The 57671-nt window shown below is 67.0% G+C and carries 39 protein-coding genes, 2 tRNA genes and 1 pseudogene (1 of these 42 running past the window's edge); 26 read left to right on the forward strand and 16 right to left on the reverse strand.

Features of this window, described 5'->3' with window-relative positions; all coding sequences use genetic code 11:
• The 5 genes and pseudogenes from D7V77_RS44590 to D7V77_RS04835 all read right to left on the reverse strand — a co-directional run.
• Positions 1 to 125: pseudogene (locus tag D7V77_RS44590) on the reverse strand (IS3 family transposase); the annotation flags it as partial.
• A 17-nt stretch (positions 126 to 142) separates the two neighbouring features.
• The gene (locus D7V77_RS04820; protein WP_120575092.1) at positions 143 to 1291 is read right to left on the reverse strand and encodes an IS30 family transposase; all 1149 of its coding nucleotides are present in this window, start codon (positions 1289 to 1291) and stop codon (positions 143 to 145) included.
• 4 nt (positions 1292 to 1295) lie between these two features.
• Positions 1296 to 1568 (reverse strand): transposase, encoded by a 273-nt coding sequence (locus D7V77_RS04825; RefSeq protein WP_233596697.1) that lies wholly within the window; start codon positions 1566 to 1568, stop codon positions 1296 to 1298.
• Positions 1565 to 4198, reverse strand: a complete 2634-nt coding sequence (locus tag D7V77_RS04830) for a DUF5906 domain-containing protein (RefSeq protein ID WP_120575094.1) — start codon at positions 4196 to 4198, stop codon at positions 1565 to 1567. The genes D7V77_RS04825 and D7V77_RS04830 overlap by 4 nt, the downstream gene beginning before the upstream one ends.
• 70 nt (positions 4199 to 4268) lie before the next feature.
• Entirely contained in the window at positions 4269 to 4469 is a 201-nt protein-coding gene (locus tag D7V77_RS04835; RefSeq protein WP_120575095.1) for a hypothetical protein, read from the reverse strand.
• Between the two features lie 232 nt (positions 4470 to 4701).
• Between D7V77_RS04835 and D7V77_RS43180 the strand changes: the two genes are divergently transcribed.
• The 4 genes from D7V77_RS43180 (at position 4702) to D7V77_RS04850 (ending at position 8519) form a co-directional block, all read left to right on the forward strand.
• Positions 4702 to 5163 (forward strand): transposase, encoded by a 462-nt coding sequence (locus tag D7V77_RS43180; RefSeq protein ID WP_147451980.1) that lies wholly within the window; start codon positions 4702 to 4704, stop codon positions 5161 to 5163.
• A gap of 553 nt (positions 5164 to 5716) precedes the next feature.
• Positions 5717 to 6202 carry a hypothetical protein gene (locus D7V77_RS04840; protein ID WP_120575096.1) on the forward strand — a complete coding sequence of 162 codons (486 nt, stop codon included), beginning with the start codon at positions 5717 to 5719 and terminating at the stop codon, positions 6200 to 6202.
• 78 nt (positions 6203 to 6280) lie between these two features.
• Entirely contained in the window at positions 6281 to 6529 is a 249-nt protein-coding gene (locus D7V77_RS04845) for a hypothetical protein (protein ID WP_120575097.1), read from the forward strand.
• Positions 6530 to 6602: 73 nt separating this feature from the next.
• Entirely contained in the window at positions 6603 to 8519 is a 1917-nt protein-coding gene (locus D7V77_RS04850) for an AAA family ATPase (protein WP_199733735.1), read from the forward strand.
• Positions 8520 to 8529: 10 nt separating this feature from the next.
• Here the strand turns inward: D7V77_RS04850 and D7V77_RS04855 are convergent, their stop codons facing one another.
• Together D7V77_RS04855 and D7V77_RS43185 are read right to left on the reverse strand one after the other, a co-directional pair.
• The gene (locus tag D7V77_RS04855; RefSeq protein ID WP_199733736.1) at positions 8530 to 8727 is read right to left on the reverse strand and encodes a recombinase family protein; all 198 of its coding nucleotides are present in this window, start codon (positions 8725 to 8727) and stop codon (positions 8530 to 8532) included.
• A gap of 12 nt (positions 8728 to 8739) precedes the next feature.
• Positions 8740 to 9006, reverse strand: a complete 267-nt coding sequence (locus tag D7V77_RS43185) for a hypothetical protein (protein WP_147451981.1) — start codon at positions 9004 to 9006, stop codon at positions 8740 to 8742.
• Positions 9007 to 9840: 834 nt separating this feature from the next.
• Between D7V77_RS43185 and D7V77_RS43585 the strand changes: the two genes are divergently transcribed.
• The 4 genes from D7V77_RS43585 (at position 9841) to D7V77_RS43190 (ending at position 12701) form a co-directional block, all read left to right on the forward strand.
• Entirely contained in the window at positions 9841 to 9987 is a 147-nt protein-coding gene (locus D7V77_RS43585) for a hypothetical protein (protein WP_158624325.1), read from the forward strand.
• A 229-nt stretch (positions 9988 to 10216) separates the two neighbouring features.
• The gene (locus tag D7V77_RS45505) at positions 10217 to 10528 is read left to right on the forward strand and encodes a helix-turn-helix transcriptional regulator (RefSeq protein ID WP_120575101.1); all 312 of its coding nucleotides are present in this window, start codon (positions 10217 to 10219) and stop codon (positions 10526 to 10528) included.
• 81 nt (positions 10529 to 10609) lie between these two features.
• Positions 10610 to 10915, forward strand: coding sequence for a helix-turn-helix domain-containing protein (locus D7V77_RS45510; protein ID WP_120575102.1), 306 nt, complete (start codon positions 10610 to 10612; stop codon positions 10913 to 10915).
• Positions 10916 to 11252: 337 nt separating this feature from the next.
• The gene (locus D7V77_RS43190; protein WP_147451982.1) at positions 11253 to 12701 is read left to right on the forward strand and encodes a HEPN domain-containing protein; all 1449 of its coding nucleotides are present in this window, start codon (positions 11253 to 11255) and stop codon (positions 12699 to 12701) included.
• On the opposite strand, the gene D7V77_RS04885 is transcribed toward D7V77_RS43190, so the two are convergent.
• Both D7V77_RS04885 and D7V77_RS04890 read right to left on the reverse strand, forming a co-directional pair.
• Entirely contained in the window at positions 12702 to 14000 is a 1299-nt protein-coding gene (locus D7V77_RS04885; protein WP_158624329.1) for a sigma 54-interacting transcriptional regulator, read from the reverse strand.
• A 407-nt stretch (positions 14001 to 14407) separates the two neighbouring features.
• Positions 14408 to 17053, reverse strand: a complete 2646-nt coding sequence (locus tag D7V77_RS04890) for a hypothetical protein (protein WP_120575105.1) — start codon at positions 17051 to 17053, stop codon at positions 14408 to 14410.
• A gap of 334 nt (positions 17054 to 17387) precedes the next feature.
• On the opposite strand from D7V77_RS04890, the gene D7V77_RS04895 reads away from it, so the two are divergent.
• The 7 genes from D7V77_RS04895 (at position 17388) to D7V77_RS04925 (ending at position 35599) form a co-directional block, all read left to right on the forward strand.
• Positions 17388 to 20195, forward strand: a complete 2808-nt coding sequence (locus D7V77_RS04895; RefSeq protein ID WP_158624330.1) for an AAA family ATPase — start codon at positions 17388 to 17390, stop codon at positions 20193 to 20195.
• Positions 20192 to 24037: a DUF2357 domain-containing protein gene (locus tag D7V77_RS04900; protein WP_158624331.1), complete on the forward strand. Its 3846-nt coding sequence runs from the start codon at positions 20192 to 20194 to the stop codon at positions 24035 to 24037. The genes D7V77_RS04895 and D7V77_RS04900 overlap by 4 nt, the downstream gene beginning before the upstream one ends.
• A gap of 2 nt (positions 24038 to 24039) precedes the next feature.
• Positions 24040 to 27345 (forward strand): DEAD/DEAH box helicase, encoded by a 3306-nt coding sequence (locus tag D7V77_RS04905; protein WP_158624332.1) that lies wholly within the window; start codon positions 24040 to 24042, stop codon positions 27343 to 27345.
• A complete protein-coding gene (locus tag D7V77_RS04910; protein ID WP_120575109.1) occupies positions 27333 to 28880 on the forward strand; it encodes a hypothetical protein in 1548 nt (515 codons plus the stop codon). Before D7V77_RS04905 ends, D7V77_RS04910 begins: the two co-directional genes overlap by 13 nt.
• A gap of 434 nt (positions 28881 to 29314) precedes the next feature.
• Positions 29315 to 30154: a hypothetical protein gene (locus D7V77_RS04915; RefSeq protein ID WP_120575110.1), complete on the forward strand. Its 840-nt coding sequence runs from the start codon at positions 29315 to 29317 to the stop codon at positions 30152 to 30154.
• 355 nt (positions 30155 to 30509) lie between these two features.
• On the forward strand, positions 30510 to 32861 hold the full coding sequence (locus D7V77_RS04920) for a dynamin family protein (RefSeq protein WP_158624333.1): 2352 nt from the start codon (positions 30510 to 30512) through the stop codon (positions 32859 to 32861).
• The gene (locus D7V77_RS04925) at positions 32858 to 35599 is read left to right on the forward strand and encodes a DEAD/DEAH box helicase (RefSeq protein WP_120575112.1); all 2742 of its coding nucleotides are present in this window, start codon (positions 32858 to 32860) and stop codon (positions 35597 to 35599) included. Before D7V77_RS04920 ends, D7V77_RS04925 begins: the two co-directional genes overlap by 4 nt.
• A gap of 213 nt (positions 35600 to 35812) precedes the next feature.
• Here D7V77_RS04925 and D7V77_RS04930 read toward each other — a convergent pair whose 3' ends face one another.
• The 6 genes from D7V77_RS04930 to D7V77_RS04955 all read right to left on the reverse strand — a co-directional run bounded on the left by D7V77_RS04930 (position 35813) and on the right by D7V77_RS04955 (position 43245).
• Positions 35813 to 36541 (reverse strand): M48 family metallopeptidase, encoded by a 729-nt coding sequence (locus D7V77_RS04930; protein ID WP_120575113.1) that lies wholly within the window; start codon positions 36539 to 36541, stop codon positions 35813 to 35815.
• The gene (locus D7V77_RS04935) at positions 36538 to 39561 is read right to left on the reverse strand and encodes a type I restriction endonuclease subunit R (RefSeq protein ID WP_120575114.1); all 3024 of its coding nucleotides are present in this window, start codon (positions 39559 to 39561) and stop codon (positions 36538 to 36540) included. Before D7V77_RS04935 ends, D7V77_RS04930 begins: the two co-directional genes overlap by 4 nt.
• Complete coding sequence (locus D7V77_RS04940; protein ID WP_158624334.1) at positions 39561 to 40850, reverse strand: restriction endonuclease subunit S; 1290 nt, start codon at positions 40848 to 40850, stop codon at positions 39561 to 39563. Before D7V77_RS04940 ends, D7V77_RS04935 begins: the two co-directional genes overlap by 1 nt.
• A 4-nt stretch (positions 40851 to 40854) precedes the next feature.
• On the reverse strand, positions 40855 to 42723 hold the full coding sequence (locus D7V77_RS04945; RefSeq protein WP_120575116.1) for a class I SAM-dependent DNA methyltransferase: 1869 nt from the start codon (positions 42721 to 42723) through the stop codon (positions 40855 to 40857).
• A 364-nt stretch (positions 42724 to 43087) separates the two neighbouring features.
• Positions 43088 to 43160: transfer RNA gene (locus D7V77_RS04950), tRNA-Glu, on the reverse strand.
• 12 nt (positions 43161 to 43172) lie between these two features.
• A tRNA-Lys gene (locus D7V77_RS04955) sits at positions 43173 to 43245 on the reverse strand.
• A gap of 189 nt (positions 43246 to 43434) precedes the next feature.
• On the opposite strand from D7V77_RS04955, the gene greB reads away from it, so the two are divergent.
• The 5 genes from greB (at position 43435) to D7V77_RS04980 (ending at position 47685) form a co-directional block, all read left to right on the forward strand.
• Positions 43435 to 43974, forward strand: coding sequence for a transcription elongation factor GreB (gene greB, locus D7V77_RS04960; RefSeq protein WP_120575117.1), 540 nt, complete (start codon positions 43435 to 43437; stop codon positions 43972 to 43974).
• Positions 43975 to 43983: 9 nt separating this feature from the next.
• Positions 43984 to 44979, forward strand: coding sequence for a deacetylase (locus D7V77_RS04965; protein WP_120575118.1), 996 nt, complete (start codon positions 43984 to 43986; stop codon positions 44977 to 44979).
• Between the two features lie 185 nt (positions 44980 to 45164).
• Positions 45165 to 46484 carry a PhoH family protein gene (locus D7V77_RS04970; RefSeq protein ID WP_120575119.1) on the forward strand — a complete coding sequence of 440 codons (1320 nt, stop codon included), beginning with the start codon at positions 45165 to 45167 and terminating at the stop codon, positions 46482 to 46484.
• 34 nt (positions 46485 to 46518) lie between these two features.
• A complete protein-coding gene (locus D7V77_RS04975; protein WP_120575120.1) occupies positions 46519 to 46836 on the forward strand; it encodes a YbeD family protein in 318 nt (105 codons plus the stop codon).
• An 87-nt stretch (positions 46837 to 46923) separates the two neighbouring features.
• Positions 46924 to 47685 (forward strand): cyclopropane-fatty-acyl-phospholipid synthase family protein, encoded by a 762-nt coding sequence (locus D7V77_RS04980; protein WP_120575121.1) that lies wholly within the window; start codon positions 46924 to 46926, stop codon positions 47683 to 47685.
• Positions 47686 to 47748: 63 nt separating this feature from the next.
• Here D7V77_RS04980 and D7V77_RS04985 read toward each other — a convergent pair whose 3' ends face one another.
• The gene (locus D7V77_RS04985) at positions 47749 to 48837 is read right to left on the reverse strand and encodes a diacylglycerol kinase family protein (protein ID WP_120575122.1); all 1089 of its coding nucleotides are present in this window, start codon (positions 48835 to 48837) and stop codon (positions 47749 to 47751) included.
• A 404-nt stretch (positions 48838 to 49241) separates the two neighbouring features.
• On the opposite strand from D7V77_RS04985, the gene dnaK reads away from it, so the two are divergent.
• The 6 genes from dnaK to D7V77_RS05015 form a co-directional block, all read left to right on the forward strand.
• Positions 49242 to 51155 (forward strand): molecular chaperone DnaK, encoded by a 1914-nt coding sequence (gene dnaK / locus D7V77_RS04990; RefSeq protein ID WP_120575131.1) that lies wholly within the window; start codon positions 49242 to 49244, stop codon positions 51153 to 51155.
• A 219-nt stretch (positions 51156 to 51374) separates the two neighbouring features.
• Complete coding sequence (locus D7V77_RS04995) at positions 51375 to 52232, forward strand: hypothetical protein (RefSeq protein WP_120575123.1); 858 nt, start codon at positions 51375 to 51377, stop codon at positions 52230 to 52232.
• A gap of 28 nt (positions 52233 to 52260) precedes the next feature.
• The gene (locus D7V77_RS05000) at positions 52261 to 52668 is read left to right on the forward strand and encodes a thiol-disulfide oxidoreductase DCC family protein (protein ID WP_120575124.1); all 408 of its coding nucleotides are present in this window, start codon (positions 52261 to 52263) and stop codon (positions 52666 to 52668) included.
• Between the two features lie 54 nt (positions 52669 to 52722).
• The gene (locus D7V77_RS05005; protein WP_120575125.1) at positions 52723 to 55254 is read left to right on the forward strand and encodes an AAA family ATPase; all 2532 of its coding nucleotides are present in this window, start codon (positions 52723 to 52725) and stop codon (positions 55252 to 55254) included.
• A 35-nt stretch (positions 55255 to 55289) separates the two neighbouring features.
• Positions 55290 to 57572: a vWA domain-containing protein gene (locus D7V77_RS05010; RefSeq protein ID WP_120575126.1), complete on the forward strand. Its 2283-nt coding sequence runs from the start codon at positions 55290 to 55292 to the stop codon at positions 57570 to 57572.
• A gap of 17 nt (positions 57573 to 57589) precedes the next feature.
• A protein-coding gene (locus D7V77_RS05015; protein ID WP_120575127.1) for a PspA/IM30 family protein crosses the window boundary here: on the forward strand, positions 57590 to 57671 show its 5' portion. Its footprint extends 488 nt past the window's final position; only the first 82 of its 570 coding nucleotides appear in the window; the start codon lies at positions 57590 to 57592; its stop codon lies beyond the right edge, outside the window.

Below are 57671 nucleotides of genomic sequence, written 5' to 3' on the forward strand. Positions count from 1 at the left end.
TTCGCCCAGGCGTAGTAGCCACTGCGAGAAACCTCCAGATGACGGCAGAGGGAGGCTACCGGGAAGAGGGCCTTCTTCGCGTCGATGAAGGCGAACTTCATTTCATCTCCTTCGCGAAGAAGGCCGCGGCACACTCAACCGGTCAGAGCAACACGCTCTCTAGCTTCTCGGCGGGAGAAAGGAAACCGAGCGTCTTACGTGGGCGAAGGTTGAGGCGGGCGGCAACCGCGTTGAGCTGGGCCTGCGAGTAGGCAGACAGGTCAGTCCCATCGGGGAAGTACTGGCGCAGGAGGCGGTTGGTGTTCTCGTTCGTCCCGCGCTGCCAGGGGCTCCGCGGGTCGCAGAAGTAGACTTGGACGTTGGTTTCAATGCTGAAGCGCCGGTGCTGCGCCATTTCCATGCCGCGGTCCCAGGTGAGCGTGCGGCGCAGGGCGGTGGGAAGCGTCTTGACCTGACGGGAGAGGCCCGAGGTAACGCTCTCCGCGTCCTTGCCCTCGACCTTCACCAGCATCGTGAAGCGTGAGTGGCGCTCGACGAGGGTGGCGATATGGCTGTTGCTCGCGCCGCTGAGGAGGTCACCCTCCCAGTGCCCGGGAATGGCGCGGTCCTCGGCCTCTGCCGGGCGTTCACGAATGGAAACGGCACCGATAATCTGCCCTCGGCGTTGGCCATCGGTGGTGGATGCCCGTGCCCGGCGCATCGGACGCCTGGAGCGCAGATGCTGCAGCAACTCGCGCTTGAGCACACCGCGCGCCTGAATGAAGAGACTCTTGTAGAGGGTCTCGTGCGAGACGTGCATCGCGCTGTCCTTGTACTCGCGCCTGAGCCAACCGGCGATCTGCTCGGGTGACCAGTCGAGTTGAAGCTTCTGCGCCACCGTACTCTGGAGGTACGGGTGCAGTGCGAGCTTGCACCGCTTGGGACGGCGAGCCTTCTGCCAGGCACGTGCCTCCGCGTTTGCCGCGCGGTAACGCTCCCTGCCGCCGTTGCGGGCTACCTCTCGGGTGAGAGTGGAGGGCGCCTTGCCGAGGCGCTCGGCGATGGCGCGCAACGAGTGCCCGGCGGAGAGGCCGCGGGAAATTTCCTCACGGTCAGCCTCAGTGAGTGCGTCCGGACGACGCTTCCGTGCAGCGGGAGCAATGCCGCCTCGAGCCGCGAGGTAGCCGAAGACGGATGCAGGGGCCTTGCCGAGCGCGCGACCGATATCGCTCAGGGACTGCCCCTCCTTCCACCGCGTCCACAGGTCCACGCGCTCACGCGGCGTGAGCCCTCGCCTCTTCACCACGTGCATGCCGTCAGCCTCTCAACCGGGATGAATTCACTGTTTTGCACTCACCGGTTGAGTGTGCCGCCGCATTTTTTAGGATTTCTCGCTCCAGCCGCAGCTCCCGGTTCTCCTTGCGCAGCCGGGAGAGCTCCTCGCGCTCCCCTGTCGCCAGCGCTCCGGGCCTGCCCTCACCCCTGTCCGTCTTCGTCTGCTCGACCCACAGCCGCAGCGCCGACTCCGTCAGGTCCAAGTCTCGGGCCGCCTGGGGGATGGACTTGCCCTCCTCCAGCACCAGCTTCACCGCCCCGGCCTTGTACTCCGCCGTGAACTCCCGGCGCGGCCTGCGGGGCTTCCTCTGCTTTTCGTCAGTCGCGGACATCCCGTGCTCCTTCCATCACATCTCGGGTGTCCACGGAACCGGGCCAGGCTCATAACGTCCGTTCCCTTGAGAACCGCCTCGGGCTGGAAGACCAGGTGGCGGCTGGCGAACGCCTCCAGTTCTGCCTCGCCGGCTGCCACCATTTGATCGCGGACCCGGGTCAACCCCTGCGTCAGGGGCACGTCTCCGCCCTTCGGGCACAACCGCTTGTACGCCTCCAGGCAGGCCCACATGAACTGAGGCAGCTCGGCCATGACTCCGGCCTCGAAGCCAGAATCGGTGATGGACCCATTGGTCTCACGGTCACCGAACAGCAGAGGGAAGACCCGCGAGAGGTCAGCGCGCTGGCTCGTGATCTCCATCGTGTGATTCGTGTTGATCCACCACCGGGTCGTGTTCGGGGCGTTGTACTGCTCCCCGCCCTTCTCATCGACCGGAAGAGCGTCACCACCGGTGAGCCCACGCAGCCGCTCGTCTTCGAGGAGTCGGGACCTCTTCGACTCCAGGATGGCGCAGAAGTACTTGCCGACGAGCGGCACGGCCCAGTGCTTGTTGGTGCTATTGAACGTCCCATCGCCGACCGCGTAGGCCACGCTGTAACCGCCGGTCATGCCGCCGAAGGCGGAGGCCACGAGCTTCGCCAGCGTGCCCTTGCCGTTGCCGCCCTCGCCACAGCAGACGGCGACCTGCCGGCTGGCCTGGAGCTGGAAGATGCCGCCGATGAACGCCAGGGTGGCGTCTCGGCTCTCCTGGGTCAGCGGAACTTCGTTGCCCTCGGCGTCGATCTCCCGGAGCCGCGCGAGGATGCGCTCAGTGCGCGGGAAAGGCCCCTGAACGGCATCCGGCATGACCCATCTGGTGAGCCCCTCCTCGTCCGAGCGGCTAATCGGACTGACTTCCTGGGTGTCGTTCCTGAGCTTGAACCGCTTCACGGTGGTGCTGAAGCTGACGCCTTCGGGTTCATCACCCAGCTCTTCGGTCCACCACCGGAAGCAGGTGCGCTCCATGGCTTGGTCGGGGTTGTCGCTGGGCACGGGTTTGACCAGCCGCACGCCCTCGCGAGCCATCACCTTAGACGCTTCGGGGCCGAGACTGACGAGCACGTACCTGGTGTCGAGATGCGCCTGGAGCCGATTCCGCTGGTTCCGCGCGAGAGCATCCTGGTCGTAGGGGACCAACAGATCCCGGGCACGCTCGGCGTCCACGCACTTCGACACCCAGGCGCGGAGCGCGGCCGCCGGCTCCTCGGCGCCCTTCCTGCGGGTCCTCAGCTCGCGGAAGTACTCCCAGGCGACTGACACCACGTCCGGCCCCCGAGGACTGCGCAGCCACTGGCCACAGCAGTCCAGGGAGTTCAGCGTCACGACCAGCGGGCGGAGCAAGCCCCACGGGTCCTTCCTCTTGTTGGCGAGCAGGAACGAATCCAGCGCCCCCTTGGTCTTGTCGCCTTGCGGGAAGAGGATGAACTCCGGCTCAATGCCGACGCACAACTTCGCCGAGACCATCGACCCAGCCAGCGACCGCCGGACGGATTCCTTGGTGATGATGTCCGTGTCGAATGCCCACAGCACCCGCGCGCCGTTGAACATGTCCAAGACCTGGCTGTGCAGCTCGTAGCGCCCATGGCCGCCAGCAAGCAGGTCCAATACGCGACCCGCCTTCCCACTGCCGCCCTGCGTGACCGAGGCGAGGACCACTACGGGCATTCCCACAGCCCAGGCCACGGCGCCCTTCTTGAAGCCCTCCGTAACGAGGACCGGGCGCCCCTGGACATCTCCTCGGAGGTCGATGAAGGCGCAGGCCCCGACCGCATTCCGGTGCCAGACGTACCTGCTCTTCGGTGGGTTCGGGTTCTCGGTCCAGCGGTAGTGCCGACCGGCGCCGCTGTCGTCAGCCAGACCAGGCTGCTTCTCGTACCGCCCCCAGGTGCCGCAGAGGAGCTTGAGGTGGGGGACACGCTTGATGACGGTCTCCCCGCGCTTCTCGTGGTCGCACTTGTCCTCGCCGCAGTCCTCCTCGCAGAAGCCCTCGGGCAGCAGCGTCTTCCACCAGCAGACCATGGCGATGGCGTCCTCGCTGACCTGCCAGCCCAGCTTACGGATGCGGTCCGCACCGATGACCTCCACGAGGGGCTGCCCCTCGGCATCGCGGAGCGCGAGGATCCGCCGGGCCATGTCGAGGTCTTCCGGGCAGATGCCAGCATCCGGCGCCGCCAAGCTGGGGCAGCGGTCTGGGCCGTCCGACCAGTAGTCATGGCCGACCTCGCGGAGTTCGTGGTCCAGCACGACCGCAGGAGCGAGGACGAACTCGTGCTCGCTGCTGGAGGTCCAGCGCCCCTTCTTGCGCTGCCACCAGCGGAGCCGCATGGAGCCCTCATCTGCGTGGCGAGGCAGGACCAGCAGCGGACAATTCCCAGGCTCGCAGCGGCCGTTATCGGACTGCGAACCCTGCTCGCGGTGGGCGTCGCTGCTGGCATCTCCCTCCTGCGCCGGGGCATCCCACCCGATGCTGGTGGCCGGGTTGTCGTAGGTGTCGAAGTCTTCCTTGGCCATGTCGATGTTCCTGTGCTTCTAGGTACGTTCAGGCACGGAGCTGGGCGGCACGAGCCGCCGCGCTCCATGACTACGGATTGCCCTCGCTCGGGGTGATGAGCTGCCAGAGGGCTTGCTCGACCAGCTCGCGCTTGGTCACGTGCCGCCGCTGCTGCTTCTGCTTCTCGTGGCGGTAGTCCTCGAATGCCTCGGCCAGTTCAATGCTGAGCCGAACGAGCGTGGGTCGGACTCTCGGGGTGGGGTTGCTCTTCGGGGGCTGCGTGTCGTCCATGGGGTTCTCCTTGTGATTGCTCGGAACTTCGGAGCCTCACTGTGGCAATAACGAATCGCTCCGAGCCCCTCGCGGAGGGAGGTCGCCTTTGCCGATCAGCTCGGCCTGGACGTGATCAGGGGACAGCGTGGTCCGGTCAGGACGGTCGGCCCGGTGCGGTGAGCCGTCGCTCGTGCGGCCTGCCGCCAAGCCCCGCCGAACGGCTGCATCGGCAGAGGCAATCTTTTCGGTGATGCCGAAGCTCACCGATCAGTTCCGCGCCGAAGTGGTGGCCGAGTACCTGCGCGGGACCACCACGCAGGCCGAGGTATGCGCGACCTTCCTGGCACGTACCGGTCGTCACCTGTCACCGAGGACCTTGAGGGCGTGGATCGCTCGTCTTGGCGCATCCAGTGTTGTCGATTTACGAGCCCGGGCCCTGCTTGCCGATGCCCTTGGGCAAGTTCGGGCCTTGGAGGCTCGTCTCCAGATGGCGCTGGCCCAGCTTGATGGCGAGGCTGCCGCTCCTATGCAGGTCCGGCACGTAGAAGCCAGCAACGAGCCCCTGCCGCAGACAGCCTCATCGGCAGGTCCGGTATCCGCCAGCGCCGACCCAGCCGGGCTTCGATGGGCGGCTGCCGCTGCGCTGCCGCTCGGCATCGAGGAGCACGTCACCAAGAACGAGCCGGCCTCCGCGAAGTTCTCTTGGGACTGACCACGAGGACCACCACTCACCACAACGGCTAAAGTGTCGCAGCCAGCCTGCGAGGGCGGGAACACCCGCAGCGCGGTGCGCATTGTGCGTGGCAGCCGGATTTGATCTCTGAGCCCACCACCAAGATGCGCGCCAGGGACACGGCCCGTATGAGCGCGCAGCCAACATTCCCTGGGGACAGGGCAACTGGTGGCCCCTGCCGTGCGGTGTGAGGCACAGGTGTCCCAGCGCGAAATCCGTCGTGACCAGACGCTCCGTATTGGAGCCCGTCGGCAGCGGCTACACCTCCGAGTGGTCCACGGTGGCGACATCCAGAACAATGACTGCATCTGCGAGGTCAGCCCCTGGCGCTTCGCCGGGCGTTCTGCCTGGGGTGCAACTGCCGCTCTCGCAGGCACGGGCAGCCGAAACTCGGGTGCGGTCCTTGTTGCCGGCACGTGTTCCGGCCCCGGCTCCTGGGACGGTCCGCCTGGCGACAGGAGCGGCACCGCTGGCTTCGGTTCCGCGTACCAGGGGATGACCTCGCGGCCTCTCACGTGGGGGAGGGCTCCCGATGAGCGCCGCCACGGTGGGTTTTCGCAGCTTCCTCGCGGCCGTCGCCGAGCGGCGCTCCCACGGCCCGGACATCCCCCGGGTGCTGTACACGCTCGCCCGGCAGGTGCTCGGGTCGGCTGATCTCGATATCGTCCAGGCCTTGGTGGCCGACATGCTCCTGGACCTGCTCGAACGCCGTGGCCAGGCCGGTAGCGCCGACCAACTCCTCCTGCTCGAAGACCGGGCCGTAGTTCGGGCTATCCGGCGGCGCATAGTCCAGGTGCGCGCGCGGCAGTTCGGATCGAAGTCAAAGGCCGTGAAGAGCCTGCGGGCCCACGTCCGGGCCTCGCTCCAGGGCGAGCTGCCCCCTGCGGAGGGGCTGCCGGTGGCCCTCACGGTCGGGGACCGCCTGTGCTCCAAGCTGGTCCGCCAGGCCGTGGCCCAGGTCCTCGCCAAGGCCGATGCTCCCGCCCGTGAGCCCAGGGCCGTAGCCGGTCGCTTGTGATCGATCTACTTCGAGGGCCGCCACGAGGACATCAGGGACCATGCGCACGGGCAGGAGGACGGCGGCCACGGGGACCTGGTGCTGGCACGCGCCGACGCCGGCCACCACGCCAACCAACTCCGGCAGAGCCTTGGGTCCGAGCTGACCTGGGTCGTAGGCCAGCGAGTCAAGGGAATGACGCTCGCACAGATCGGCGCTGGCAGGGCCGGGACCAGTACCATCCACGAGCAGCAGGCGAAGGCCGTCGAGCGGATCCGCGAGCACGTTCGGGAGCACGGCCTGCTGCGGGAGGACCTCGAACCAGCCTTGGTGCTAGTGGCCGCGTAGGCGTCCATCAGCCGAAAACCACCCGGCCAGCACAAGGAGTGCGGGGGATTACGTGATATGGATAACTCTCAGCGTGAAGAGGATTATCCATCCGCCGCTTGATGCGCGTAACCGGCTTCGCCAGCCGCTGACTGCGGGCGAGCAGGCCGTGCTCTCGATCTTCGACCAGTGCCTGTCGCCGGGGTGGGAGATTTACATCCAACCCCATCTCAACGGGTTGCGCCCGGACTTCGTGCTGCTCAACCCGCAGGTTGGCATTGCTGTTTTCGAGGTCAAGGACTGGAACCTCGACGCGATGCGCTATTTCTGGACGAAGGATCGCAACGGGGTCGAGACGCTGTGGGCCGAGCGCGATGGCAAGGCGTTCTGTATCCAGGCGGACAACCCGATTCCAAAGGTCCGACTATACCGGAGGGAGATCTACGAGCTGTACTGCCCTCGGCTCGGCTACAACTCGCGCCCGGGCAGGTGCGACGGCTGGGGGGCGATCACCGCAGGCGTCATATTCCCGTTTGCCACAGGCTCGCGCGTCGAGCGACTGCTTGCGCCCTTCCTGCCCAAGCGCGACGAGGAAGACTACGCGCGCTACGCGCCTATCAGTGGGACGGAAGCGGTCGCCGCCGCCGACCTGCGGCGTATCTTCCCCGAATCACAGCGCGCGCACTCTCGGTTGATGACCAACGCCTTGGCCGATGACTTGCGCGGCTGGCTTGTAGAGCCGAACTTCTCGTCGACGCAGCGCGAGCCGTTGATGCTTGATCGCCGTCAGCGCTCGCTGGCGGAAACGCGCACCGAGACTGGCTACCGACGCATCAAAGGGCCCGCCGGCTCGGGCAAGTCGCTGGTGCTCGCCGCCCGGGCCGCACGGCTGATGAACGAAGGCAAGCAGGTGCTCGTGGTCACCTTCAACATCACGTTGTGGCATTACCTGCGCGACCTGATGGTCCGCGGCATCGACTCGCCGCAGCGCATGAACAACGTTTGCCTCATGCACTTCCACTATTGGTGCAAACACGTGTGCTACGAGGCCGGGTGGGATGCCCGCTACCACCATCTCGTGCGGGGGGCGGTCGAATCGTCCCCGGGGCAGCGGCAGGTCCTGCTCGACGACGAGATCCCGGCGCTGGCCAGTGAAGCCGTCGAGCAGCCCGGGGCCACGAAGTACGACGCGATCCTCGTCGACGAGGGTCAGGACTTCCACCCGCACTGGTGGAGCGCGCTGCGCAAGGCGCTCGTGCCCGGCGGCGAAATGATGCTGGTGGCCGACGCAACGCAGGACGTCTACGGTACGGCCAAGGCCTGGACCGACGAGGTCATGCAGGGCGCAGGGTTCCGAGGCGGGTGGGCACAGCTCGATGTCAGCTATCGGCTGCCGCCCGCGGCGCTGAAGATGGCACGCGAATTCGCGCAGCGATTCCTGCCGGCAGAGACCGCGCAGCTGCCCGAGCCCGAGCAGGGCGACCTCAATCTGTACCCTTGCACCCTGCGATGGGTGCAGTGCGACAAGGCCGATGCCACCAGCGTCTGCGCCGACGAACTCCTCGCGCTGATGAGGCTGACGGGCCGCAACGGCCTGGCCAATGCCGACATCACGCTGCTGAGCGAGGCCACGAGCGTCGGGGCTAAAGTGTCTCAGTTGCTGGAAGACCGATTCAGGATTCGCACGCTCAACACCTTCTCCGCCGACAACATCGAGCAGCGGCGCCAGAAGATGGGTTTCTTCATGGGCGACGCCCGCGTAAAGGCCACGACGCTGCACAGCTTCAAGGGCTGGGAGACGCGGCTGCTCGTCATCTACGTCGACGCCGCCGCCGACCCGAAGGCCCTCGCCTTGGTCTACGCCGGGCTGACGCGCCTCAAGCGCCACACGGAAGGCAGCTGGCTCACGGTCGTGTGTTCGGCGCGCGAGCTTGAGGCGTTCGGCCAGACTTGGCCGTCCTACGCTCGCCCCGCGGTGAGGAGAGTCAACCCTGGTTTTGGGGGCGGGTGACGGGAAACCGCTAGCACCCGGTGGGGCCCAGGGAACCAGGGGCGGTTGCCCGGACCACGGTCCGGACCGGCGAGGCCAGTGGCCTCCCCAGGCGCTTGCCTTGGGCACGGGCCCGATCCAGGCCGGCCTTGGTGCGCTCGATGAGGCGGTGCCGCTCCTGCTTGGCCACCCAGCCGAAGATCGCCACCAGGAGGGACCGCACGAGCACGGTGGTGTCCAGTCAGCCCTCCTGGAGGGAGATGACCTTCACCCCGAGCCGGTCCAGCTCAAGCCGAACTTCCGTAGGCTGGTCGAGCTTGTCCACGGTCAGCGGCACCAGGTAGACCATCCGCTTGCCACAACGAGAACCCGATCGCTCGTGCGCATCGCGCCGTTCCCCTCCGGAGGCGAGTGCGAGCGAGCAGGATAGGAAATGAACGTCGAGGACTTCTGATCGCCCTGGGAAACCACAATTGGCTCGTTCAAGGAAGCTCTCGATCTGATCCACGGGGTCTTCGATGACTGGTCGAGCGCGGGGCGTCAGTTCGCGTGCGCGGCCAACCCGACGCCTCGTAGCCGCTACATAGCTCGCTCTATCGACGGCTTTTTTGGACGCGGGGCGGCGGTGACCCGCCTGGGGAACGGCCGGTCAGTGGAGATCCTCCTGGTCATGGATGACCGCGAGCTGCTGGCAGCTCTCCGTACCCGCCTGCGGCAGACCTCCTCCGAGCAGAGCCCGGTCTGGGGCGTCCTGAAGGGCCTCAGGTCGCATGTGGCCCGCTGCCTCCAGGAAGGAGGACCTCTCCGGGGTTCGAGCCACGACCAGCAGCCCAACACCATCGAGCGGGTCCGTGAGCACGGCCTGAGCCTGGAGAGCCTCGAATCCGCCCTGGCAGCCGGCGGGCTGAAGACGAGCCCCGGCGCATCGACCAGCAGGGCAGGCTGGCTCTGGAGCGCGTGGAGACCACTCTGGGGAGGGCAGCTCCATGCGCTTACCCGGTCGCGCACCGCCAGAGCCCTCCAAGGGCGCTGACGGCGGGGAGGGAGAAGCCGCCGTACCGCAGGCGGTGCCCGCCTCGCCCCTGCCTCCCCTTTAGCGGGACTCGGAAGTGGACGGCCCAGGCTCCTTGTCCCCGGACGCGCTGGGGGACTCGGAGGTTGCTTCCTTCGGCTGCTGGCCCCGGTTCTTGCGCCCCTTCGGCTCCCTCGGGGCCTCCCCCTGCGGATGTGGATTCCACGTCACCACGGGCACGCGGAGGGAGTTCCAGGAGAACAGGACGATGTCCTCGGCAGACTCGCCGCTTGTAGCTGGATCCTCCACGGCGTTGTGAGGAGCCCAGAGGTGGGCCGGGTCCTCCTCGTTGCGGACCACGCGCCGAAGCTGCCCGATGCGCTCAACCACGAGGGCCAACATGGACATGATGCAGGCGGGGGCAGCCCGCTCCAGCTCTTCATCTGGAAGTCCATGCTGGGCCTGGAGGTCCGCTAGAATCTGGGCCCCCCGAGTCGCACTGGCCAGAGTGTTCAGCTCCAGATCCAGGCTCAGTGCCAGAGGCGAGGGAAGGCTCCCGTTCTCTTCGGTCATGTCGGCCGTCCTTTCGTGTGTCAAGGTCTGCTGGGAGTGTAGCTCATGAGCTACATCCTGCCATCCCGACCACGTGCGGCCAAGTAGTTCATGAGCTGTGTAGTTCATGAGCGACCCTCAGTAAGTCCGGCCTGTGCCTACAGCAGAGGATGCGCCCACCAAGCGCGGTCGTTCGGAAGTCTGGACGCGAGGCCCAACAGCCCGTGCCATCAAGCGAGAGTTGCACCGACTGGGGGAACGGCTCCGGGAGCTGCGGTTGGAGCGTGGGTTCACTCAGGAGCAGGCAGCCGAAGCCATCGGTGTCCACCCGAAGCACATCATCAAGATGGAGCAGGGGGCCGCAAACGTCACGGTGGCCACGTTGGTAGCCGTGTCCGTGGCTTTCAAGGTGCCACTCCGGGATTTGTTTCCTGATTCTGATGAGGAGGACACCAGCAACAAGTGACGTGACGGGGCTACCACCAGCGAAGGAGCATGTAGCTCATGAGCTGTGTAGCTCATGAGCGGCCGTGGATAAGTCCGTGATGTGCCCACAGGAAAGCCCCCCGTCAAGCGTGGTCGTTCGGAGGTCTGGACGCGAGGTCCGACAGCTCGTGCCATCAAGCGGGAGTTGCGGCGACTAGGGGAGCGGCTTCGGGAACTGAGGTTGGAGCAGGGCCTTACCCAGGAACAGGCCGCCGAAGCCATCGGTGTCCATCCGAAGCACATCATCAAGATGGAGCAGGGGGCCGCAAATGTCACGGTGGCCACATTGGTAGCTGCGTCCGCGGCTTTCAAGGTGCCACTCCGGGATCTGTTTCGGGAGGCCGAGAAAGAGGACGGCGAGAAGTGACGCACCAAGCGCCTTGGCGCAACGCGCCCAAAGTAGGTACAGGGGCTCTCGCCGCAGACGCTCCAGTTCTCGAACTCAGCACGCGAAAGCACGTTCGCGACGATCTCTGCGGCGGGAACTTCGGGTCCGTCTCGCCGACTACAGGCTACGCGCCAGCCTTGTCGTGGAGCTACGGGGTCGTGTGTCTGCCGACCTGCTACTCCTGATTTGTCCAGCAGCCCAATGCTAGTTCTCGTTTCGGCAAGCCGGAAGGACTTCGCATACCTCGCCGCACGCAGAACCCAATACACCGCTTGTCCAGCCCCCCGCGCCGACCTCAGGCGCACCGCTAGAGGTCTTGCGAGATTCGCGACCGCTTGTTAAGGCTGACGGTGAAAAATTAGTATTGCGCATTCCATGCAGCGTCCAGTTGCATTTGTGCGAGGCAATGATGGGGAAGCAGAAAGCACTGACTCCCGCCGAACTCCTCTGGCGCGCAGCGGCCGAGCGAACACTGGAACCACGCGGTTCCAAGAAGCCTTGGGTTTACGGCTGGTGCTCGCAAGTACATCGTTACTCAGCACAGGCCCTGATTCCATTCGACAGCGAGCAGGTTGTCCGCTTCACACAGCAAGGTGTGGAGGCAATCGAGTCAGCCGTCTTGAGCCTGCTCAGGCAGGCCTCTTTTCGGGCGATCTGGGACGAAGAGGAGATCTGGGGCATCGTTGCATCAATGGTTGCGACGCTCCCCATGGACGGGATGAAGCAGCATGTCCGGGACGAACTGGATAAGCGGCTCAAGCATCTGATATCCCCGGGTCCAAGTCTGGTTGTGTTTCCAGTCTCTCATGTGGGCTGGAAGGGGCCGCCCATTGTTACCGGAAATGCTGTAATGGGGCGGTTGGGTCGCGAGTGGATGACTGTGCTACAGGAGATATATGGGGATCCTGTCGCGCTTGCGGAGGCCGGCGTCTGGTGGTGCAAGGAGAGCGCCCTCTCTGCGATGGAGTCCTCTCAGGAGCAACCCGTCGTCATTGGGGTCGTAGTGTCTTCGGCCGGAAGGCATGCCCGCAGGGTTGCTGAGTCGGTATTCGAAGACATTGTTGAGCTGTCCATGTTGTTTGAGCCAGATCTGGAGGCTCAAGGGCTCTTTAGCCTGCGGGGAGATGCCTTTCGTCCAGGACTCAGAGGGCTCCAGGTGGACCGACATGCGCTTGGGCGCATTGGTAAAACCTGTGAGCCTGTGATGGAGGAACTCTCCGCATCCATCTACATGCAGTCGCAAGCGCACCGCGGAGTTCAGTATAGCGGGTACGGAGAGGAGCCGTGGCCGCTAGAGGTGTTTCTTCAGAATGATGAGCGACGGGCCAATGTCGTGGCAATCATGGCGGATCAGGGGCCTATCGCCAGGCGATTCAAGATCGCTGCGAAGTGGTATGCGAGGGCTCATTGGTCATTGAGCAAACAAGAGTCTGTATTGGCTCTGGGTATTGCATTGGAAGCCCTTCTCGGGGAGAGCGGGGGAGGGCCCGGGGCCATCCTTGGTGAAAGATACGCCTTGCTGCACTCTGACCCGCACGAACGCAAGCAGGCCTATGACCATTTCATGAAGAAGATCTACGAGGCGCGAAGTGCTGTGGCGCACGGCAGGGTATCAAACCTCTTGGACGATTTTCGTTTCGTCAGGGACGTTGCCCTGCGTACGGCCTGGGTTGCAGGCACTCTGTGGAGTTGGGTGAAGAAGGGCAATCTTCAGAGTGAAGAAGACCACCGCAAGCTATTCGCCGATCTCAAATGGGGAGTGTAGTCAGTCCTCTTTGATGGAAGAGGGCAGCGCTTGACGCGGGGTGGGATTGAGCGCCTCCTTCCAGTATTCAGCGTACCGATCCCATCGCTTCTTGAATGAATCCGTGGGATTTCCTTTCTCTCGCCCACCATGGAAGGGCAAGAGGTTGCGCTCTTGTATCCAGCGCCAGGCGTCCGCTTGGTTTCGAGTGGCTCGCCTGGCCTGGAGGAGCCAACGTGTCTCCCATCGCTCGAGTTCCGAGAGCGAGTCCAATCCGCCAGCACGCATGGCTTCTTCCAGATCCGTCCAGCTGCCTTTCTCCCGCTCCCCATTTCCGGGCATCGAGTTCCATCGCTCCTGAAGGAAGTGAATCTCCTTCGTCACGATGTCCATGCCAATTCCTACGCGTTTAGCCTTCCCTCGTCTGTGTGACCAAGCCAGGAGCGCTAGCCGCTCCGCGGACTGCTCCACGTCGCGGTAGTTCCAGGTCCATTGGCTCTCAGCGGAGAGGGCGAAGTCCTGGATGGCATCCAGGGCTTCACGGTGGAGGACGAAGCTCACCGGTCCACCGGCCTGGTGGGCGACGTGCTGCTCCATTTGCTCCAGGCGATCCAGGTAGGCGCCCAGGATCCGGTGCCGGACCTGGGTCAGCGAGGGCAGGGCCACCACATGGGTCGAGATCCTCCCGAGCAGGTCGACACGGAAGCGGCCCGCGGATGCTTCCTCCCAGAGGTTGCGATGGGTGCCGAGCACGAGCCGGACATCCGCGACGAATTCGTCCTCTCCACCCACGGGGCGGATACGGCGGACCCATCGTCCCTTCTCGTTCTGCGGTTCGATGGCGGTGAGCAGCTTGGCTTGCAGCGCCAGAGGCAGCTCTCCGACTTCGTCGAGGAAGACCGTCCCACGGTCCGCGGAGCGGAAGAGGCCGTCTCGGTCGGCGATGGCTCCAGTGAAGGAACCCTTTTGGTGGCCGAACAGCTCTGCCTCCAGCAGGTCCGCGGGAATGCCAGCGCAGTTGATGCGCTTGAGGGCTCCGGGCCGTGCCAGGTTCTTCGCCCAGCTCGCGTGCAGCCCCTTCGCGGCGCGCGACTTGCCCACCCCCGTCGGACCCGTCAGCAGGACGTCCCAGGCGAAAGGAGAGTTGCCGAGCAGCCGGAGTTGCTGCTCGGGGGGCTGTCGCTGGGCCACGCCTTCCATGGGGTGGATGCGGAGGAACTCGAAGTGGCCTTCCTTCCGCTGCCGGATCAACGAGGTCGTCGCGCCTTCCTGTTCGAGTCCTTCGAGGAGTTGCGTCCACTGCGCGGGCGTCCCGGTCACGGTCGAAACGAAGAACTCCGTGGTCGCGAGCCGGGAGCCAAACTGCCGCAGGAACGACTCAAGGAACTGGCGGATGGGCTTCTGGGCCTCGCTTCTGCGCGAGGGGTCCTTCCAGGTGCTCCCCACGCCCAGGGCGAGGGGCTTGCTCCGGGAGCGAGGTCTTTCTCGCTGGATGTCTTCAACCAGCGCATGGGCAACCTGCTCCACGGCGGCATCGTCCGTCTTGTAGAGCACCACCACGTCATCGAAGGGGCCATGGCCCGTGATGTTCCGGGTGGAAAGCTCGAGGCCCGGGCGGTGCCGCCTCCCTCGGGAATTGCGCTGAGAGCCGGCGAACTGGAGCAGGACCCGGCGGTGGATGGGCGACGATGCGGTGGGCATGCATCCTCCTGCGCTTGAGGGTGGGGTCAACGGAAGTTGAAGGGGAGACTGTGCTCGAGAAGCGCCAGGGGACCGCGCGTCCAGCGGCCTTCCAGGGCCTCGGTGATGGGGCCCCATGGCGCGCACGGCAGTGCGCCGCGCAGCCGCGTCGGGTCGGGAATGGGCCAGTTCGCCGGCAGGCCCAACTGGATGCCCACCAGCCCCATGACGAGCCCGATGAAGGCCAGGGCCGGTCCCTGGTCCCCGGCCAGCGCGAGCTCCACCCCCGTGAGGAGGTGTGATGCGGCCTCTTCCCGCGCACCTGCTTCGTGGAGCAGCAGCGCCCGGTAGAGTTCGATGAGGGGCCAGGGGTGTCCTTCCCGCACCCTCCAAGCCTCTCGCTCCGCCAGGTAGACCCGACGCTCGTCCTGGCTGCCATGCAGGACGAGGAAGCGCAGCATGAGGTGGTGGGCGAACTTCTCCTGGGCTCCGCTACCGCGTGCCATCCGCTGGATGGAATCGGGAGTGAGCGGGACGACCGAGGCGACGCGCTCGCGGGTCCGCTCGGGCGGCGCACCCGGCGTATCCATGGTCACGATGGCGAGATAGGTGGCCGTCTGGGACTGCTCGGCCCGCGCGACATCGTCATCCGACAGGCGCGCGAAGGCCTCCAGCGCGGAGCCCAGCAGCTCTTCCGCCTTGGCGTGGAGGCCCGCGAAGGCGGCGTGCTGGCCGAGAGAGCTCTGGATGCGTCCCCAGTGCCTGAGCCCCGGGATCGCTGGTGCCGTGTCCTTCCACCGGGAAAGTGCGTGCGTGGCCCCCGGGAAGTCGAACCGGTTCGTCGCGAGCACGGCCCGGTCCAGATCGGCCTGGCACACCAGCGTGGGGGCCTCGTCATGGAGCCGGCTCCCCAACGCATCGAGCTCCCGGTCGAGCTGGCTGTCCACCTCGCCGGAGTGGTTGGCCTTCTCCAACCGGGCCGTAAGCCACGCCAGGCGCAACAGCGGCTTGAGCGCGCGGTCCTGGGGCATGCACGAGGAGAGGAACTCCACTTCGCGACCGAGCTCGCGCAGTTGGACAGCCTTGCTCTCCATGTGGGCGCGCACCGCGTCGAGGAGCTCCTGCCAATACCCGGGATCGCGGAGGCAGGCTTCCCGGACGCGAGCGAGGAGGAGGTGGGGGATGGCGCCGGGCACCTCCGCGTCCGGCTGCCGCACGAGGCCACGCCACTGCTCGCCCGGAAGCGGGTGGCCACCCCCGAAGGCCTCCCAACTCCTCCGCAGCTCGTGGGCATTCCCGGCGTGCAGACATCCCTCACGCAGCCGGCTCTGTTTCAGCCGCGCCTGACTCGCGCCGGCCGTGCTGGTCCAGGTGAACGCGAGGGCATCCACATATCCGTTGAGTTCCGAGTCGCCCTTCCTGACGAGCCGCAGGTTCAGCCCGAGCTGCCGGTACCGCTCTGGCTCCCGCTCGGCGAGATGCCGGAGCATCTCGGCCGTCGCGGCCTGCCAGCTCGTGCCCGCCACGAACTCGCCCCGCTGTTCGATGAGGACCGTCAGGTGGGTGGCTCCGTCCATGGGCAGCAGCCGGCACACCCAATGGATGAGCTCCAACACGCCGGTCACCCAGCGGTTCGCGCGTGAAGGGGGAAGGGCGTCCAACTCGATGCCGAGCACTCCCACAGGGGCATCGAGAACAGTCTGGACGACTGCGTCGATGGCCCTGGGGTCATGCTGCTCCATGGCGTGCCAGCCGGGCTTCAGCGGCACGAGGGGGGCCGGCTCCGGGACGAGTAGGCCGACGAAGCGCCCTCGGGGGCCTGGCGCCGGTGCCGCCGGGTCATCGGGAATGGCGCCTCCTTCGTCGATGAGGAGCGTCCAGCGGGAGCTGGGCTTCAGCCTCTGGATCTGGTGCTCGGCGCCTCCTGGACGGACGGTCGAGGTAGGGGGGCCTGGCATGGCCTGCCGGCGCGCGCGGGCGGCGGACGCTTGCGCGAGGGTACGGTTTGCCCGTTCGCGAAACCCCTTCCACCAGGACACCCTGCGCACGGCTTCCTCGAGCGCCATCCGCGTCTGTGGGGCCTCGGCGCCGTGCTTCCTGGCGAGCACCTCCAGCTTCTCCAACTCCTCGTGGGTCCGCACGCCCTGCTGGAGGACGCGCTCGGCGCGGGCGCCGCCATCGGCACGGGCCTCCGGGAAGCCAAGGACGACGTCGCGTGCTTCTCGGGTCTGTCGTGCGTCCCGGCCATACCAGCAGGCGGCGAGCTCCAGATCGTGGAGCGACTTCGCGTAGGTGAGGGGCACGGGCCGGGTCGGGGCCCGTAGGGATGGCGGTGAGGAGCCGACACGGGAGTCCGTCTGCGTGCTCCCATCGGGCGGGGAGCTCCGCTCATCGGTGCACGTCACCTCGGTGGCGAGCGAGAGCTCATCCCAGCCTCCTGGCACGAGGGTCGCCAGGGCCATCGCGAGTTGGAGCGCCTCGTCCGGCAACGTGAGCCGCAACTTCTCCCCTGCAGCTCGCCGGGCCGCGAGCCTGGGGGCCAGCTCCTCGCGGAGCAGCGAGAGCTTCGACTCAAGTGAGCACCCCAGTCTCCCCATGAGCACGGGGGGCGCTCCCTGCTCCTCGAGTGAGTATTCCTTCCCGTTCTCCGTGGTCGTCAGGCGAAGGACCCATCCGGGCGTCGAATCCATCATGCGGCTCCTCCTTGTCACTGTGGACTCTAGCAACAACGCTGCCAATCCCTCTCACACAGGGAGGACGGCGGCATGAGTTTCGCCATCTGGCGAGTCCGGCTCGCCAGATAGCGAGTCAAGAATCCCTCCGCTGGGTCATGAACACCCTGGGCCGCGATTCGCCGGCAGAGGGATGCCCCGGGCCCGCTGAGGTTGAACCGGCCTGGCATTAGCGGTGCATGGGGGGACGATGCGGCGCAAGCGGGGAACGGCCCTGGCCTGACGACGGCTGGAGCCAGGGCGCGATATCTATTGATGCGGACCTGTGGGCTTCACTCCTGCCGGGGGGATGCGGATGACTGCTGAGAAGGGTTCCGAGACACGCGACGAGGCGGCTTCCGTGAAGGGCGCCGACCTGCACAAGTTGATCGATGATGTCGCGCGCGCGTCGGAGAAAGGATTGGAGGCGCTCCGGGGGCAGGTCGAGTCCATGAAGCTCGCGCTTGAGGAGCGGACGAGCGGAGCCCGCTCTTCCGAGCAGCAATTCCAGGTCCGGCTCGACGAGATCGCGAAGGAGTTCTCCCTCGCGGCCCAAGGTGAGGTGTTCCGGACCACCCTCGAGGGGGCGGTGGCCAGCTTCCAGGCGGTGGCGCGGCAGCAGATTGAGGTTGAGCGCGAGGACGCCCGCAAGAAGCTCCAGCGGTCGCACGAAGAGCTTCAGGCGGATCTCGCGCGGGTGACCAGCCGGGTGGAAAAGAGCCTCCAGGAGCTGCGCGAACAGGCGGATGACCTTCAGTTCACCATGGAGGAGCGGCGCAAGCTCGTCCGTGACTACAAGCCCGGAACCATCGAGGAACTGATCCAGCGCATTCGCGCACTGCGCGAGCAGGTCCAGGAACTCGAGAACGAGCGCGTGGTCCTCAAGAAGGAGCGAGAGGAGCTGAGCCTCGAACTGAAGCGGCTTCAGTCAAGCCAGGGCCACATTTCACAGGAGGAATTGGAGGTCCGGCGCAAGGCCTTGGACGCGCGGGCAGCCCAGTTCGAGAATGCCTATCAGGTCCAGGTCGAGCGAGACGCATTGCGGAAGCAGCTCGACGAAATGGAGCTGGTCCGCATGGCATACGAGCGGAACCAGCAGATCCTCCACTCGGACGCGAAGCTGCGCACCCAGAACGATGAGCTGATCAGGCAGCTTGAGCAACTCCGCCAGGAAAAGGACGAAATCCAGTTCAAGAACGGCCGGCTGGAGCAGGCCAGCAACAACAAGGACAAGCGGATCGCGGAGCAGGGTCGGACCGTGTATGAGCAAGTGAAAACCTTGATGGCGCTGCGAGCGGGACTCGCCGACAAAGAACGGCGCGTCCAGGAACTCGAGGCCAGCATCGAGACCGAGCGCGAGCACTGGCGCAATCAGTTGGAGAGCCTTCAGACGAAGAAGGCGGAACTGGATTCGAGGCAGCGGCGCCTGGACGAGGACGAACAGAAAGCATTCGCGACGCGGCTCACCGAGCGGGAACAGCTCACCGCCTGGCTGCAGAAGCGCAAGCAAGACCTTGATCTCGTCGAGCAGAACACCGAGGAGTCGGTCCGTAGGCGGGTGGCAGCGGAGAATGCCCAGCGGCTGTCACGGCTTGAACAGGATCTGAAGACCGCCAATGGTCAGGTGGCAGGTCTGGAGCAAGAGAAGACGCTGCTCGAGTCCAGGCTTGGCGCCGCCACGACGGAGCGCGTGAAGTTCCTCGGTGAGAAGGCGGGGCTGGAGGCACAGGCCGAGCGGACGCGCGAGGCGACGGCGGCGCTGGAAAGGCGTGCACATGAGGCCCAGCGCCACCTCGCGGAATTGAAGCCCGAGCTGGAGGCGCTTCGCGCCAGGAAGGCGGCCCTGGAAGTGGAAAACGAGATCGCGGAGCGGGGCTTCTCGGAACACCGCCAGCGCGAGAAGGCGGAGCTCGACGCACTCATCGAGCGGCGCACGCGGCTTGAGGATCGGACGACCAACCTGGACGAGCGGCTCAAGCCCATCAAGAAGCACTGGGAGGCTCCCCTCCGGCGCGGGGCATTGGAGGTGCGCGAGGAGCAGCGCTGGCTGGATGACGTGACGGACCGCATCGAGAAGACCGGCTTCCGGTTTCCCCGCCGTCTCATGAAGGCCTTCCATACCTCGCTGAAGATCGCCTCGTGGGCGCCGCTAACCGCGCTCGCCGGGGTGAGCGGCACTGGCAAGTCCGAGCTCCCCCGGCTCTATGCACACTGCGGCGGGCTCCGGTTCCTGTCCGTGCCCGTCCAGCCGAACTGGGACAGCCCGCAGGACCTCTTCGGCTTCTTCAACTACATGGATGGCCGCTTCCGGGCCACGGACCTCGTGCGCGCGCTGTACCAGAGCCAGCAGCCGCCGGACGAAGAGGGCTTCGCCGACGGACTGCTCCTCGTGCTGCTGGACGAGATGAACCGCGCCCGGTTCGAGCTGTACTTCAGCGAGCTGCTGAGCCGGCTCGAGTCCCGTCGCGGGGCGGGCTCGGATGACGAGCGAAGCGTGCAGGTGGACCTTGGCGCGGGCGTGGAGCCCCTGCGGATCCGGCTCGGGGAGAACGTGCTCTTCGTCGGCACCATGAACGAGGACGAGAGCACCTACAGCCTATCGGACATGGTGCTCGACCGCGGCAACGTGCTCTCCTTCCCGCGGCCCCGACAACTGAGGCGGCGCGACTCCCTGCAGACGTTCACCCCGCGTGCCCAGGTGCTGCGCCACGCCACCTGGAGTGGTTGGATCCAGGAACCCGGAGCACTCCCAGGCAAGGCACGGGAGGCCATCGGGGGGGCGCTGGAACAGTTGAATGATGCGCTCGCTTACGTGAACCGGGCCATCGGCCATCGCGTGCTCCAGGCCGTCGAGGGCTATGTGGCTAATTACCCGGGGGCGCTGATTGACGAGCGGGTGTGGAAGACGGCCCTGGAAGATCAGCTCGCCCAGAAGATCATGCCGAAGCTTCGGGGCATCGAACTGGACAGCCAAGCGGGAGGCGAATGCCTCGATTCGATCTCCAGGGTGCTCGAGGCCCACGCTCCCGCCCTGCGGCGAGACTTCGAGCGGTCCAGGGAGCGCTCGCAGGGCGCGTTCATCTGGTCGAGCGCCACGTACCTGGAGGGGGAGGGCGAGGCGTGAGCAATGCCGCCGCGTGGCCGTGCGCCATCCATCCCGAGCGGGATGAATTGGAGCGGCGCGCCTCAGAGGTGAGGAGGGGCGGGCAGGATGCGGCGGGGGCCCGGTGGGCCACGCTCATCCTGGCCGAGCATCTGATTGCCGCCGCGGCTGAATTGGATGCAGCCACAGGGCTGCCGCTCTCCACTCCGCTCGCCGGGACGCTCCTCCGCATCCGTGAAGCCGTCGGGAGTGGGCGCTGGCCGCTGCCCCGCGACGGATTCGCACGCTGTGTCGAGCTTGCAGTGGAGCCGCTGGAGCGGATCGTGGCCTTGCCCCGCTGGCGTCCCCAGAGGGTGCGTGTGCGCCTGCAGCCGGAGAAGGTCCGCGAGCAGGACGTGAAGTGCCTCACCTGGCTGGCGCGCCAGCCAGGGGTCACCCCGCACGAGAAGAGCGCGTCCGCCCGTCAGGTTCTGGGTGTCGTCCGCGAGCGCAACCACGACACCCCCGAGAATCGCCTCGTGCTCAGGGTCCTCGTCGCGCTCGCGCGGCTCGTCCGGCAGCGGCTCGACGCGTGCCGCCAGGGAGAGTTCGACTCCCAGGCGACCGCCCTTTGTCAGGGGTTGCAGCGGATGCGCCAGCTGGTCCTCCAGGAATTGGGGTCCTCGCCGATGGCGGGTGTAGCGCCGACCCTCCGCCCGGAGCCCAACAACGTGTTGCTCGGGGATCCGGACTACTCGCGTGCGTGGCGAGCTTTTCGTTGGCTTGGCTCACGGGACACGCTCACCGCGCAGGCCTGGGCGCGAGCGGATCCGCGGCTCACGGCCGCGCTGGGCGCTACCGTGCTCGCGACCCTGGCCGGACGCAGGGACGCCATCCTCGAGAACGGGCTCGCGCGGATCGAACTGGAGGGGCGGGCTGGCGCGGACTTCGGGCTGATCATTTCGAAGACGCCGCTGGTGGCTGCTTCCTCCGTGGAGCGGGTGGGACTCTTCGTGTTCCAGGCTCTCGACCCGTCCGGCTGGTGCGTCGAGCAGCGCCTGCTGTCTGGGGCTCCCGTCCTGACTCAGGTCGAGGCCCGGACCTTCCTGCTCTCCGCCACGCTCGACGAGACCGGAGCCCTGCTCCCTGGACGGGGAGCCCCCGCGCGCGTCCATCTCCAGACCGATGGGGGAGAGGAGTCGCTGGGCTTCCTCGCGGACGCCGAAGGATTTCGGGACGTCGCCCAGGCGCTGGTGGATCGGTGGCTGGGGCCCGAGCCGGAGGCGGCCGCGTTTCTCCTGTTGCCGGAGGAGGGCCCGGCGGAGGGAACGAGGGGCCGGTGCGTGGGGTGGGACCTCTCCACGCCCAGGCTTCGCGTTGCGTCCTCCCTGGAGGACTCCGCGCGGAGAGACCTACCGCTCCTGGGCCGCGCGACTCCGGAGGGCAGATGGTTCGTGGGACGGGAGGGGCTGTCTCTGCTGGGGAGCACCCCGAGCCTCGGTGTTTCCGAGGTGCTCGCCCGCTTTACTGGCGCTGGAACCGCTCCCGACCTGTTCGAGGAGGGCAGGAAGATGATGTCCGCCCTCTTCCGCATGGCCCTCGAGGCCGGAGCCGGTCCCACCGCGGGGGGCTCGCTTGCGCTGGCCGTTCCGGATGGGACGGATGAGCTGGGAGCGAGCCTGCTGCGCGAGGCGCTTCCCGCACGCCAGTCGAATGCGCTCTTCGTGCCCTCCTCGGTCGCGGCGGCGCTCGAGTGGCGGCGCCGGCAGGGCACTCCGGTCACTCCGGGCCCGCGGCCGGTGCTCGTCCTGAGCACCCTGGCTCCCGGCCTCACGGTGTCGTACCTGGAACTGCTGCGCGACGAGGAGCACGCGGCGGCGGGAGACCCCTTCGTCTGGCGGCGCTCGCTTCCGCTTGCTCCCGTGGCGGAGGCGTCCGCGGCGTCCGTTTCGGCCTGGTCGTTGGCCGTGGCCCGTGCGGCGGTCGAGCGTGCCTCGGCGCATGCACTGGAGGAGCCCCTTCTCCAGAAGGCCGCCACGCGCCTGGCCTCGGGAGGACTGTTGGCGGAGTTCGTGGACAACGCGGCGGCGCGGCCGGTGCTCATCCCGCTTCAGGAGGACGGGAGCCGATGGCTGCGAGTCGAGCGCCACCATGTGGAGCCTGCCGCGGCCGGGGCCGGATGGTTGGCGGCCTTCCGGAGCTGGCTGACCGCGATGGAGGTCAGCGGTGGCGCGGCGCGTCTCCGTGCCCAGGTGAATGGCCGGCCCCTGGTGATTCTCCTCGCGGGGGAACCCTTCGGACAGCCCTTCCTCGAGGAAGGGATCCGCTCCGAGATGGAGCGCTGCTTCGGCCCGAGCCAGCTTGAGGTCCTCGATGGTGGGGCGGAGGCCCTCGCGCGGGGGGCCCAGGAAGCGCTGCTGCGTCGTGGCCGCGGTGAGCCCACCTGGAGCGACACGCTTCCTCCCCTCCGGTTGGAGATCCGCACCGAGCGCGGCCCCCAGTGGCTCGAACTGCTGGATGGAGCCCGCCCGGTCCGGCCAGGCGAGCGCGTCCAGCGGTCCATTGCCCAAGTGCTCGTGCTTCCACGGAACGAGCGCCGCATTGCCTTTCCGCTATCGCGGGAGCGCAGCGCGGACAAGGCCACCGCGGGGTTCATCGCCACCCTCGAGCACGAGTGCTTCCCGTTGACGCAGGACGTGAAGGTCCGGCTGGAGGTAGATTTCCACTACGCGGAGGATTCCTTCCGCGTTCATGTCCTCCCGATCGAGCCCGCTCCCTTCACCGCGCTCGAGTTCCGCTGGGAGCCAGGCGCGCCCGATGCCCGGGGGGAAATCCATAACGAGCCGCCGGCGGCCCCGGAGGGACTTCGGTGGGATGCGCCCTCTTCCGATCCGAACCTGCTCATCCAGGGCGCGCGTGACCTGCGCAAATGGAGCAGCGAGGTCTTCCGGGGGAATGTGATTGTCGACGTGAAGAACCCCGAAAAGAAAAAGGCGTTCGTGGCGTCGGTGAGGAGTCTGGTTCGTGAGGGCTCGGCGGAGGCGCTGGGCATCAAGGACCTGTGGCCCAGCGCGCGCATTCCGGGACCGCCTGCGCACGTCCGCTCCGCCCTGGATGAGCTGCTCCCCTTGCTCCTGGAGTTCGCGGGGCTGCCGGATGAAACCTCGCGCGGCGCCCGGAAGAGCCCGCCATTGACGAAGCCCTCGCTGTGGTCGAATCCGCTTGTCCAGGGGGAACTGGACAAGCTCCGCCTCTCGGCGCTCTCGGCGCTCTCGGCGCTTCGTGGGGATGCACCCACTTCATTGCTCCCCAGCCTTCTGGAGCGCGCACGCCAGGAGCCTGGCTCCCAGCTTCTCCTGGAGGCCATCGGCCGGCAGCTCACCTCGGGAGACAGGCGCGCCGTCTCCGAGGCGCTGCACTGGCTCGTGGAGCAGCTAGCGCCGCGTGAGGGGGCACGGCCCCAGGCGCTCAAGCTGCCGCTCTGGGCTCTCTCCACGGGCTTCTGGTCGACGCCTTCGGCGGTGCAGGAGTTGTCCGCGCAAGGTGTCTCGCGGCTGGCGGAGGACTGCGAAAAGCTATTGAGCCGGATCGCCACGGAATGGCACGCCGAGCGTGTGGGTCCGGACCTCTGCGCGGAGGCGCTGGCCGTACTGCTGGGACTCTTGCGGTTGCGTCCTGGCGTGAAGGAGCCGCGGCTGGTCGCTGGGACCGTGGAGGCCACGCGCCTGGCGGTGATTGCCGAAAGGGCTGCCGCGGCGCTCGAGCACGCGGGGAAGCCGATGCGGCCACGGCTGAAGCTGGGAGAAGGCGAGACGCTCACCGAGGTGGTGTGCAGCGCGCTTCGTGGACAACGGCTTGCACTCGTCAGGGCCCTGGAGGATTGAGCATGAGCACCCATCGGAACTTCCTGTACTGGAACATCGGCTTTACCCGCGCGTGGCCGGTCCGGTGTCCGGCGAGTGCGCTTCCGGAAGCGGGCCAGAGCAGGTTTCACCGCTGGGGCCAGGTCTCCGATGGGCCCCAGCTCACCTTCCAGGTGGAAGGGAAGGGGGTGCCGCTCTCGTTCCCGAACCCCGCCTTGGCGCGCGAAGTGAGGCAGGCACTCGGGCAGGCCAGTCCCCCCGTGGCCTTCCGCATCCGGCTCGAGCAGGACGCGGAGCGGAACGACCGGTGGACCGGTGAGCTGGAGCTGGTCCAGACCTCCCTCCAGGCCTCCATCGAGGGCTCCGTGGGCATCGTCTTCCCGGAGGCGCTGTGGCCAGGCGTGTCGGAACCGGAGCGCCAGCAGCGTCTTGCAGGCATCCGGACGGCGCTGACCTTCGAGTGTGGTGGCAGGCCCGTCCTGGTGGTGGAGGCCCCTCTGCTGTCCATCGAGCCTGCGTCAGGCGCGCCGCGGCTGGATCTCATCCTCGATGACCGGCGCCGCCTGCGTGCGCGCATCGAAGGGGTCCCCGGGCAGCAGTGCTTGGTCGTGGAGAGCATCCAGGACCCCAAGGGGACCGCCGAGCTAAGGACCGGGCGGTTGATATCGCTACAGCGTGAGCCGGTGTTCACCTTCTCCGAGTCAGCTGCTCCGTGCACGGACCTGACCACGCTCGTGCCCCCGACGCAGGAGCTCCTGCGGGCATGGCTGCAGTACGAAGGCCTTGAGCGCGAGCGCGACCAGGTGCTTTTCGATCGCCGCCATGCGCACCCGCTCGAGTTCAACGAGATGGAGGCCTCGGACTCGCAGGGTTTCGATGTGGCGATCGTCAACGCAACGGATGTCGAGCAGTGGCTCGGCGACGGCATGCGCCTTGGCGGCAGGCTCAACATCGCCGTCCAGGTCTCGGCCATGGCGGGGAATGAATCGCCGAGGCCAGCGCTTCTCGAGCGCTTCATCGAACGCAAGGAGGAGGGGCGCCTCCTCGCGCGTCTGAGCTTCGAGTCGGAGGCGGATCGTCCACCGGGTATCGGCCGTATCCTGGCCCGCGAGAACAAGGGATCCGCGGCTGCCCGCAAGCGCCGTGCGAAGGTCCTCGCCCGCCTCCAGACGGGAAGGTTCGCCAATCCCCGGCTCCTGGAGTACCTGCTGGACCCATCCAGGGTCCAGCGCGTCACCGCGAAGCTGGAGACCTTCCTCCGTCAGAGCGGCAAGAAGTCGCTGGAGCCGAAGCAGGTCGAGGCGATCGCGAAGGCCACCCGGCTGCCCGATGTGTTGTTGATCCAGGGGCCACCGGGCACCGGCAAGACAGAGGTGCTGGTGGAGATCGTCCATCACCTTCGGGCCCGCTACGGAGGGCGGCGGGAAGAGGCCTCGGGGCCCTTCCGGATCCTGATCGCCGGGGCGCACAACGAGGCCGTGAAGAACGCGTTCAGCCGCCTGGAGGGCATGGTGATCCGGGTGCTGACGGCGGAGCGGCAGGAGCAGGACTCGTTGAAGGAGAAGAGCGCGCTGAGGGGCCAGGAGATCGCGCGGAAGGCCCGGGCGCGAATCGAGGGCAGTAACACCTTCCAGCGCATTCGCGCACAGGGGGATCTGCGGGAAAAGCTCCTCATGGCTCGGCGAGCGCTCGTGGATGCTGGGATGGAGGAGGCAAGGCCCCGATTCGAGGAGTTGATGGATGCCGCACTCGAGCGTCATCTGACGGTGTCCCATCAACGGGAGATCCAGACGTTGTCGCGGCGTCTGGACGCGCTCCGAGACGCGGAGGGCTCCACGCCGATGCAGGTGGCAGGTGGCGCCGGGGTCACTGCCGCGCTCCAGCGGTTGTACGAGGGGCCGATTCCGGCGCCGGGCGAGGACCCGGCGCCCCTGCTCCCGCTGCTGTCGGCGCTTGATGCGGCACGGGACGCCGCTGTGAGCAGGCAGGAGCGCCTGCCCGAGGAGCTCCTGGTTCAGGCCGATGCCTGGCTCGCGCTGCGGCCCCGCATCGAGCAGGTGGTGAGGGAGGGCTGTGGTTGGAGCGTGTCGCTGCACATGCGCGTGGCCAGACTGCTCCAGGAGACGGCCGTGCCTCCCGAGTCGCTCCCGCCGGCGGAGGGTCCACCCACGGCGCACGCGGAGGCGTTGCGCTCCGTCGAGCGCGACTGTCTCGCCTGGTGTGATGAGGCGCTCCGGCTGGTGGGCGCGCAACTCGAGCAATTGAACCGGACCGAGGAGGTCGTGCTCGACCAGTGGATTCGCGCCCTGAGCGAAGAGCCGGGTCTGTTCCACGAGCTCCAGTCCAAACACGCGCCGATTTCCGCCGCGACCTGCCAGATCGCCGCGGATGCGACGGACGAGGAGGATGACTTCTTCGATGTCGTCATCGTGGATGAGGCCGCGCGCGCCGGAATCGACGTGCTGATTCCCATGTCGTTGGGCCGTCATGTCATCCTCGTGGGAGACCACCGGCAGCTTCCTCCGCACGTCGAGGAGCAGCTCTGGCGAGGACTCGATGGCGAGCTCCAATCGCGTGTCGACATGAAGTCGTCTCTGTTCGCCTGGCTGCATGAGCGGCTCCCCGGGGAGAATTTCGTCGCGCTCGACAAGCAGTTCCGCATGCACGAGGACATCGGGCGTCTGGTGTCGATGGCCTTCTATGAGCCCGAGGTCGAGCTCCGGCATTACTGGGAGGGAGTGTTGGCCGAGCAGCGCAAGCTGACGCTCGGGCTCTTCGACAACCGGCCTGTCATGTGGGTGGACACGAGGGACCGGCCTGGCAAGGACGAGGACTGCCTTGAATCCAACGCGTACGAAGAGGACGTCATCTTTAAGCTCCTGGAGGCCATCCCCCGGGAGCGGCTCGACGCCCTGCGCGCGAAACACGGTGCGCCGCCCATCGCGGTGCTTGCGTTCTACACGCAGCAGCGCCAGCGCTTCGAAGAGCGCCTCGCGAGGCTGCCTTCGTGGCTGAGAGAGGCCGTCGACCTCATCACGGTCCACAGTGCCCAGGGGCGTGAGTTCCCCCTGGTCATCATCGCGACCACGCGGAGCACGCGACACATGAAGATCGGGTTCCTCCGGGACGAGAGCTCGGCGAACGTGGCGATCTCACGCGCTCAATCCCAGGTCATCATCGTCGGAGACTCGGAGACCCTCGCGGCGGAGCAGCGTGGGCGCGTGAACGCGCCATGGCGCAAGGTCTTTGGCCTGATCGCGGACGCGGGCGCCAGGCAGTCCTCCAGGCCCATCATCCCTGCTTCGGAGGTGCTCGCATGGATCCGCTGAGCCAGTACCAGACCCGCCGCGTCTGGATCGAACTGCCCTCCCGTTGGATTCGTGTCGTGGCACGGTTCGCGCGACCCCGGTCGCTCGATCGCCTCGAATCGGCGGTCCTCCAACTCGTGGGGCTGAGGGAACGGACCGAGGCGGAGCTGGCTGAAATCCTCGGAGACGTGTCCGTGGACATGGTGGCTTCGGCCCTTCGAGGCCTCCAGGCGATGGGGCGGGTGCACGAGCAGGGGGGGCCGATCTCCCGCTGGCTGGCTCCTCCGGAGGCGAACGACGGGCTGGATGATCCGCAGGTGGGCTGGGTGGCCTTGTCTCCCCACCGGGAGGACGTGATTCCGGAGCTCGTTCTCGGCGACGTGGCCCGAGTGCCGCAACGACAGGCCGGGGGGCATCCGGAGCTGTCGCTGGAGGAACACGTGCGGCCCGAGCTGCCCGAGCGTCTGCCCGAATTGATACGGCGAGCCGTCCGCATGGGCATGTCGGCGGTCGTGACCTCTTCGCACCGCGAGGGGGGCGCCGTGACGAACTCGGAGCGTGAGCCGCGAGTGACCGCGCTGCGCATGGATTGGGATGCGAAGAGTGGGAAGTCAGCTCCCGTGGAGCGGGTGAAGACCTGCTGGGCGCTGCTTGAGGTCGTTCCAGGTCTGACAGGCCGTGCCACGCTCGTCTTCCACGAACCCCAGTGGGTCCCGACGCTCGAGAGCGAGCGTCCTGTTTCCTCGCAGCTGGAGACGTGGATTCGTCAGTCCCTGCCGGGCACCTGGCAGCGGATCGAGGTGCTCCAGCGCGAATTGCGGGTCGACCACTCGATCGTGCTCCAACTCGCGAAGCTCAAGGACATGGCCGCGCTCGAGGCGCTCATCGAGCGGCACCGCGCGGGCTGGAGGGAAAAGCTCCCGCACACCGGGGATTTCTTCCAGGGGTGGGGGGAACCGGAGCTGGCGGAGTCGCTGCGAGACGCGCATCGCTGGTTCCTCTTGTGGAAGCAGAACCCCACGTTCATGCGCCAGTCCGTCGACGCTTTCGGTCACGCCATCGAGCGGCTGGCGCGGTTCCTGGCGGACCAGTCGTTGCCCGCGCTGAAGCGCTGGGCGCAGCGGTGGCGGGCCTCGAAGGAGGAGTCTCGGGCCGAGCAGCAGGAGAAATGGTCGAGCAAGTCCGCCTATGTGGGGGCACTCTCCCACGTGGGGCTCGTGGATGCGCTGAGGCCCTCGCAACCGTATCTGCTCAGTGCTCTGAAGAACCTGAAGGCCCTCCCGGAGGTGCTTGGCAGGCCGCAGGGCGCCGGCGGTTCAATTTCCCTCTGGTTGCTGCCCCTGTTCCTCGGAGAGTCCTCCGAGCGAAACGCCTTGGCGGCACTGCTTGGCCGCAGCATCACCCTTGAGCCCACGGCGCTCACGGTCCTGGATGAGTTGCGCCAACTGCGCAACGACGCCGCGCACTCGAAGCATCAGATCGACATGCGTCCGGACCGGGCGGACGAGTTCCTCGCGCGGCTGCTGTGGGCGCTGGGCGCGGGGCTGGACGGATAGGCACCACGCGTTCGCCGGGCCATTCCACTGTGCGGGGACGGCCCCGCGTGAGCGTGGCTCGCAAGCCCGGTCGAAGGCCGTGTGCCTGCGGGACTCCAGAAACGGGTCAGCCCCGTAGGCACCCTGTGTTTCCAGGGAACCTACGGGGCTGCTCCAGTGTCCCCGACGGGATTCGAACCCGTGTTACCGGAGCGGGTGCAGGCCGCATCCGTGCAACCGGGAGCACCCGTGTGTACGAAGGCCTCACTCCGGAAGGATTCGCCACCGGTTGCACCAGTGCGCTCGAAGGTTTCGCGTCCGGCCTGCAGCCCCAAGGGGCTGCGCCCCAGACGCTCAAAGTCGGCAGTACGCTGATACCGGCAGAAGGATCGCGGTAGGTGACAAGAGAAGTCCCTGACCCAGCGCGCCCAAATGGGGACTACAGGTGGAGAGTCATGGCAAGCATGTTCGAGGCGATGGCACGGCACCGGCCCGAGTGGCTGGCCCAGGGCATCCTCATGAGAGCTGTGGAGACGGAGCCCGCTGTCCGAGCTTTGATGATCGAGCAGTTGGGAGAGAACCTCCCTCGTGAGGAGGTTCCCGGTGTCACAGAGGAGGAGGTGACGGAGGGTGGATGGCGCGCCGACGTTTGCGTGGCCTGGAAGCACCGAACGGCGCGCCTTGAGTTGAAGTTGTTAGCTGGCTTTACCAGACGCCAGGAGGAGGCGCTCAAGCGTCGAGAGGTCGACCTGCTTGTCCTGCCGAGCAAAGAAGGACGCGAGCTGCCAGATGGTGTACCCGTTCTAACCTGGAAAGAGCTTGCAGACGCGGCACTGGATCCTTGTCTGAAGCGACTACTGGCTGAAGTGAGCGCCAGTTCCACCTGGAGACTTGAGGAGATCTCGGGGAGCGAATTGGAGCAAGACCTCAACAGCTTCGTCGGGGAGCGAGAGGAGCGTCGCTGGGGTCTGATGTACCGTTTCCTGAGCACCGTTCATCAGCACCTGAACGAGGAGGCTCCCACGGAGTACCGTGCCAGTGATGGATGGGCACGTACACCCAAGGGTGAAGAGCCATACTACGGGTTCTGCTTCTGGCTTGGCGACGACGCCAGGCCCCGGTACTGGCTCGGCTTTTGGCGCTCCAAAAACACGAAGAAACCTGTCTTCGGGCTCAGTGTCCCTAGTGAGCGCGGCCAGCCGGTACTCTTCGAAGAGCCCTTGAGCTTTAATGCCGGGGCGCTAGCGCGACGCATACTCTCCGAGGCCCGGGGCTATAACTGTCAGCCGCGATAGAACCTCTTGGCTCAGGCCCATCTTCGAACTTTCGGGAGAGGGGGGAATCCACACCGCTCGGACTCTAACCGGAGCGCGAGGATGTCCCTTCCCTCCAGCAGCTCCCATCGCTCCTCTGAGTTGTCGCAATGCTGCCATAGAGTTCATGAGCTCGGGTAAGTGCCAGAGCATATCTTGCTGAGCCAAGCGGGACGCTCCTCTCCGGTGGATGTTGACGTCTCGGAGCCCGCCTGCTGGTGACACCTGGGTCATCACCACCACCAGTAGGTAGGCCCCTCTTCGCTCCCATGTGCTCGTGGTTGTCGATTAAAGTAAGGCCTTCTGGACGCACGGAATGCGAGTGCGAGGGGGTCACATGGCGAAGACGACGCTTGAGGCGTTACGAGGCTGGTTCGACGGCAAGGAGGGGCTGCGGGAGTTCCTGGTGGAGCACGCGCCGGACCGGGTCGAACTACTCGACGCTGGTCTCAAGCGGATCGAGGCCATCGAGGCGCTGCGGAAGGACCCCCTCCCAGTATGTTTTCTTGGGGGCGCAGGCGTGGGCAAGAGCACGCTTCTCAATGCGGTCGTGGGCGGAACCCGCTCTCTCCTTCCTGCTGGCGGGGTGGGCCCCCTGACCGCGCTCGCGACGCGGATCTCCTTCGCGGAAAAGCCGTACTTTGAGGCGCGCTATCACGGAGGAGACAAGGTCAACCAGGTGCTCTTCGCCCTGGAACGGGCCTTCACTTCGGATGGAGCTACGGCCACCGAGGACGCCGGGGAGGATGCCTCGAAATCCGCAGACTCCCGCTCCGAGAAGCGAACTGCCTACACCCAGCTCGCCGCGCTCCTCATCCGAGGCGACCAGTTCAAGACCCAGGACATGCCTTACCTTATGGACGGACTTCGCCGGGCGCTGGGATCGGAGCCGAAATGGAAGGCCACCATCTCGCCCGACGATCTCCGGCGCATCGAGCGTCTCTCAGAGGTCCTCTCCAGCCCGGATCGGACCCGCCGGGTTGAACTCACCTCGGGTGCCGAGACCGCTTTCTACAAAGAACTTCACGAGCATGCAGCCGGTTCCCTGGCCCCGGTGATCCGGGAGCTGGAGGTTGGCTATAACAGCTCGATCCTCAAGAGCGGCCTTGTCCTCGTAGACCTGCCCGGCGTCGGAGTCGCCAACGATGAGTACCAGGAGGTCACCGCCGAGTGGATCCGTAAGGCGCGGGCTGTCGTGCTGGTTGTGGACCGCGCGGGTTTCACCAAGGCTAGCGCGGACCTCCTCAAGGAGACCACGTTCCTCAACAGCCTCCTCCACGACTCGCCTGACAATCCGGATCCCGCTCGGCTTGTCGTAGTGGCAACCAAGCTCGATCAGCCTGCGTTGGAGGAGCGGCAGCGGATAAAGGATTTGGAGCCCGAAAGCGTCCAACCCTTCGTGCATTACTTTGAGGACGTATGCCGTCGTGCCATCGACGTTATGCGCAACCAGGTGGAGACCCAATTGGTCTCTTTCGTGGAGGACGGGGCGTCGGCCACCCGGGAGGCTCGCGACGAAGTGGTGAATCGGGTGGTGGCCGGTCTCTCTGTGCACCCGCTCTCTGCCACCGAGTACCGCGCGCTCCTTCTCAGCGACGAAGATGCTCCAAGGCGGCTCAAGCGAATCGAGGAGTCCGGCGTGCCTGCCTTTCAGGAGAGCCTCCGCTCAATGGCGACTTCCCGCCTCTCTGATCTTGAGGCTCGGATTGCCACCCAGAAGGAGCTGTGGAGCACTCAGGCACGTACTGCTGTGGAGGTGGTCGTCGCGAAGTGGGATGAGGACAATCGCGCTGAGGAGGAGGCGCAGCGCCTCAAGCAAGAGTTAGAGGAGTTTTCCAGAGGCCTGCGAACCGAGCTCGCCAACCGAGAGGGAGCCTTTCGCAATTTCCTCAGCGAGACCATGCCCTCCCTGATCGAGGCCGAGCTTGAGCGCGCCTCCCTGGAGGCGGAAAAGGCGATCCGCGCGCGGTTGCGAAAATACAGGAGCTTCAACTGGAGAACCCTGCAGGCGGCAATTCGCAGGGGAGGGACCTTTCACGGCGCGAGGAAGGTCGAACTTCCGGTGGAACTCACCCTCGAGTTTGAAGAGCCATTGGCTGTGGTGTGGTCGAAGAAGCTGCTCGTCGAACTCCGTCGGCGGACAAGGCTGATGGGAGAGGATCACGTTCAGCTTGTGGAGCCGATCGTTGGATGGGCTCGTAGCCAGGGTGCCCGGGTGAAGCCGCGGATGGTTGAAGCCCTCCACGAAGACCTCAAGGCGAGTACTGCCGATCTCGGTCAGGTAGGGAGGGAGGCCATCGATGAACTCAAGGAGACCGTCAAGCTTGAGCTCTATAAGCAGGTGGAAAAGGCGGTTCGCAGCCACTGCCAAGCCTTTGTGAAGAGCGGGGAAGCTGAAGGTGCCGGCGTGCTCAGCCGGATGATCGAATTCCTGGACGACAATCTCGGACCCTCGGTGGTGGATGCGGCCAGGCCGAAGGCCAAGGAGGTTCTCCTTCGTAACTACGACAAGGTGCGCGACGACATCCGCTCTGTCTTCCGCCAGCGTTCCAACCCCATCCAAATGGCTGTGAGCACCCTGGTCGACTCGCACGAGGAGCACGTCCGCCGAAGCGACGCCCAACGGCGCAAGAACGTCCTCGCCCGTGGCCGCACGCTCCTCGCTGCCTGTCCAAGAGGTGCCGCATGAGCCGCCTCTACCGCCGCGACACGGGGCTGGTGGCAATGCTCCGTGAACTAAACGACTTCGGAATCCGTGCTCTCGACCTCGCCCGTGCTCCAGGGCGGTTCTGGGGCGCCGAAGGAACGAACGTCCCGCTTCTCACCTCAAGCGTTGACGCTCGCCGAGTCACCGCCGTACCGACCCCGGCCGAACTGCTCGCACTCCCGCCTGAGGCAGGGGACAGTTGGCTCGCTCGGAGTCGCAGGTCAGTGTCTGCGGCCTTCGCATGGTTCCTTCTCGCCGAAGATCCCCAGCGGAGGCTCGACGTCCGCCCAGTAGTAACTCTGGCCCACCAAGCCAGTCTGGTGCGGCACGTGCTCGACCATGCGAACCTGAGGCGTGTCCTGATCGCCGACGAGGTTGGCCTCGGCAAGACGATCGAGGCGGCGCTCATCATCGGCGAGCTCCTCGAGCAGCAGCCGACGCTGCGGATCCTCTACCTGGCACCGGCCCGGCTCGTTGGCAACGTGATGCGCGAGTTTCGGCGGCTTGAGCTTCCCTTCCGCGCGTGGGTCTCAGGAGAGGAGGGGGACGCGCGGCTAGGTGGGAAGAACGGGGATGCTTGTGTGGTGGCGAGCATCCACCGGGCCGTCCACCCCAGCCACGTCGACAAGGTGTCCCGAACCGAATGGGATGTCCTCATCGTCGACGAGGCTCACCACCTCTCGGATTGGGCGGAAGGTGGCGGCAGTCCCGTTCGCAAGTACAAGCTCGTGCAGGAGATCGTGAGTCATCTTGGTCCGGAAGGCAGACTCTTCCTCCTTACGGGCACGCCGCACCAAGGACACGCCGCCCGTTTCGAGAACATCCTCCGGCTCCTCAAGAGGCCAGGAGAATCGGACGAAGCCGTGCGCGGCCGGGTTATCTACCGCACCAAGGAGGATGTCAGGGACTGGGATGAGCGGCCGCTGTTTCCGCTACGCCGGGTTCGGGAACCTGTTGCCGTGGATCTCGGCGCGGAGCACCGGCGCTGGCTTGAGAACATCCATGACTTCTTTGAACCGGAGCGCAATGAACGGCCGGGGGACGCCCGGCGGCGGGCCGCGACCTGGCGCTGTGGGCTTGCCCTTCAGTGGGCCACCTCGAGCGTGCAGGCGGGCCTCGGGTTTCTGGTGCGCCAAGCACTCCGCGCCGGCGCGAACCTGAAGCTGCGCGGGCTTCAGCGTGCCCTGGCGCTGCTCCGGCCCTATCGGGATGGGCAACCCGACGAGCCTGTCGTACGCCTTTTCGAGCGGATGCAGCACGACATCGTTCGACAGGAGCAGACGTCCTCACTGGAGGATCTCGAAGACCTCGATCCCGAGCACCCTGCCGTGGTGCAACTCGACAAACTGTCGCACCTTCTTGAGGAAGGCTCCGCGCTCCTTGAGCGAGATCCCAACAAGAAGTGGGACATCCTCTTCGAGCAGGTCCTCCACGATCTCGGTGAGGAGAAGGTGGTCCTCTTCGCCCAGCCCATCGAGACCGTCACGGCGCTGTGTGGTTACATCGAGCGGAGGACGGGCAGGCGTCCAGCGAAGATCATCGGTGCTCAGAGTGAGCAGATGCGTACCGACCAGATCGACGCCTTCTGGCGGTCTGACGGTCCCCAGTTCTTGGTCTCGTCCCGGGCAGGTGGCGAGGGTCTCAACCTGCAAGTGGCGAGGCGCCTCGTCCATGTGGATGTCCCCTGGAATCCAATGGAACTGGAGCAGCGGGTCGGTCGCGTCCACCGCTTCAAGTCCAGGCGCACCATCCTCGTTGATACGCTGGTGGTGAAGGACAGCCGCGAGGTGGATACTTACCGGGTCGCGCGGGAGAAGCTGCACAGCATCGCCCGCACGGTCGTGGCCCCCGAGCGCTTCGAGGAACTCTATTCCCGGGTGATGGCGCTCGTCCCACCGGAAGAACTCCAGGATGTGATGGGAGAGCGCCCCCTAGGGCCACTCGACCCGAGCGAAACCGATCGGATCAACAAGCTCGTCACCGAGGGATTCGAGCAGTGGCGCAAGTTCCATGACGAGTACGCGGGCAACCAGCGCAAGGTCAGGGCGCTCGATCCAGGTCAGGCGCGCTGGAGCGATCTCGAATCGCTACTCACCGAGGAGCTACAGGCCCGCCCACTCCTCGACTTCGAGGTGCTCCGCTTCCGCACAAGCGAGGAAGAAGTTATCGATGCTTCCGAAGTTGCGACGGTCTTTGAGGTAGCCGGCCGCCCCCGTGCTTGCGGCGACTACTCAGGTATGCCCGTCACCGGTGCGCGCGGCGCTACTGCCGACGCCATCGGCCTCAACAGTCCTGAGGTCTCCGCCGTGCTCCGGCGCCTCGCTTTTCCCGAGCGCCCGAGTGGCGCCGCGGTGTTGCGATGGCCCGCAGGCCGACCCCAGCCCACCAGCACAGGAGCCTTGGGGCTCGTGGTTTTGGCGAGGCAGTCGCTACGGCAGCAGCAGGGTACATGGGTGGAGCACCGGCTTGAGTTGGAGGGAAGCCTCATCCGTCCAGATGGTACTCAGCAGCTCCCTCCGACAGAGCTAGCGGATCTCCTGAGGAAACTCCGTGACGCGGTCGCGGTTAAGGAGCCCGTCATCGACGCGTCTCTGCTGGGTTCCGTCAAGGGCATCGAGTCTCAGCGTTCGCTCGAACTCCGGCAACCGAGCGAGACCGATCACCGCGACGGAATTCGCCATGTTGTCTGGCCCATCCTCGCTGCGATGTTTGTGGCATAAGCGCCTACTGCCTCATTCACTAGATAGGGCTGCTGCTGCGCTATATCGGCGAGGCCCTCGCCCCTCCATGCCCTGTCAGCCTGTCAGACTTGACGGGGCGCCTCCACCACTCCAGATGGTCCGGGGGCACCCCTCGAAGAGCTGGCCAGATAACAGGCAATCATCGTCCCAGCGTGGGAAGAGACCTCCTCCACGCCGGAAATGGATTCGTCTTCACCACTGAAGTCGCGGCCCGGCATGCCGAAGAGCTTCGCGCCGCTGCTCGTAATCGGGAAGCGATTGCCCTAGCGCCGCCCAGAATGCACGCCCGTGGTCGCCGTGGAGAAGGTGAACGAGTTCGTGAACGACCACGTACTCGACGAGCCGCATCGGCGCCTGGATGACACGCCAGTTGAACCGGACGACGCCCGCACCACAGCTCCCCCAGCGACGCTCCTGTTCTCGGACCAGCACCTTCGGGCTATCCACGCCGACCCTCGGGGCCCAACGGCCCACCAGCTCTTGTAGCCGCTCGACCGCATAGCGCCGGTACCAATGGAGTAGGAGGTCTCGAATCTCGGCACGCCGGTCATGCGCGGCAGAGCGCGAAGAGGTGACGACGAACCGGCCATGCTCCAGCCGGACGGCGGGAGAACCAGAGCGGACCAGGAGGCGGTATTGTCGGCCGAGATAGAGGAAGGTCTCGCCGGTCACGAACTCCCGCGTCGGGAGTGCCGGCTCGCCAGGGCGGACTAGGCGGAGGCGCGACACGATCCAGCGAGCTTTCTCGTGGACCACGCGATCCAGTCGCTCCACGGGAGTGCTCTGCGGAGCGGTCAGCACAACAACGCCTGGAGGTGAGACCGTAACCGCCACCGTGCTTCTGCGGCTGCTGCGGCGGATGTCGTAGCTGATCCGGGTTCGACCGAACTGAACCGCGGACTGTTCTCGGGCGGCGCTCACTTGCCCTTCCTCACCTTCGCGAGGTCCACGATCTTCCCGGCAAGCGCCTCGACCTTCTCCGACTCGTAGTTCGCGGCGCGAAGATGCCGCTTCACCTTCTGGCGCATCTGCCGCTGAACGTCATCCTTGCGGGTCCAATCGATGATCTGCGTCTCGGGCTCGATTGCCTCCTGGATGAGGGTCGCCAGTTCCCGGCCAGCTTCTTCACCGTAGGGAGCTTGTGGTTCGGCGACCATCGGAACGTGGCCCTCGTTGAGGACGCCGTAGATCGCGTAGGCGAACTCGTTGAGGCCCACCCGCTGCGCCGCACCAGCTTCGTCGCGAACCTCCTTGATGAGGCTCTGGAAGAGCTGGAGCTGCCGAGCAGCGTCGATGCGCTCCTGCTTTCGCTCCTCGATGAGCTCCTCCAAGCGCTCGCGCAGCGACCTGTAGAAGGCCGGGTTCTCTTCCAACTTCACGTGGATCTCGTGCCGGATAGCGTGCTCCATCTCGCTGGCCTTCGCCTCCGGAGACTTCAATGCCGCGATCTTCTCCTCGAAGTCCTTCGAGAAGATGGAGACCTCCTTCACCAGCAACTGGATGCCCTCGGCCACCACCACGTCCTCGATGAGCTTCCTCACCTTGGCGCCAGCATCCGAGATGTCGAGGCCAGGGTCCCGGTACCGCGCCCGGGCAGCACCCCGAATCTTCCCGAGCCAGCGCAGGTCATCGACATAGGGGAGTGCCCGTGGGTCCGGCAGGAGCATGTCCAGGGACTGGCTGAAGACCCGGAACGCCTGGTCGAATTCGGCGCGCACGTCCTCGGGCTCAAGGACGGCCACACACTCGTCGAGGTCGTCCCTGTTCTTCACCCTCGCGAAGAACCGAAGTGCAGCCTGGTGACGGGTCTGGAGGCGCGGTAGCTCATCCACCTTCGGTTGCATGGCCCCCTTCACGTCCGACGGCGAGAAGATCGCCAGCGCCTCCTGGAGGGCATCGGACACGCCCCAGTAGTCCACGACCAAGCCGTAGGTCTTCCTATCGGCCTTGCGGTTCACGCGGGCGATGGCCTGGAGGAGGGTGTGCTCCTTCAACGGCGAGTCCAAGTACATGACCTGCTCAATGGGCGCATCGAACCCCGTCAGAAGCATGTCGCAGACGACGAGCATCGCCAGCGGGTCGTTCGGGTCGAGAAAGCGCCGGATCAGCTCCGCCTGCTGCTGCTTCGAAGTCTTGAAGTTCTGGAAGCGGGCACCGTCGTTGTGGCCCACGGTCATGATGACGGCAGCCTCGGGGCCGTTGAGCCGGTCGAAGGTCTCCTTGTAGGTGACCGCCGTCTCCCGATTCACAGCCACGACCTGGGCCTTGAAGCCGTTCGGGCGGATGAACTTCGTGAAGTGGTCGAACAGGTCCAGGCAGATGGCCTCGATCCGCTTCGGGGCGGCGGCGATGGCCTCCTCGGTGGCGTACTTCTGCTTGATGGCCTCGCGCTCCTCGACTGTCCGGTCCGCAAATACGTGGTCGAACACCTTGTCGAGGCTGTTGCCGATGATCCGCAGTTCCGGGAGCCGGCTCTCGTAGAAGATGGGGACTGTCGCATCGTCCCCGACGGCCTGCTCGATGGTGTACGTGTCGATGTACGGGCCGAAGGTCTGGAGCGTGCTCCGGTCCTGCTTGTCGATGGGGGTTCCGGTGAAGCCCAGAAAGCAGGCCCGAGGCAGGGCCCGGCGCATGTTCGCGGCTAGGCTGCTGTACTGGGTCCGATGGGCCTCATCGACGAGGACGAAGATGTGCTCGGCCTCGGACAGGACCGGGTGCGATTCCCGCTGCGCCCGCCTGGCGCTGTTGCCACCGGCGCCCGTCAGCTCCTGGAACTTCTGGATGGTGGTCGTGACGGTCTTGCCGGTGGGATTCAAGAGTAAGTCCCGGAGGTCCTGGACGCTTCGTGCCCGCTCCGGGTTCGGGAAGCCGCAGCGGATGAAGGTGTCGCTGATCTGCCGGTCGAGGTCGGTCCGGTCCGTGACGATGACGATGGCCGGGTTCTGGAGTCGTGGGTCGCGGCGCAGCTTCAGCGCCAGCCAGAGCATGGTCAGGGACTTGCCGGAGCCCTGCGTGTGCCAGATGACGCCGCCGCGCTCCTCGGGCCTCTTCGCCGCGTGGACGCGATTCAGGGCCCGGTTCACGGCCGAGAACTGCTTGTACCGGCAGACCTTGCGGATGGTGCGGCCACGCTCGGCCTCGAAGACCACGAAGTTCCGGGTCAGGTCGAGGAGGTTCCGGGGTTCGAGAAGTCCGAAGACCAGCACATCCTGAGCGCTGGGCTTCCGGCCAAGGCGCTTCTCCAATGCCTCGGCCGTGGCCGGGTAGGGCTCCTTCCACTCGGCCCAGAACCGCTGTGGTGTCGCGACGGTGCCGTAGTAGGCGCTCTGTCCGCAGAGCCCGATGACCAACTGGACGGTCTCGAAGAGCTTTGGGGCGCCGAGGTCCCGGTACTCGTCGCCGATCTCCTGGTACCGCAAGACCTGCCGCACGGCCTCGTCGAGCCACTTCCCGCCGAGGGTTGGGCTCTTCGACTCGATCATCGCCAGCGGGATGCCGTTGACGAACAGCACCACGTCGGCGCGGACCTGCTTCTTGGCGCCGAGCACCCGGTACTGGCGCGTGACCAGGAACTCGTTCTGCTCGGGGCGCTCGAAGTCGATGAACCGAGCGGTCTGGCCCTTGGCGCCGCCTTCGCCATCCTGGACAAGGCTGACGCCATGGGTGAGGGCCACGTACACCTTCTCGTTGGCCTCGATCAGGCTCGCCGCCGCCACGTGGGTAACAGCCCTGATCGCCTTCTGGACGTTCTCCGGCGTCAGCCAGGGATTCAGCTTGATGAGTGCTGCCCCCAGCCGCTTCGTGAGTACCGGCTCCCGGAGGCTGTCGCGTTCGGCATCGAGGATCTCGGCGGCGACGTACCTGTACCCGAGCTTGTCCAGCAGCACCACGGCTGGTACCTCGGACTGGTGTTCCTCGTTCCAGTCTCGGGGCGGTGGCATCACGCCGCCTCCTGCGCGACAGGGTTCATTCGAATGCGGCCGGAGAGAAGGGCGTCGAGCAGGGCCGTCTTGATGGATTGCAGGCTCTTGAGCGAGCGCCTCTGGATGGAGATGCGGTCGGCGGTGGCCACTACAATCGCGACGATTTCCTGCTGTTCTTCTATAGGCGGCAGCGGCAGCGGCAGTGCCCGAAGCTGTGTACTGTTGATCGACGCGAGATTCGTTGTCTGCTTGGCCGCGTCAAGGAAGTACGCCTTGCCCCGAGAACTTCCACGATAGATGGACAAGAACTCGGGGAGCACGGCATCCGTGGGTCGGACCGCGAACACGTGGTTTTGGTGCAGGCAAAGCGGCAGCTCCCCTCTCCAGACCGTGCCGCGCCCAACCTTGTCCGCGTCGCCACCTTCGCAAAAGAGCACGTCGCCCCTGTGCAGTAGGAATCGCTCCACCTGCGATGCCTCGACGGCAATGGTCTTGACCTCATCTAGATCGAGGTGGCCGTCCTGCACGTTCGCAACGCGCAGGTAAGGAAGCTCCACGGTCGTGGCGAGCGCCCTCTTCGAGTTCTTTGAAAGGCCAGTACGGACTTCTGCAACCTCGGAGAGTCGAACGATGTGCCAAGAGGATGGCAGCGCCCCGGCCTCCGTCTGCTTGAAGCTGACGTGGCGCCCTGGCATCCCACGAGCGAGCAGCCGTTCAATCAGAGCCTTCTTGACGACCTCAAGCTGGGCGATGACGGCCTCGGTCTTCACGATAGTCTCGTCCACCGAGGAGAGAATGGCGGCGATCTTCCGCTGCTCGGGGAGGGGCGGGATCCGTACTGGAATCGATGCGAACCGAGAAACGCCTAGGTGCGCAATCGACGTGGTCTGCGTGGCGACACTGGAGAAAACGCCGCTGTACTGGAGGTGACGAAAGAGCTGGAACGCGAACTCGGTCTCGACGTTTGGACCGGCGCGGAACCTAATGAGGCTGTTTTGGAACGCTACGCTGACCGGCTCTCCTCGATAGAGTGAACAGCGCCCCACAAGCTGGAGGCTTTGACCCTCGTTCAGGAGAATGTCTCCCGGGTGCAGCCTGAAACGTTCAAACTCATTGTCAGTGAAGGGCATCTCCAGAACATCCGAGAGGTCGAGGCGACCGTCGTAGACGTTAGCGACCCGGAGATACGGCCTCGGCGTACCAGGAGCGTTTGGGTTCCGCTGTCGGCCAGCCTCGACTTGGCCAAGTTCTCCGATCCGGAACTCCGGCCAATTGGAAGCGCCGGACGCTGGGAGGTGTTCAACCATTGTGCTACTCGGCATACCCAAGGTCCTTCAGGAAGGCGTTCATCTTGGCCTCGGCTGCGGCGCGCTCAACTTCAAGCTGCCGCAACTTCCTGACGGCCTCGGCCACATCCACCGTGGCAACCTCCTCGGCGGTGTCCACATACCGGCTGATGTTCAGGGTGAAGTCGTTCCTCTCGATCTCCTCCACCGAGACCATGCGGGCGTACCCTTCCACGTCCTTGAATGCGTGGAACGTTGCGGCGATCTTCTTCACGTCTTGGTCGCGGAGATAGTTCTGAGCCTTACCCTCCTGGAACTCCGCCGAGGCGTTGATGACCAGCACCTTGCCTCGACGGTCGGCCGGCTTCGCCCGGTTGATGATCAGCACCGCCGCCGGGATGCCGGTCCCGTAGAAGAGGTTCGAGGGCAAGCCGATGACGGCCTCAATGAGATCCTCCGTGAGGAAGCCCTTCCGGATCTCGGCCTCGCTGCCACCACGGAAGAGGACGCCATGGGGCATCACGACGCCGAGCTGCCCCCGCTCGCCGTTGAGGATTGAAATCATGTGCTGGACGAACGCCAAGTCTCCCTTGGTCTTCGGTGGGACCCCGAACCGGAAGCGCCCGTGGGCGTCCGCCTCGGCGACCTCTACGCCCCACTCGTCGAGGGAGAAGGGTGGATTGGCGATCACCCGGTCGTAGAGCAGGAGCCCGCTGGCATCTATGAGCTTCGGCGACCGGATGGTGTCGCCCTTCTCGATGCGGTGGTCCGACAACCCATGTAGAAGCATGTTCATCTTCGCGATGGCCCAGGTCCCGAGGTTCTTCTCCTGGCCGTGCAGGGACAGCTTCCGGGAGCTGCCGCCGTGCCGCTTCACGTAGTTCGCGCACTCGATCATCATCCCGCCTGAACCGCAGGTCGGGTCGCAGATGCGCATGTCCTCGGTGGGCCGGAGCAACTCGACGATCAGCTCCACGACCTTCTTGGGCGTGTAGAACTCGCCGCCCTTCTTCCCCGCATCGTCGGCGAACTTCTCGATGAGGTACTCGTAGGCGCGCCCCAACATGTCCGGCTCGGCGAGCGACGAATTCCTCAACGAGACCTTGGAGAAGTGCTGCACCAGCCGCGACAGCACCGTGTCCCGGTTCTTCGTGTCCCCGAGCTTCCGCTCGTCGTTGAAATCGATGCCAGCGAGGATGCCGTCGAGGGCGCTGTTCTGCTCCTCCAGCTTGGCGCACGCCTTGTTCAGCGCCTCGCCGATGTTGGTCGCGACCTTCTGGATCTCCGACCACCGGGCCGACTTCGGGACGAAGAACTGGTGCTCGTCCTTGTCCTCCCAGGCGACCTCCGGCGGGTGGCCGTCGGCGATGAGCTTCTCGGCCTCCTCCTCGAACACGTCGGAGATCCGCTTCAGGAACAGGAGCCCGAAAATGAAGTTCTTGTAGTCGGAGGAGTCGATGCTGCCCCGGAGGATGTCGGCGGCGCTCCACAGGTACCGTTCGAGCTGATCTACCGTGAGCTTGCCGGTGGCGGGGAGGTCGGGCGCCATCTGCGCGGCGGCTCCGTTGCCGTTCTTCTGGCTCTTGCCACTGCTGGAGTCGGACTCGCCGCTGCCGCCGAGGATCCGCTGGACCAGGACTTCCTTCTCTCGGCCAGCCTGAGCCAGGCCCAGCGCCCCGCAGATGGCCTGAAGCTCCTCGCGCTTGAGCAGCCCCAGCAGGACACCGAAGTCCACGGACTGGGACCGGACAATGGCGTTGACGTGGTTCTGGATGACGCGACGGTCGCCGACATCGAGCCCGAAGTGGTCGGAGAGGCTGGTCAGCCGGTCCCTGGAGAGCTGCTCCAGGGCGGCACGTCGCTGCTGTGGAGTCAGACGGGATGAGAGTGCCATCGGAGGCGGAACATACCGTAGCCTACGAGGCGATCCCCCAGTTTACGGGTCTCCCGCTTCTGCTCTGCGGTGCCTGACTTCAGATGTGCGGCCCTGCATAGGCACCGAACCGCCGCCGCAATGGACGCGGGAGGAGCGTTCCGGGCCGACATGGTTGTCGCTGAAGCGGAGGCCCAGCGGTTGCTGAGCACGATTGGGACCGTACGGATCCCGTTCGAAGGTCAACCGGGAAAGGGGAGGGCGATTCCAGGAGGCAATCTGCGTACGTAATCCGTACGTAATCGAGCAGACTCCTGCGAACCCCCATGAACGGTTCAGCCCCGTAAGTACCCTGTGTTTCCGGGCACTTACGGGGCTGTTCCAGTGTCCCCGACGGGATTCGAACCCGTGTTACCGGCTTGAAAGGCCAGCGTCCTGGGCCTCTAGACGACGGGGACGTCGTCACTGCTTGAGTCGCGGGGGGCTCGAACCCCCGACCCTCGGCTTAAAAGGCCGGTGCTCTACCAGCTGAGCTAGCGACTCGCTATTCTTTTTTTGGCACCGGCTGCGGATCCGCCAGCGGCCCCGCGAGGCGCTTCCTACCAGCAGCGCCCGGGGAGTTCCACTGGCGATCGCAGGCGCCCCTTCCTGACACGCTCCGTCCCGCCCCTGGGTGAACATCCGCTCGCCGGGCACCCGCCGTCCGTCAGCGTCCGGCGCTATACACGGGGCATGGCCCAGGAAGCTCCCGAACCGCCCGACGACGCCGCCGAGGACGAAGAGGCAGGGGAGCAGGCCCCGTTCCGCCGCTACCTCACCCGCGCGGGCGCCGAGCGCATGCACCGCGAGCTGCTCCAGCTGCTCAACGAGGCCCGCCCCAAGGTCACCGCCGAGGTCTCCGCCGCCGCTGCCCAGGGCGACCGTTCAGAAAACGCCGAATACATCTACGGCAAGAAGCGCCTGCGGGAGATCGACCGGCGCATCCGCTTCCTCTCGAAGCGCCTGGACACCGCCACCATCGTCACCCCCTCGGAACAGGCGGACCGCTCGAAAGTCTACTTCGGCGCCACCGTCACCCTGGAGGACGAGGGCGGAATCCGCAGCACGTACCAGATTGTCGGTTCGGACGAGATCGACGCCGCCGGAGGCCGCATCAGCGTCGAGTCACCCATGGGCCGCGCGCTCCTGCGCAAGGCCCCGGGCGACACCGTGGAGGTGCGGCGCCCGCGGGGGGAGATTGAACTCACCCTGGTGGACATCCGCTACGACTAGGACGCTCCCATGCCCCGGACGCCAGAGCTCACCACCCATGCTCGCCGCATCTATTCGCGCCTGAACAGCGCGGACCTGGCCGCGTCCGCGGGGGAGTCCCTGTCCCTGGAGGACCTGGGCCTGGAGTCCGGCGGCGACCGCGTGGGCCTGGCGTTCGGCACCTACAGCCGCGAGGGCCTGGAGCACGCCCTCCGGGCCTATGGCTTCGCGCAGCGCCTGGAAGAGCGGGTAGGGCCCGTCGAGCTGCGCCTGTCCTGCCAGGACCCGTTCCAGCCGCGCATCACGCTCCTGAGCCGCCGCTATCACGCTGCCGTCGTGGACCTGTCCCTGCGTCAGGCCATGGGCGCGGAGGTCGGCTTCACCCGCTCGGCCGCGGAGGCGCCGCTGCTCTACGTGGACAGCCTCCTCCTGCAGCACCCGGGGCGCCCCTTCGACTGGAACCGTCCGCCGCTGCCGGGACAGCTCCATCCTGGACTCTCGCTGTCGCGCGACCTGCTGGAGCTCCTGCACCTCATGGCCCGCCGCATCGGCGCGGAAGGCGTGGCGCTGATGCCCGCGACCTTCTCCGCCGCGTGCGTCTACGAGCGGCGCTTCACCTTCGCGGACGGCGTCGCGCAGGGGCACTTCAGCGCCCTTCGCCGCGCGGGCCGCGGCTGGCCCCGCTGGATGCTGGCGTGGGCGGTGGAGTTGGGCTGCATGCGGGACGCGCAGGGACAGCCGACCCTCTTCACGCCCACGCCGATGATCAGCCCCCTGTCGCGGCGGGTGGCCCGGCGGCTCGACACGGGCGGTTGGCACAAGGCCTGGCGCCTCCACGCGAAGCAGGCGCTGTCGCTGGACGAAGAGGCGTTGCAGGCGCGCTTCCCCTGGGCCCGCATGCCTCCCGGCCCTCCGCCCGAAAGGGTGGTGGAGGTGCTCGGGTATGATCCGCTGGCGCCCGCGTCGCTCTTCCAGGACGCCAGCGAGCCCGCGCCGGCCCCGGTGCGCTCGGCCGCGACGTCCTGAGGGGCCCGCGGTAGCGCCCCGTTTCCGGAACGCCCGTGCTGTTTCGGACGGACCTTCGCGCTTTCAGACGGGAATGCGGCTGCTGGCCCCTCGTTCGGTGCCTATATTCAGCGGTGTTGGTCCTCCACGGTCGTCGCTCGCCGTCAGCAATCGCACCCGAACCAGGTCAGGTCGCGAAGCCCTCGATGCGAAAGAACTTCATCCTCGACACGAACGTCCTCCTCCATGACCCCCGCAGCATCTACGGGTTCAAGGACAACAACGTCATCATCCCCATCTACGTCATCGAGGAGATCGATCAGTTCAAGCGCGATCTCTCCGAACTGGGGCGCAACGCGCGACTGGTGGCGCGCTACCTGGATTCCTTCCGCGCCGAGGGCTCCTTGAAGGAGGGTGTCCCGCTGCCGCACGGCGGGATGCTCCGCGTGGCCTTCACCGACCGTTCGCTGCCGTCCTCCATGGCGGACAGCAACCTGGTGGACAACCGCATCCTCGCGGTGGCCCTGGACATGATGGAGACCGAGCCGGAGACCCAGGCCGTCTTCATCACCAAGGACACCAACCTGCGGATCCGCGCCGACGCCCTGGGCCTCTCCGCCCAGGACTTCGACACCGAGCGCGTCGAAATCACCGACCTCTACACCGGCTTCACGGAGCTGCTCGTCCCCACGGAGATGGTGGATCAGCTCTACAAGCCCGGCGGTGAAGTGGAGGTGCCGGCCCAGGACCGGCTCTTCCCCAACCAGCTGGTGCTGCTCAAGGACGAGCTCAACCCGTCCCACACCGCCATGGCCCGCTTCAGTGGCGCCAAGGCGCGGCTGGTACCGCTCGCGCGCAACAGCAAGGAAGGCACCTGGGGCATCCGGCCGCGCAACATGGAGCAGGCCTTCTGCCTGGACCTGCTGCTCAATGACGAGATCAAACTCGTCACGATCGTGGGCAAGGCGGGCACGGGCAAGACGCTGCTCGCCATCGCCGCGGGCCTGCAGAAGGTGACGGAGGAGGGGCTGTACCACAAGCTGTTGGTCAGCCGTCCCATCTTCCCCCTGGGCCGGGACATCGGCTACCTGCCGGGCAGCGTCGAGGAGAAGCTCAACCCCTGGATGCAGCCCATCTTCGACAACGTCGAGTTCCTCATGAACCTGAGCCGCGCGGACAAGAAGGCCGGGCGCGGCCACCATGAGCTCATCGACCTGGGGCTGATGGAAATCGAACCGCTCACGTACATCCGCGGGCGCAGCATCCCCAACCAGTTCATCATCGTGGACGAGGCGCAGAACCTCACCCCGCACGAGGTGAAGACCATCCTCACCCGCGTGGGCGACAACACGAAGATCATCCTCACCGGCGACCCGTTCCAGATCGACAACCCGTACGTGGACTCCACGAACAACGGGCTCGTGCACGTGGTCAACCGCTTCAAGAACGAGAAGATCGCCGGCCACATCACCATGGCCAAGGGCGAGCGCAGCATGCTGGCCGAGTTGGCGGCCAACCTGCTGTGAAGCGCCCAAGGCCCGCGCCTGATAGAGACGAGTCATGACCCAGGATGGCACCGACAAGACCGACGCCCCCGGCGAGGAGAAGAAGCCCCTCGTCGAGTACCCCTCCGTCTACGAGTACAAGGTGATGGGCAAGGCGACGGTCGAGGAGACGCCCGGCTTCGAGGAGCACGTGCGCTCGCTCTTCCGGCGGAAGCTGGGCTCGGAGGTCTCCCCGGACTCCATCCACGTGCAGCACAGCCGCAAGGGGAAGTTCGTGTCCCTGAGCGTGTCCGTGCTGCTGTTGTCCGAGGAGCAGCGCCGGGGCATCTACGCGGAGCTGCACCAGGATCCCCGCATCGTCTACTACCTGTGAGGCAGGCGGTGCGCGGGCGGATGCCCCAGGGCGCCCGGAGGCGGCCGGCGGCTGGAAGTCCGGCCGGGGTGCGTATATGAGGGTGGAATGAGTCCCGCTGAGCAATTCCCGCTGTACCACCCGCCGGGGGCGCAGCGCGCGTTCGGATCCGACGACGCCACGCGCCGCTTCGCCAAGGTGGCCCAGCTGGAGCAGGGCTCCCGAGTGCTGGTGCTCGGCTGTGGTCCGGAGGGCGGCGCCGCCGTGCTGCTGGCCCAGGAACTCAAGTGCTCCGTGGTGGCCGTGGACACGGATGAGACCCTGGTGTCCCCTGTCCGCGAGCGCGTGCGCAGCCAGGGCCTGACGGATCGCATCGAAGTGCGCCGCGTGGCGCCGGACGCGCTGGGCATGCTGGACGGTCCCTTCCACGGCATCCTCGTGCCGGGGCGCGTGCAATACCCGCTGGACGTGTCGCTGCGCGTGTTCCGCCCGCTGCTGGGCAAGCGCGGCCGCGTGGGCTTCACCTTCCCAGCGCGCGTGGGCCGCTTCACGCCCAAGCCCGTGCTCGACTTCTGGGAGAAGCGCCTGGGCGCGCCGCTGCTGCTTCCGCGCGAACTGCTCCAGGCGCTGGAGACCTCCGGCTTCGAGCCGGAGTCCGTGGAGTCGCTGCACGACACGGAGCTGGACGCGCTCTACAAGGACATGGAAGCGAACCTGCCGGAAGGCGCCTCGCCGGAGAGCGCCACCTTCCGCGAGGAGCTGGCCCTGCACCGCGAGCACAACCAGCGGCCGGGCGTCAGCTACGCGTTCGCGGTGGGCCGTCGCAAGGAACCGGGCGAGAAGCCCCCGGCGTCGCGCGACCGCGGCTGAAGTCTGTCGGAGTCTTGATGCGTGGGGGAGGGCCCGGAGACGCGGGCCCTTCAACCGCCGGGACTACTGCACGCCGTTGAAGTCGAGCAGCTCGATGGACTCGGGCGCCACGGACAGCGTGACCTGCTCGCGGTAGCCGGCCGCGTCGCCGCCGACCTGGAAGGGCATGGGGCGCGCGAAGCGGATGGTGACCTCGCGGGCGTGGAAGTCGTGCAGGCCTTCCGGCGCCCAGCGGCCGTTCCACAGGCGGGGGAGGTTGGCCAGCACCTGCGTGGGCGACACCTGTCCCAGGCGCAGCTGCAGGAAGCCCCGGCGGTCATTCGCGTGGGGGAACATGCGGAAGCCGTAGCCGTAGAAGGGCATGGTGCCCGCGGCGGCCATCATCAGCTTGCCCCGGAAGAGCAGCGCGCCCGGCGCCAGCGGCCCGCCCACCGTCTGGCCCTCCGCGCCCAGGCGGTAGGCTTCAGACGGGCCGTTGACGACTTCGCACTCCACCAGCACGGAGCTGGTGAGGTAGTGCGGCACCGTCTTGAAGGCCACCGCGGAGAAGTAGCCGCCACCGCCGGACATGACCCGCTTGAACAGGCCCTTGCCCAGCGACTCCTTCACGGCGATGTAGTCGTTGAGCACCTTGCCATCCACGCCCAGTCCCGCGAAGGGCGCGCGCTGGCCGTCCACCTGCACCAGGTCCATGGTGCGCACGCTGGGGATTTCCGCCGCGCGGGCGCGCACCACGTCGTTGAGGATGCCGTCGCCCCGGGTGCTGGACGCGTTGACGAACGCCGCGATGCCGTTGCCCGTGCCCAGCTTGAGGATGCCGAAGCGCGGCGCGGCCTGGCCGGCGAACTTCCCGCGCGGGCCCACCTGCTGCAGCACCTCGTTGACGAAGCCCATGAAGGTGCCGTCGCCGCCGCCGGTGAAGACCGTGGGGTAGCCCCGCTCCAGTACCGTCTGCGCGATGCGCCGCGCGTCCAGCGGCGAGCGCGACAGGAACAGGTCCTCCTCCGGCACCACGTGCGACAGCAGCTTGACCACCCGGGCGTCCACCTTGCGGGCGTTGGCGTTCAGCAGCACCGCGACCTTCGGTTCGACGGACGGAAGCGCCGCGGGCGAGCGGCGGAAGTCCGTGGAACGCAGGGGCTGAACCAGCATGGACGACTCCAAAGGGGCGGGGAGCGGTATGACAGCGCTGACGCGGTTCGGACTGTGCACTTTTCTCGCCAACCCCTGACGCGTGGTGTCAGGCGGGCAGGTGGAAGTGATTCCGAGGGGTTGAACGGTCCGCTGGTGTCCAAAATGCCCGCCCGGTTGCTACCGCGGGGTGACGGCGGTGTAGAGCGCGTTACGCACCCGTGGCGCTCGGATGGCGTTCCGGTGACACGCGGTCGGCCGGGCCTGCGCACTGCGCTACGCAGCGGGCGTCATCACCTTTGCGCTGGGTGCCCGGGCCTACGGGAAACCCGTCCTCGCGTTTGACACGCCGGGGGGGGTGGTTACGTTGGGCTTACATCGGGATTTCGCAGGAAAAACGCAGTCATTTCCAGAGGATGGGAACCGTGGGCAAGATTATCGGAATCGACCTGGGCACCACGAACAGCGTGGTGGCGATCATGGAGGGTCGCGAGCCCAAGGTCATCGTCAACGAAGAGGGAGCCCCCACCACGCCTTCGGTGGTCGCGTTCACGAAGGACGGGGAGCGCCTGGTCGGTCAGGTGGCGAAGCGCCAGGCCATCACCAACCCGGAGCAGACCGTCTACTCGGTGAAGCGCTTCATGGGCCGCCGTTTCGAGGAGACGACCGAGGAAGCGAAGCTCGTCCCCTACAAGGTGGGCCGTGGCCCCAACGGCGACGCGCGCGTGGACATCGCCGGCAAGCAGTACAGCGCGCCGGAGATCAGCGCGCAGGTGCTGCTGAAGCTCAAGCGCGCCGCGGAGAACTACCTGGGTGAGAAGGTGACGGAGGCGGTCATCACCGTCCCGGCGTACTTCAACGACGCCCAGCGCCAGGCCACCAAGGATGCCGGTGAGATCGCCGGCCTGACGGTGAAGCGCATCGTGAACGAGCCGACCGCGGCGGCGCTCGCGTACGGCATGGACAAGAAGAAGGATGAGAAGATCGCCGTCTATGACTTCGGCGGCGGCACCTTCGACGTGTCCATCCTGGAGGTGGGCGAGAACGTGGTGGACGTGCTCGCGACCAACGGCGACACGCACCTGGGCGGTGACAACATCGACCTGGAGATCATGAACTGGCTGATCAGCGAGTTCAAGAAGGACACCGGGCTCGACGTCAGCAAGGACAAGATGGTCATCCAGCGCCTGAAGGAGGCGGCGGAGAAGGCCAAGATAGAGCTGTCCAGCGCGACGCAGACGGAGATCAACCTGCCGTTCCTCACGGCGGACGCGTCGGGTCCGAAGCACCTGAACGTGAAGCTCACGCGCGCCAAGTTCGAGCAGATGATTGGCCCGCTGGTGGAGCGTTCGCTGGAGCCGTGTCGCAAGTGCCTGAAGGACGCGGGGCTGGACCCCAAGGAGCTCAACGAGATCGTCCTGGTGGGTGGCTCCACGCGCATCCCCATGGTGCAGGAGGCGGTGAAGAAGCTGTTCGGCAAGGAGCCGAACCGCTCCGTGAACCCCGACGAGGTCGTGGCGCTGGGCGCCGCGGTGCAGGCGGGCGTGCTCGGCGGCGAGGTGAAGGACATCCTCCTGCTGGACGTGACGCCGCTGTCCCTGGGCGTGGAGACGCTGGGCGGCGTGATGACGAAGCTCATCGAGCGCAACACCACCATCCCCACGCGCAAGTCGGAGACCTTCTCCACGGCGGCGGATGGCCAGACGCAGGTGGAGATCCACGTGCTGCAGGGTGAGCGCGAGATGGCGGGCGACAACCGCAGCCTCGGCCGCTTCCACCTGACCGGCATGCCCCCGGCGCCGCGCGGCGTGCCGCAGATTGAAGTGACGTTCGACATCGACGCGAACGGCATCCTCAACGTCAACGCGAAGGACAAGGCGACCGGCAAGGAGCAGAAGGTCACCATCAGCCACTCGTCCGGCCTGTCGAAGGACGAAGTGAGCAAGATGGTCGACGACGCGCGCAGCAACGAGTCCGCGGACAAGGCGCGCCGCGAGCTGGTCGAGGTGAAGAACCAGGCGGAGAGCCAGTCCTACGCCGCGGAGAAGATGATCAAGGAGAACAAGGACAAGCTCACCCCCGAGGTGGCGAAGGCCGTCGAGGACGGTGTCGCGGAGCTGAACTCCGTCCGCGAGGGGCAGGACAAGGACGCCATCAAGGCGGCCCTCGAGAAGCTCCAGCAGGCCAGCTACAAGGCAGCGGAGGAGATGTACCGGGCCACCGGCGGCGCGCCGGGCGCCACGCCTCCTCCGGGCGCCGAGCCCTCCGCGGCTCCGGGCTCCAGCGCCCAGCCGTCCGCGAAGGACGACGTGGTGGACGCCGAGTTCCGCCAGTCTTGACGCCGTGAGCCTCCCGCCCCGCGGCGGGGGCTGAAGTCCCAAGGGCCGGTGCTCCGACGAGGGGCGCCGGCCTTCTTCTTTTCTCCGCGGCGGTGGACGGGTGTGCCGGACGCGGGATGAGGGCCGGGAGCAACCCCGCGAATTCACGCGGGAGCGTGTGGCGGAGGCACTGCAAGGGGAGGGTGGGTTCCTCGCTGTCCACCACGAAGGTGTCCCGCCATGTCCCGCATCGACTCCCTGCTGTCCGGCGTCCTCCCCGACCTCGCCGCGCCCGAGGGCGCATCGCTTCCCCTGGCCCCGCGTTTGGAGGCGCCTTCACGGACGTCGGCTGCTCCGGCCAACTCCGTGGAGGTGTTTCGGGGGACCGGCGCGCAGGCCACGACTCCCTCGAGGGCGCCGCAGGTGGCGCCCCGGGCGCGGGAGGGCAACGGCTTCGACTTCGGCGTGGGGGGCGCGTTCCCGCCGAAGCCCACGGGCTCCATCCAGGAGCAGCTGAAACAGGGGGCGCGGCTTCTGGAGCAGACCCAGGCCGCCGCCTTCAGCGTGACGTTGGACAAGGGCGCCTCGATGGATGCCTACGCGCGCAAGCAGCTGGGGCACCTGGACCCGAGCCCGCCGATTGCTGGCGCTCCCACGGCGCTCACCGACTACACCAGCACCATCCCCGGCGTGTCCGCGAGGGACGCCTTCGAGGCCTTCGTCAGCAACCCGGAGCTGCTCTTCGGGGCGGCGGGCATCTCGCTGCGGCCGGCGGCGAGCGCGCTGACGGATGGCGCCCGGCTGTTCCTGGAGGAGCAGGGGCCGCCGCCGGTGTGGGCGCCCATCGCCGTGAAGCTCAACGAGACGGAGCGCGTCGTCCACATCACCACCCTGGACGGACACCCGCTGCGCGGCACCAACCAGTTCGTCTTCGACGACGACGGCAGTGGCGGAACGCGCATCCGACAGTACTCGGCCTTCCAGGGCAGCTCCCCGGCGACGTCGGTGGGCATGGCGCTGATGGATCCTATTGAACGGCAACACGACATCTGGCGCAGCGTGCACGGACAACTGCATGAGATGCTCAAGCCGCGTTGACATACTGGGCGCAAGGGGACGCTGACGCATGACGACGCTCCAGACGACACCGCCGGGACATGACGTGGTGCTCTACGACAGCCACTGCCGCGTCTGCAGCGGCGCCGCGCGGGAGATGCGCAAGGTGGTGGGCGGGCAGGGTACGCGGCTGCTCTCGTTCCGCGACGAGGGCGTCCTGGACGCTTTCCCAGGGGTGAGCTTCGAGCGCTGCGAGAAGGCCATGCAGCTCATCCAGGCGGACGGCCGCGTCCTGGAGGGAGCGGAGGCCATCGTCCGCGCGCTGGGCCGGCGGCCGTTGGGGCGGCTGCTCTACGTGTACTACGTCCCCGGACTGCGGCAGCTGGCGGACGCGGTGTATGGGGTGGTGGCTCGCTACCGCTTCCGCATCGCGGGTCGCAACTGCCCCGACGGGGCCTGCGCGGTGCACTTCAAATAGGGGGAGGGGCGCGGGTAGCATGCGGCCTTCCCCGCATCCTCCTCTGGCCCTTTAGTGACTTCGCCTCCTCCCAACCTGCAGGCCGCCCAGTCCTTTCGCCGCTTCTTCGGGGAGCTGAGAGAGACGTACCTGGAGCGGGAAACGCTGTTCACGCAGATTGAGCTGGCGCTGCTCTGCCGCGAGCACGTGCTGGTGGTGGGGCCGCCCGGGACGGCGAAGAGCGCCGTCGCCAGCGCCGTCCTGGGGCGCATCACCGACGAGGTGTCCGGCCTGCCGTCGCTGTTCTCCAAGCAGATCGCGGAGACGACGCTGCAGACGGACCTCATCGGTCCGGTGGACTTCAAGGTGCTCACGGAGACGGGGCGCACCGAGTACCTCACCGACGAGGGCATGCTGGGCGCGGTGCACGCGTTCCTGGACGAAGTTTTTGACGGCCGGGACATGCTGCTCCGCTCCATCCTCAACGTGATGTACGAGCGCGAGCTGAAGCACGGCCGCAAGGTGACGACCGGCCGCACCGAGTGCGTGGTGATGACGAGCAACCGGTACCTCACGGAGGTGCTCGCGCGCTCGCCGGAGCTGCTCCTGGCGTTCGCGGACCGGTTGAGCTTCATCAGCTTCGTGCCCAAGGCCTTCGCCCGGCGGGAGAGCCGGGCCGCCATGCTGCACCGTTTCGTGCACGGGACGCGGCCGGACCTGCGCGCCACGTTGACGCTCCAGCAGTTGGACCTGCTCCAGGACGCGGTGGCCCAGGTGAAGGTGCCCGGCCACGTGCTGGAGGGCGTGGAGATGCTCACGGACGCGCTGGAGCGCGCGCTCGTGGCGCAGGTGTCGAAGCTGCCGGACTACGTGCCCACGAAGTACTTCTCCCAGCGTTCGGTGGTGAAGGCGCTCTGGACGTTGAAGGCCGCGGTGGTGCGCGATCAGATCTACCGCCGCCCGGACCGGCCGCTCGAAGCGACCGTGGAGGACCTGGACGCGCTGCGCTGGTTCTTCCTCCTGGGCGGTCCTCCCGCGGCGGAGGCGGACGCGCTGCTCAAGGCGGCGGTGGACCCTCGTGAGCGGGCGCAGCTGGAGATCGTCCGGCTGGAGCAGCGCACCTTCGACGAGGTGCTGGGCAAGGTGCGGCAGGAGCTGGGCGGTGGCGTGGAGCGCGAGGCGACGACGCTCGCGGCCGCGGACGACGTGAACGCCGCGGAGGGCCTGAGCCGCAACTGGCAGGCGGGCGTGGTGTCCACCACCGCGCGCGGCGTGCTGGGCAAGCTGGTGCCCGGGCCTCGCCACGGTCAGAACCGGGCGCCGCTGCTGGTGGCGGCGCGTGCGCTGGTGGCGGCCCTGGAGCAGCGGCTGTCTCGGGGCATGACGGCGGGGCAAGGGGAGGGGCGCGGCGGTGTGGCGTTGCTCATCGCCATCCGCGACGTCCTGGAGCTGAGCCGGTCGGTTCCGGAGCTGAAGCCGGGCTACCCCGCGCTGTGCGAGTCGGCCGCGCGGTTCCTGGAGCAGGCGCTGGAGATGAGCGCGTCCGCGGCGGAGGGGCTCGCGTTCGAGGACAGCGTCAAGATGGAGTGGCTGGTCGGGCTCGCGGAGAACCTGGAGGAGGAGCTGGGCGTGATGGGCTCGCTGGCGGCGATGCTCAGCGAGGCGGTGCCCTCCCTCCACGAGCGGCTGCGCGACGCGGACAAGGACACTCGCCGCCGGGTGGTGGCCGCACTCCGACGCCGCGTTTCGGCGGCGTTCCCCGCCCAGGCGCCCCGGGGCCGCAAGGATCCGCTGGATGCGCTGTCCGCGGACTCGCGGCGGCTCACCCAGCTGGAGAACGCCCTGACGGCGTTGGATCCGTCCCAGGCGGGGTTGAAGCAGGAGCTGCTCCGGCCACTGAGCGTGGCGTACGCGCGCGAGGTGCTGGGCGCGACCCCGTTCGAGCGCATCGAGCAGTACGGCCGCGCGGTGCAGGCGGTGGCGGAGAACCTGCGCCGCGAGGGCGTGACGGCGGAGCCGGTGCTCGCCGAGTGCCGCGACCTGATGGAGAACCGCCTCCGGGAGCATGCTCGCGTGCTATCTCGCGAGGTGGCCAGCCCGCCGCCGGCACCCAACGCCGTGCTCAATGGCGACGCGTACACCTACTACCGGGGCGAGCTGTCCGCGCAGGCCCCCGACGGCGAGCTGACCGCGCTCGTGGGCCTGGACGGCCAGCTGATGGCGGCACGTCCCCCGTCCTCATCCGCGTTCCTCTCCGACACTGTCCGCGCGGCCGTGGCCGAGGCGGAGCTGTCCTTCCTCCAGTCGCGCATCAAGTACCTGCGCAGCTGGCTGACCCAGCTGCTGTCCGCGCTGCCCGCCCCGGAGGCCCTCAACGGCCGCGCCGACGCGGAGCGCACCTTCGAGCGGCTGGTGCGCAGCCGCTTCCCCCAGCTCGCGCTCAAGGAGGGCGAAATGGTGAGGCTCAAGGCCACGCTGGGCATGCTGGAGACGCTCCCGGGCGAACTGGGAGAGAGCGCGCGCAAGCTGTCCGCCCAGCTTCGCGGCATCGACGAGGACTTCGGACGCTTCAGCCGGCAGGTGCTGGAGCGGCGGACCGCGCAGTGAGCGCCGGGGCAATTTTTGGAAGGCGGCGCTGAGACGTGCTGGCGCGTCGGCTCACTCCCCTGCGGCAGCGCCTGGATGCGCTCCGCCAGCCCGTGGCGGCCCGTGGCGGCCCGTGGTCCTGGCCCTTCGGCCGCAAGCTGAAGGGGCCGGAGGACATGGGCCTGCCGGTGCTCGTGGCGCTCGACCGCGAGTTGGATCGCGTGGGCGTCCACACCGCCGCGGATGCCCGGCTGTTGCTCGCGCTGGGCACCCAGCGGGGCAGGGCGGGGGCGCTCGCGCAGGGGCTCGCGACGCGCGCGAACCAGGCCCTGGAGGAGTACGAGGAGTGCCTGCGCCTGGTGGAGAAGGCGCACCGTTCCGGCGAGATGCCTTCGGGGGCCCTCACCGCGCTGGACCGCGGCTTCGTGCGGCTGGCCCGCGCGGTGAAAGTGGCGGATCTCTTCAGCCGGCCGCTGGAAACGCAGGGCGGTGAGGACGCGCCGTTCGAGATCTTCGAGCGCCCGGCGGGGACGACCCGGGAGCGGCCCCCGGCCAATGCGCGCCTGGCCGTCGCGGAGCTGCTGGCCGCTCGTGCTCGGGACAACGTCATCGACCTGGTGCAGAAGCGGCGCGATCTGGACCTGGCCCACGAGATGCTGCTTCGCCTGGGCACCACGGACGCGGATCGCGCGCGGAGCATGGCGCTGCGCACCGACGTGGCGGAGGCGCGCGAGCGGGTGCGCGAGGTGCCGCCCACGCGCTCCCTGGAGGCGCTGGTGCGCGGCGTGAGGAAGGCCGCCCAGGAGGATCCCCGCGAGGCCTACCGTTCGTTGCAGGGCCTCTACGAACGCGCCATCGAAGCGGGAGACGCGGAGCTGGCCTCGGCGGCCCGGCGCGCGCTGACGCCGCTGCTTCCCCCGGAGTCCCGGCTGACGCGGATGGTGGAGGAGGCGGAGGCGGGCACGCGGCTGCAGTGGCTGGGGGAGGCGGATGCCGAGGCCGACTCCGGACGCGAGGCGGAAGACGCTCCGGACGAGCAGCTCGCGGACCTGGCGTTCTCACTGAAGCCGGAACAGCTGGCCACGTTCGACCTGGCGGCGGGGTGCGCGCGCTTCTTCGACGTGGAGGACGCGTTGTCGGAGGAGATCGTCGAGAAGGATGCCGCCGCCGTGCGGGCCGTCCCGCGCCAGGTGCCCTATCCGACGCAGACGATGTCGTTCGATACGACGGGCAGCCTGGATGAGATCCACCACTTCGTCATCACGGATCCACGGCGCCTGCTCCAGGACCTCGCGGGGCACCGGCAGCTCGTGCGCACGTACCTGGACGACGCGCCGCCCCCCAAGCCGCGCAAGGTGAAGCGCACCGCCGTGCGCGTCTACGTCTGTGACGCCTCCGGCTCCATGCACGGCGCGCGGGCGCGCTTCCGTGACGCGTTGATCATCGCGGAGCTGAACAACCTGCGCGTGAAGGCGCGGCGCGAAGAGAACTTCGATCCGCTCTACTTCAGCTTCTTCAACGACGTGCCCACGGAGCTGGCCCGCGTGGACACCGCCGCGGAGGCGACCCGGCAAATTGAGAAGCTCTTCCGGGACTCTCCCGCGGAGGGGCAGACGGACATCTCGCTGGCCCTCCTGTCCGCCTTCGACTCCATCCGCGCCGCGCAGGGGCGCGACCCGTACCTCGCTCGCGCCACGGTGGTGCTCATCACCGACGGCGAGGACCGCGTGGACCTGGACCTCATCCGCCGTACGCGCGCGCCCATGGGGGCCCTGGACATCGCGCTGAGCTTCATCTCGCTGGGAGAGGAGAACCCGGACCTCAAGTCCCTGGTGCTGGAGCAGCGCGCCGCGGGAGGCCGCGCCTTCTACCACCCGCTCTCCGACGAGGAGATCCGCTGGGCGCGCACGGAGTTCGACACGCCCTGGCGCACGCTCCTGCCTCGCGACGTGCCGGCCTCGCTGGAGGCCCTGGAGGCCCTGGCCCCGCACCTGGACGCGCTGGAGGCGGTGGCGGCGGGTCGCGCACCCGGGGCGGGCGTCGCCGTGGAGGCCTCGTTCGACGCGCTCTTCCCGTCCACTCCCGCGGCGTCCACCGTGCCGGAGACCCCCGGTGCGGAGCTGGTGGCGCGGGTGGCTGACATCCTGGAGGCGGTGGGCGAGGCCGCGTCGCTCGCCTCCGCGGACCGGCGCGCGACGGAGAGCGTGGTGCTCCTGCAGCACCTGCTGTCCGTCTACGGACTCACGCCCGCGCGCTACCTGGCCGTGCTGTCCGGCGGAGGGCGTCCGGTGGACGAGGCGTTGGAACGGGTGCGGTTGCTCTGCCGCCCGTTCGGGTAGGCTTCAAGGCACGCGCCATGTTCGGCTTCCTCAAACGCAAGAAGACACCCGCGGCGCCCGTGGACCCGTTGGCCACGTTCGACCGGCTCATCGAGGACC

Origin of the sequence: Corallococcus sp. CA041A (assembly GCF_003612075.1) — a bacterium.
In the GTDB taxonomy this organism is placed as follows: Bacteria; Myxococcota; Myxococcia; order Myxococcales; family Myxococcaceae; genus Corallococcus; species Corallococcus exiguus.

Excerpts from the sequence above, each read along its gene's own strand:
- D7V77_RS04830 (WP_120575094.1), bottom strand. The coding sequence starts at position 4,198 with ATGGCCAAGGAAGACTTCGACACCTACGACAACCCGGCCACCAGCATC.
- D7V77_RS04975 (WP_120575120.1), top strand. The coding sequence starts at position 46,519 with ATGACCCAGGATGGCACCGACAAGACCGACGCCCCCGGCGAGGAGAAG.
- D7V77_RS04920 (WP_158624333.1), top strand. The coding sequence starts at position 30,510 with ATGGCGAAGACGACGCTTGAGGCGTTACGAGGCTGGTTCGACGGCAAG.
- D7V77_RS04935 (WP_120575114.1), bottom strand. The coding sequence starts at position 39,561 with ATGCCACCGCCCCGAGACTGGAACGAGGAACACCAGTCCGAGGTACCA.
- D7V77_RS04940 (WP_158624334.1), bottom strand. The coding sequence starts at position 40,850 with ATGGTTGAACACCTCCCAGCGTCCGGCGCTTCCAATTGGCCGGAGTTC.
- D7V77_RS04895 (WP_158624330.1), top strand. The coding sequence starts at position 17,388 with ATGACTGCTGAGAAGGGTTCCGAGACACGCGACGAGGCGGCTTCCGTG.
- greB (WP_120575117.1), top strand. The coding sequence starts at position 43,435 with ATGGCCCAGGAAGCTCCCGAACCGCCCGACGACGCCGCCGAGGACGAA.
- D7V77_RS43180 (WP_147451980.1), top strand. The coding sequence starts at position 4,702 with ATGCCGAAGCTCACCGATCAGTTCCGCGCCGAAGTGGTGGCCGAGTAC.
- D7V77_RS04945 (WP_120575116.1), bottom strand. The coding sequence starts at position 42,723 with ATGGCACTCTCATCCCGTCTGACTCCACAGCAGCGACGTGCCGCCCTG.
- D7V77_RS04925 (WP_120575112.1), top strand. The coding sequence starts at position 32,858 with ATGAGCCGCCTCTACCGCCGCGACACGGGGCTGGTGGCAATGCTCCGT.
- D7V77_RS04985 (WP_120575122.1), bottom strand. The coding sequence starts at position 48,837 with ATGCTGGTTCAGCCCCTGCGTTCCACGGACTTCCGCCGCTCGCCCGCG.
- D7V77_RS04910 (WP_120575109.1), top strand. The coding sequence starts at position 27,333 with ATGGATCCGCTGAGCCAGTACCAGACCCGCCGCGTCTGGATCGAACTG.
- D7V77_RS04835 (WP_120575095.1), bottom strand. The coding sequence starts at position 4,469 with ATGGACGACACGCAGCCCCCGAAGAGCAACCCCACCCCGAGAGTCCGA.
- D7V77_RS04840 (WP_120575096.1), top strand. The coding sequence starts at position 5,717 with ATGAGCGCCGCCACGGTGGGTTTTCGCAGCTTCCTCGCGGCCGTCGCC.
- D7V77_RS04915 (WP_120575110.1), top strand. The coding sequence starts at position 29,315 with ATGGCAAGCATGTTCGAGGCGATGGCACGGCACCGGCCCGAGTGGCTG.
- D7V77_RS04995 (WP_120575123.1), top strand. The coding sequence starts at position 51,375 with ATGTCCCGCATCGACTCCCTGCTGTCCGGCGTCCTCCCCGACCTCGCC.
- D7V77_RS04890 (WP_120575105.1), bottom strand. The coding sequence starts at position 17,053 with ATGATGGATTCGACGCCCGGATGGGTCCTTCGCCTGACGACCACGGAG.
- D7V77_RS05000 (WP_120575124.1), top strand. The coding sequence starts at position 52,261 with ATGACGACGCTCCAGACGACACCGCCGGGACATGACGTGGTGCTCTAC.
- D7V77_RS04905 (WP_158624332.1), top strand. The coding sequence starts at position 24,040 with ATGAGCACCCATCGGAACTTCCTGTACTGGAACATCGGCTTTACCCGC.
- D7V77_RS04970 (WP_120575119.1), top strand. The coding sequence starts at position 45,165 with ATGCGAAAGAACTTCATCCTCGACACGAACGTCCTCCTCCATGACCCC.
- D7V77_RS04965 (WP_120575118.1), top strand. The coding sequence starts at position 43,984 with ATGCCCCGGACGCCAGAGCTCACCACCCATGCTCGCCGCATCTATTCG.
- D7V77_RS04980 (WP_120575121.1), top strand. The coding sequence starts at position 46,924 with ATGAGTCCCGCTGAGCAATTCCCGCTGTACCACCCGCCGGGGGCGCAG.
- D7V77_RS04820 (WP_120575092.1), bottom strand. The coding sequence starts at position 1,291 with ATGCACGTGGTGAAGAGGCGAGGGCTCACGCCGCGTGAGCGCGTGGAC.